The following is a 57,190-nucleotide window of genomic DNA, read 5'->3' as shown; positions in this document are numbered from 1 at the left end:
CCCATCGCCAGGCCACACAGCGGGCAGAAGCTGCGCGACTCGATGCCCAGCGCAAAGAGGCTGCCCGGCAAGACGGCGAACGCAAGGACGCTGCGCGCCAGGAAGCGGCGGCCACGGCTGCGGCATCGACTGCAGCGGCGGCATCCACAACGGTGACTGCGGCAGCACCTGCAACGCCGGTACCCTCCGCAGCAGCTACTACACCGGCTTCAGCCCCACCAGCCGCCCCGGCCCGCAGCGCCGCCGAAGAACAGCGCGAAGAACGCCTGCGGGCCATCGGACGGCAGTTGAACCTGGAGGCCGACCAGCGCGCCGCCGCCGCCAAAGCCGCAGAGGCCGCCGCTGCTGCGCGCCCGGCCTCCACGTTGCCATCCTCGTGGAGCACCGCCCGCCGGGGCCGCCTCTTTGGCCGCAGCGATGCCAACCAGGACCTGGTGCTGTACGCCGAAGCCTGGGCCCGCAAGATCGAGCTCAACATGACCTTTGCGGCCGTGCGCGATGCCGCCAAACAGGCGCACGTCGACCCCATCGTGTTGGTCGCCGTGCGCAGCGATGGCTCGGTGGAGTCGGTCAGCTTTGTGCGCACCAGCGGCGTGCCCGCCCTGGACGACGCCGTGCGCAGCATCGTCCAGTCCCAGGCGAATTACCCCGCCTTTCCCCCGGCCCTGGTCCGAGAATTCGACGTGGTCGAAATCCGCCGCACCTGGCACTTTGATATGGCGGTTCGGTTGTACTGAGGGGGTTCTCCAGGCCCAAAACTGCACTGCGGGCCGCAGCCAATGCCGTTGACGGACCATGTAGCGGCGCAGCGGGATCTGGTCGTGGAGAATCGGGGGCAAGCACCGGGCATTCAACCCGGCCCGCAATGCCCAGCACAAAAACATCCACCATGAGCGACGACCCTACCCGTCTGAGCCCTGCCCCCGCCGGTTATGCCGACTGGCTGGCCGACCTCAAAGGCCGCATCCACACCGCCCAGCAGCGCGCAACGCTGACCGTCAATCGCGAATTGGTGCTGCTGTACTGGCACATCGGACGCGACATACTTGCGCGGCAAGCCTCGCAAGGCTGGGGTGCCAAGGTGATCGAACGGCTGGCGCATGACTTGCGGGAGGCTTTTCCGGAGATGAAGGGGTTTTCACCCCGCAATCTCAAGTACATGCGCGCATTTGCCCAGGCCTGGCCAGATGCGGAATTTGTGCAAGAGGTGCTTGCACAATTGCCTTGGTACCACCAGCTGGCACTGCTGGACAAACTGGACAGCCCTGAAAGCCGCCGCTGGTACGCAGCCAAGTCCATCGAGCACAGTTGGTCGCGCAATGTTTTAGTGGTGCAGATTGAAAACCGCCTGCTGGAGCGCAGCGGCACGGCAGTCACCAACTTCGAGGCACATCTGCCCAAGCCCCAGTCTGATCTGGCCCGTGAATCGTTGAAAGACCCCTACCGATTTGATTTTCTGGGCCTGGGTAACGAAGCGCAAGAGCGTGACATCGAAAATGCCTTGGTGAAGCATGTCACCGAATTCCTGCTGGAACTGGGCGCTGGATTCGCATTTGTTGGACGGCAAGTATTGCTGGATGTGGGAGGCGACGAATTTTTCATCGACTTGCTGTTCTACCACCTCAAGCTACGCTGCTATGTGGTGATCGAGCTCAAAGGCGGCAAGTTCAAACCCGAGCACCTGGGCCAGCTAGGCTTTTACCTGACCGCCGTAGACCGCCAAGTGAAGCACGCCCAGGACAACCCCAGCATTGGCCTGTTGCTCTGCAAGAGCAAAAACAAGATCGTGGCCGAATATGCCCTGGGCGACAAGACCCAGCCCATGGGCATTGCCGAGTACAAGTTACTGGAATCCCTGCCCGCCGAACTGCAAACCAGCCTGCCCAGCATCGAACAGATCGAACGTGAGCTGGCGGGCGGCAGTACACCTATGGACGACTAACGCCAGCCAGTCCTCCTCTCACACCGGGCTGTCGATCCGGATCCAGGTAGTCTTGAGCTCGCTGTATTTGTCGAACGCGTGCAGCGACTTGTCGCGGCCTACGCCGCTTTGCTTTACGCCGCCGAAGGGCACGGTGATGTCGTCTTCGTCGTACGAGTTGACGTGCACGGTACCAGCCTTGAGGGCGCGGGCCACGCCGTGGGCCTTGTTGATGTCGCGGGTCCAGACGGCGGCCTGCAGGCCGTAGATGCTGTCGTTGGCAATGCGCACGGCCTCGGCGGCATCGGTAAAGGACAAGACCGACAGCACCGGGCCGAAGATTTCTTCCTGGGCGATGCGCATGCGGTTGGTCACACCATCGAAGATCGTTGGTTGTACATAAAAACCACCGCTATCGCCCATCACCTGGGCACCACCAGCTATCAATTTTGCACCGTCTTGCTGGCCTGCCTCGATAAAGCCCAGCACCGTGTCCATCTGGGTTTTGTCCACCAGCGCGCCCATGATGGTGTCGGGCAGCAGCGGGTTGGCGGGGGCGTAGCGTGGAACCAGGGCCAGGGCTTTTTCCAGGAAGGCATCTTTGATGGAGGCCTCGACCAGCAGGCGCGAGGGGGCGTTGCAGCTCTCGCCCTGGTTGAAGAACACGCTACCCACCGCCGCCTCCACTGCCCGGTCCAGGTCGGGGCAGTCGGCAAACACGATGTTGGGCGACTTGCCGCCGAGCTCGGTCCAGGCGCGCTTGAGGTTGCTCAGGCCCGCCATCACGTGGATGCGCTTGCCGACCTTGGTGGAGCCGGTAAAGGCAATGCAGTCCACGTCCATGTGCAGGGCCAGCGGCTCACCGGCTTCCAGGCCGAAGCCGGGCACCACGTTAAACACGCCTGGGGGAATGCCCGCCTCCAGCGCCAGTTCGGCCAGGCGCAGGGCGGTGAGCGGCGATTTTTCGCTGGGCTTCAAGACGATGGAGTTGCCTGCGGCCAGGGCCGGAGCGATCTTCCAGGCGGCCATGATCATGGGGTAATTCCAGGGCACGATGACCCCCACCACACCCACCGGTTCGCGGGTGATCAGCGCCAACGACTGGTTGCCGGTGGGCGCGATTTCGTCGTAGACCTTGTCCACAGCTTCGCCGTACCAGCGGATGCAGTTTGCGGCGCTGTTGACGTCCACCGCGCGGGCGTAACGCACGGGCTTGCCCATGTCCAGGGTTTCGGTCAGGGCCAGCTCGTCGGCGTGGGCCAGCAGTTGATCGGCAAATTTCACCATAATCCGCTTGCGCTGGGCCGGTGGCAGGCCGCGCCAGCGGGCATCGTCAAAGGCGGCGCGGGCGGCCTGCACGGCCAGGTCGATCTCGGCCTCGCCACCTCGGGTGACTTCGGCCAGTACGCGGCCATCGACCGGCGAGCTTTTGGTGAAGACGGCGCTGCCCTGCACCCGTTTGCCATTGATGAGGGCGCGGCCATCGAGTTGGAGGTCTGAAATATTGAACATGCAGGTATTTCCTTATGCAGCGATGGCTGCTTGCATCTCGCGCGCACGCCGGGTTTGCTGGCGGGCCATGGCGATGCTGTAGACGATGATGCCGATGCTGACCACGGTGATCAAAATCGCCGCTGCAGCATAAATGGAAGGGTTCACGCCGCGGCGGGCGTAGCCAAAAATCACCTGCGGCAGTGTGGTCACGCCAGGGCCGGACAAGAATTCCGAGATCACCACGTCGTCAAACGACAGGGTGAAGGTCAGCATCCAGGCCGCTACCAGCGAGGGTGCGATATTGGGCAGCGTGACCAGAAAAAACACCTGGAACGGGCGGCAGCCCAGGTCCATGGCGGCTTCTTCCAGGGAGCGGTCCATCTCGCGCAGGCGGCCCGAAATGACTACGGTGGCGTAGGCCATACCCAGCAGGGTGTGGCCCAGCACGATGGTGGTGACACCCCGGTCCGGCCAGCCGATGGCGCGCTGTACCGCCACCATCAGCAGCAGCAAAGACAAGCCAATGATCACCTCAGGCATCACCAGCGGTGCGCTGACCAGGCCGGCAAACAGGGTGCGGCCCTTGAAGCGCACATAGCGCACCAGCACAAAGGCCGCAAATGCGCCCAATATGACGGACAGGGTGCCAGTGATCACGGCCACCTTGAGCGACAAAAAGAAGCCTTCCACCAGCCGCGAATCGCCCATCAGCGCGGTGTACCAGCGCAGCGAAAAGCCGGTGAACACGCCATCTTGCCGTGTGCTGTTGAACGAAAAAACGATCAAGAAGAACAGCGGGATGTACAAGAACAAATACACCGCCGCCAGCCAGAAACGGCCAAAGTAGGTTTGGATGAAGCGGGTCATGTCAGGCCTCTTTCGGTGCGTTGCTGGCATCGCTGTAGCGGTTGTAGACGGCCATCGGAATCAGGATGAACAAGATCATCACAATCGCCAGTGCCGAGGCCCGTGGCCAGTTGTTGCTGCTGAACATTTCGTCCCACACCACGCGGCCAATCATCAGGTTCTCGGCCCCGCCCAGCAGCGACGGAATCACGAATTCGCCCACGCTGGGGATGAACACCAGCATAGACCCGGCGATGATGCCCGCCTTGCTCAGCGGTACGGTGATGAGCCAGAAGGCATGCCAGGGCGACGCGCCCAGGTCGTGTGCGGCTTCCAGCAGGCGAAAGTCCATCTTCACCAGGTTGGCGTACAGCGGCAGGATCATGAACGGGCAGTACACGTAGGTCATGCCGACCAGCATGGACACATCGGTGTAGAGCATCTGGATGGGCTCACTGGTGATGCCCGTCCACATCAGCAGGTTGTTCAGTACGCCCTGGTCGGCCAGGATGCCCTTCCAGGCGTAGACGCGCAGCAAAAACGATGTCCAGAACGGCAGCATCACCAGCATCAGCAACGCGGGCTGCAAGCTTTGTTTGGCGCGGGCGATGAAGTAGGCAAACGGGTAGCCGATGAACAGGCACAGCACGGTGGTCCAGAAGGCGTATTTCACCGAGGTGATGTAGGCCTCGATGTAGATGGTCTGGCCCCAGACCCGCACGCCGTCGTCCCCTACCTCGCTGACGATGGAGAGGTAGTTGTCGTACTTCAGCAGGATGTGCCACACACCGTCCAGGGCGCTGGCCAGCGGCGCAAACGGGTCTACGCCGTTGCCCATGTCGGTCACGCTGATGCGCACCAGAATCAAGAACGGCGCCACAAAGAACAGCACCAGCCACAGGTACGGTACGCCGATGACGAAGCGCGCGCCGGGAATCAGCCGCGCCCATTTCAGTAGTTGCATAGCAGCACCTCCTTATTGGGTGAGCGTGACAGGGGCTACATCGTCCCACCAGAAGAAGACTTTGTCGTCCCAGGTGATGTCGCTGTTGTCGTGGCGGCTCTGGTTGGCTTCGGTCACCTTGACGCGGCGGCCACCGGGCATTTCCACGATATAGCTGCTGTAGCTGCCGAAGTAGGCAATCTCGCGCACCGTGCCACTAAAGAGGTTGTAGCCCACGTCGGCAGGTCGGTCTTTGGAGATGGAGATTTTCTCGGGCCGCACCGCCACCGCCAACGGCATGCCCAGCGTGCCGCTGATGCCGTGGCCGATGCGCACCACGCCCTGCTCGGTGGTGACTTCGCAGCGGTCGGGCTCGTCCACGCTGAGGTGGCCGTCGAACAGGTTGATGTTGCCGATGAAATCGGCCACAAAGCGGTTGGTGGGGTGCTCGTAAATTTCTTTGGGTGTGCCGACCTGCAGCACCTTGCCCTTGCTCATCACCGCGATGCGCGAGGCCATGGTCATGGCTTCTTCCTGGTCGTGGGTCACCATCACCACGGTCACGCCCACCGATTCGATGATGTTGACCAGCTCAAACTGGGTGCGCTCGCGCAGCTTTTTGTCCAGCGCGCCCAGGGGTTCGTCCAGCAAGAGGAGCTGGGGTTTCTTGGCCAGGCTGCGGGCCAGGGCCACGCGCTGCTGCTGCCCGCCGGAGAGCTGGTGCGGCTTGCGCTTGGCGTAATCAGTGAGCTGCACCAGGGCCAGCATTTCTTCGACCCGGGTCTTGATCTGCGCGCTGGGCATGCCTTCGCGCTTGAGGCCAAAGGCGATGTTGTCCCAGATGTTGAGGTGCGGAAATAGCGCGTACGACTGGAACATCATGTTGATGGGCCGCTCGTAGGGCGGCATTTTGGCGATGTCCACGCCACCCAGCATCACCGCGCCGGTGGTGGGCGTTTCAAACCCGGCCAGCATGCGCAACAAGGTGGATTTGCCGCAGCCCGAACTGCCCAGCAGCGCAAAGATCTCGCCCTTCTGGATCGACAGCGTCACGTTATCCACCGCGGCCACGCCGTCAAAACGTTTGACCAGGTTCTCGGTGCGCAAAAAGCCTTCAGGGCGGGGTTTGGGCAGGTTCATACGGGGGCATCCCAGAAATCAAAACAATAAAAAAACCGTGCACCCCGGTAAAGACAGTGCACGGCCTATTCACACTAGCCAGCTAGCAACTCAACCCCAGTAATCGCCAGAACGCACGCAGTCCAGGAACACCGCAGAACTGGCTCCGCCAGGCTGCTGGTGTTGCCCCCTGCAAGGGGGTTGGCGAAAGATGCGTAGCACTGCAGCCTGGGGGTGAGTCATATCATTTGCTCTTCTTGAACAAGGTGTAGACGTTGCTCATGGACTCGCGGGTTTCGTTGCTCAGACTGGAAGGCGAAACCATCTTGGCCATGTTGTCGGCATCGACAAAAATGGTTTTGTCGGCGGCGATTTCGGGCGTGACCTTGTCCAGGCTGGCCTTGTTGGCCGTGGGGTAGGTCAGCTCATTGGTCAGCGAGGCCGAGACTTCGGGGCGCAGGAAGTAGTCCATGAACATCATGGCGTTGTTCGGGTGGGTGGCATCCTTGGGAATGGCCAGGTTGTCAAAGAAGATCAGGCCGCCGGTCTTGGGCACCAGCACTTCGATGTCGTTGCCGTTCTTGTTCTCGATGGCACGGGCCTTGGCCACATTCATATCACCCGCCCAACCCAGGCCCACGCAGGCCTTGCCGCCGGCCAGGTCGTCGATCATGGTGCTGGAGAACAAACGGATGTCCTTGCGCACCTTGGCCAGCATGGCACCGGCTTCCTTGTGCTCGGCGACATCAGCCGAGTAGGCGTTTTTGCCGATGTAGTGCAGCGCGGGCGGGATCACTTCAGTGGGCGAATCCAGGTAGGCAATGCCGCAGGACTTGAGCTTGGAGGTGTAGACCGGGTTGAACACCAGGTCCCAGGCGTTTTCAGGCATGGGGGTGGAGCCCAGCGCCTTGGCCACCTTGCCCTTGTTGATGGCAACCGTGGTGTAGCTCCAGGCCCAGGGCACCAGGTACTCGTTGCCCGCATCCACACCGGCCAGCTTGGCCATGATGGCGGGGTCGAGGTTGCTGGCGTTGGGGATCTTGCTCTTGTCCAGCTTCATCAGCAGGCCGCCGTCGATCTGCGACTTGGCAAACACCGCGCCGGGCACCACGATGTCAAAACCGCTGTTGCCCGCCACCAGCTTGGCCTGCAGGCCTTCGTTGTTCTCGAAGGTCTGGTAGTTGACCTTGATGCCGGTTTCTTTTTCGAAGTTGGCGATCATGTCGGCGGCGATGTAGTCGGGCCAGTTGTACACGTTCAGCACTTTTTCTTCGGTGTTGGCAGGGGGGGCGGCCGGGGCCGAAGCCACCGGCTCGGGTGCAGGGGCCGCCGCCACGGGGGCCTCTTCTTTTTTACCGCAAGCGCCCAGCATCAGGGCGGAGAGTGCAATAACCAGTGCGTGCTGTTTCATGTTGGCAATTTCCAAAAAAGAAGGGTTTAGAAAAAATTATAAGAAGCTTACTGTACGTGCCCGGCGGCCTTCAACTCTTGCCACGTCAGGTCCAGACATAGCAAGATCAGCGCCACCATCTCGTCGATCTGGGCGTGCGTCATCACCAGCGGCGGGGCGATGATCATGCGGTCGCCCACGGCGCGCATCACCAGGCCGTTGGCAAAACAGTGCTTGCGGCACAGCATGCCGACCGACAGGCTCTCGTCAAAGCGCTCGCCGGTCTGCTTGTTTTTCACCAGTACCAGCCCGGCCACAAAACCGCAGGTTTCGGCATGCGCCACCAGCGGGTGCTCATTCAGCGCGCCGTATTTTTGCGCCAGGTAGGGGCCGATATCGGTGCGCACCCGCTCCACCAGGTTTTCGCGCTCCATGATGGCGATGTTGGCCAGGGCCACCGCGCAGGCCACCGGGTGGCCGCTGTAGGTGTAGCCGTGGTTGAATTCACCGCCCTTTTCGATCAGCACTTTAGCCACACGGTCGCCCACCAGCACGCCGCCCAGCGGGATGTAGCCACTGGTTACGCCTTTTGCAAAAGTGACCAGATCCGGCTTGTAGCCAAACTTCTCGTAGGCAAACCAGTGGCCCAAGCGGCCAAAGGCGCAGATCACCTCGTCGCTGATCAGCAAGATGCCGTATTTGTCGACGATGCGCTGGATTTCCGGCCAGTAGGTGGCGGGCGGAATGATCACCCCGCCCGCGCCCTGCACCGGCTCGCCAATGAAGGCAGCCACCTTGTCGGGCCCGATCTCCAGAATCTTGGCCTCCAGCCAGCCCGCTGCGCGCAAGCCGAAGGCATCCGCGCTTTCGCCCGGCAGTGCGTTTTCTACCGCGTAGGGCTGTTCGATGTGGGTGATGTTGGGAATGGGGAGGTCGCCCTGGGCGTGCATACCCGACATGCCGCTGAGCGAGGCTGCCGCCATGGTGCTGCCGTGGTAGCCGTTGTGGCGGCTGATGATGACCTTGCGCTGCGGCTGGCCCAGCAGGTCCCAGTAGCGGCGCACCATGCGCACATTCGAGTCGTTGCTTTCGCTGCCGCTGCAGGAATAAAACACGTGCTCAAAGCCGGGGGCCAGGCTGGCCAGCTTGGCGGCCAGGGTGGCGGCGGGTACGTTGGTGGTCTGGAAGAAGCTGTTGTAGTAGGGCAGCGCCATCATTTGCTGGTAGGCGGCATCGGCCAGCTCTTTGCGGCCATAGCCCACGCTGACGCACCACAGGCCGCTCATCGCGTCCAGCAGCCGGTTGCCTTCGGAATCCCAGATGTAGATGCCGTCGGCGCGGGTGATGACCTTGGCACCGCGCGTGTTCAGGTCCTGGAAGTCGGTGAAGGGGTGGAGGAAGTGGGCGCTGTCGAGCGCCTGGATTTCTGCGGTATTGACGGTATTTGGCATAGGCATTTTCTGAAGTTGAAGATCAAACGTGCAGCAGACGGTTAAACGTGCAGCAGCAAATGCTCGCGCTCCCAAGGCGAAATCACCTTCATGAACTCTTCAAACTCCAGCTCCTTGATCTCGGTGTAAACGGTGATGAACTCCTTGCCCAGGATGTCGTGCAGGTCGGTTTCGCCGCGCAGCAGGTCCAGCGCCTCGCCCAGGCTGCGTGGCAGCGAGAACGGGGCCAGGTAGGCATCGCCCTTCATTTCGGCCTTGGGCTTGATCTTTTTTTGCATGCCCAGGTAACCACAGGCCAGCGTCATGGCCATGGCCACGTAGGGGTTGGCATCCACGCCGATGACGCGGTTTTCCACCCGGCGCGCCTGCGGGCTGGAAATGGGCGAGCGGATGCCGACGGTGCGGTTGTCGTAACCCCACTCGGTGTTGATGGGCGCGGCGGTGTTGCGCGACAGGCGGCGGTAGCTGTTGACGTACGGGGCCACCAGGGCCATAGCGGCGGGCTGGTAGCGCTGCAGGCCGCCGATGTAGTGGAAGAAGGCCTCCGACGGCGTGCCATCGTCGTTGCTGAAGATGTTCTTGCCCGTGGCCTTGCTAACCAGGCTTTGGTGCACATGCATGGCGCTGCCGGGCTCGCCCTCGATGGGCTTGGCCATGAAGGTGGCGTACATGTCGTGGCGCAGCGCCACCTCGCGCACGGTGCGCTTGAAGAAAAACACTTCATCGGCCAGGCCCAGCGGGTGGGCGTGGAAGAAGTTGATCTCCATCTGCCCCGCACCGGCTTCGTGGATCAGCGTGTCCACGTTGAGCTCCATCTTGTCGCAGTAGTCGTACAGCTCTTCAAACAGCGGATCGAATTCATTCACCGCGTCGATGCTGTACGACTGGCGCGAGGTCTCGGCCCGGCCGCTGCGGCCAATCGGCGGGCGCAGCACGGTGTTGGGGTCGGTGTTGCGGGCCACCAGGTAGAACTCCAGCTCGGGGGCCACCACCGGCTCCAGGCCTAGCTCGGCGTACAGGTCGCACACGCGGCGCAGCACGCTGCGCGGGGCAAACGGCACCAGCTTGCCCTCACGGTCGTAGCAGTCGTGGATCACCTGGGCCGTGGGGTCGCTGGCCCAGGGCACGATGCGCACGGTGGAGGCATCGGGGCGCAGCTGCATGTCGCGGTCGGTGGGGTTAACCACGTCGTAGTACGGGCCCTGCGACGGCAGCTCGCCGGTCACGCCCATGGCCACCACCGCCTCGGGAATGCGCATGCCGCGGTCTTCGGTGAACTTGGCGCGGGGCAGAATCTTGCCGCGCGCCACGCCGGTCAAGTCGGGCACCAGGCATTCCACCTCGGTCACGCGGCGCTCGTTGAGCCAGTTCTCCAGGTCGTTGAAGGTCATGTGTTCTTTTTTGACATCAGCCATAGGCAATTTCTCCGTTGAGGTTGGGTTAGGTTGCTATGACTTACGGAGCGCCCAAACTAGCTGCTGAGCGCTGCGTAAGCCGTTTTTTCACGTTGACGTGATCTGCACGCGGCCCCGAAGGCCGCGAATATCTGGGTATAAAAAGGGTTCTCCGACCAGCGCCACTCGGGGTGCCACTGCACCGCGTAGGCAAAGGCCGGGGCACCGGTGACCTCAAAGGCTTCAACCAGCCCATCGGGCGCATGGGCAATGGCGCGCAAGCCCGGTGCCAGCCGCCCAATGCCCTGGCCGTGCAGCGAATTCACCTGGGTGCGCACGCCGCCCGCCCACTGGGCCATGGCGGAATCAGGGGCTATCAGCAGGTCATGGCTCAGGCCGTATTGGGTGGCCAGGGGGGCGGTCTCGTCTTCGCGGTGGTCCTGCAGGCCGGGCACAGCATGCACGGTCTGGTGCAGGCTGCCGCCCAGGGCCACATTGATTTCCTGGAACCCCCGGCAAGCCCCCAGCAGCGGCACACCCATGGCAATGCAGTGGCGCACCAAGGCAAAGGTCAGCGTGTCGCGGGCTGGGTCCAGCGGCAGGCTGGGGTCGGCCACCGGCTCGTCGAAATGGGAGGGATGCACGTTGGACGGCGAGCCGGTCAGCATGACCCCGTCTACCAGGGCCAGCAACGCGGGGATGTCGGCCACGTCGGCCAGCGGAAAACTCACCGGCTGGGCCTGTGCCCCATCGCGCACGGCGCGGGCGTACTTGTCGCCCAGGTACAGGTAGGGCAGCGATGAATCATCCCCACCCCGCTGGCGGTGGTCCATCGGCAGCCACACCAGGGGGCGCTGCGCGGCAAGGGAAATTACGGTGATTGCGTCTGAGGTGCAGGTCATGCCAGCCAGGTTCCGGAAGAAGATATTACCAGTCCGTCATCTGCCCCACTGTAACCGACACGCCCGGCTTGCGCCGCCAAAAACACTATATTTTTTGTAGCTGCTTGTGCTTATTCAATCGGCACGGCATGCCATTTTGATGCCCAAAACCCAGGGTTTCACCGGGATGTCGCGTACAAGACGTTGACCAACTGCGCCAGCCGCGCCCCGGCCTTGGTGAGCTGCCGGGTCTGCACCTGCGCCAGCCGGGTGGCGTAGCCCTCGGGGTCGGCCATCGAAGCGGGCCACACCCGGCCCTTGTCCATGCGGGCCGGGCCGAGCGACAGGCCGGTAAAGGCCGCGCCCGACACGGCCACGGTGTCGCTGGCCCAGGTCTGCGCCAGGCGGCCCAGGCCTGCCCGACTCTTGGGCAGCGCCCGCGCGTCTTGCAGCATGCGGGCGGGCACGGCTTTGGCGCGCAGGCCGTCGGGCAGGTCGTCCCACAGCGCGTGCAGATTGCCCTCCGTGGTGGCGATGCTGTTGCCGCCCCGGGTTTCCAGCGCCTCGGCGTGGCCCGGCGCGTCGGGGTCTACCGGCTTACCTGCCGCGTCCAGGTACAGCGCGCCCACGTGCAGCGGCTGGTGCAGGTCACCGATGAAATGCGCCAGCAGCCGCAAGGCTTCGGCCCGGCTGGTGATACTGAAAGGCGGTGGCACCGGCTGGCCCTGTAGCTGGGCGATGGCGGCGTTGATGGCATGCACCAGGTCGTGGCGGTGGGTACCCACGGTGCCCACCTTGTAGCGGCCATGCTGGTAGGCCACATCGGTGTAGTGGTAGGTTTTGTGGCATTCGCGCGGCTGGCCGCAGGTGCTCCAGTTGCGCGCCACATAGCTTTGCATCGCCAGCTTGCCCTTGGCGGTCTCGAAACGGCTGCAGGCGGGCGAGGCCCAGCGTGCGTCCACCACGTACGCCAGGCCCTGCTCCCCCAGCACTACACCCTTGGCGCAATCGGCCCAGGGTGCCGCCTGCGCCAGGGTCAGCCCCAGGTCGCGCTGCAGCCCGGCCCGGGCCTGCGGGGTCAGCATCTGGTCGGCGATGGTGCCGATCAGCATATGCCCCTGGTGGCCCCAGGCGATGGCACGCAACGGCAGCAGGCAGGCCAGTGCCAGCAAGCAAACAGCCCAATATCCTCCAAACTTCATCGCCAGTCCCCGGCGGGTTTTTTGGCCAGCAGCATGTGGATCCAGTTGGCATGCCGGGGCGTACAGGCGGCCTGGGCTTTTTGCAGTTGCACCGCCAGCCGGGTACACACCTTTTGCGGCAGGCTGCGGGCCGGAGGCGGCTGCAGGGCCGCACCGCAGTGGATGCAGGGCTCGTCCTGGATATAGGTGCCAAACGGGTTACCCGCCAGGTCCATCAGCCAGGCCGAGAGCACGTTGGTACCCGGCTCGGCCGTGCCCACAAAGGTTTGCCGCTGCACCGTGTAGGCCGGAAACAGGGCCTGCAGCCGCGCTTCGTCGAACCGGTTCACATGGCCCCAGGGCGGGTTTTTGCCGCCGCAGCGCTGGCAGGTACTGCGGCCCTGGCGGATGTCTTGCCGGTAAGGCACGCCCACCACGATGTAGCGCGCGGCTACCCGCGCCAGCTCGGCGCACACCCGGGGCAGCAGCGCCGTGGGAATGTGCTCCAGCACCTCAGCGCACAGCAGCAGGTCGAACGCGCCATCACCAAATTGCAGCGCCGTCGCGTCGCCCTGCACGCACTGCACGCGGGGGTCAGCCACCTGCGGCGGCTCCAGGTCGAGCGCGGTCACCTGGGCGTAGCGGTCGGCCAGCTGGCGCGACAGGTAGCCGTCGCGGGCACCAATATCCAGCGCGGTCTGCACATCGGCAGGCAGCAAGGCCATCAGATCGGCCACCCGCTGGCGTTCGGTCTCGCTGTTGCGGTTCTCTTCCAAACTCAAAAACATCTTGTCAGTCCCTCACACCCACACCACCACCGCATGGATCGCCAGCCCGGCCAACCCGCCCACCAAGGTGCCGCTGATGCGAATGAACTGCAGGTCGCGCCCCACGCTCAGCTCCAGCTCTTGCACCAGCTGGCGATCATCCCAGCCCTTGATGGTTTGCGAAATATGGGAGGTCACCCCCGTACGCAAGCCCAGGGCCAACTGGCCCGCTGCGGCCATCACATGCTCGTTGATGGCTTCACGCAGGTGGGTGTCGCTGGCCAGGCGTTCGCCCACCGCGCCCAGCGCGGCCTGCAGATTGCGGGCGATGGCCGACTGCGGATCGGCCAGGTCGGCCTGCAGCAACTGCTTGATGTCGGTCCACAACGAGGCGACAAACTGGCGCACCGCCGGGTCGGTCAGCGCCCGCTCCTTCAAATCGTCGCAGGCCTGGCGCAGGGCCGGGTCGTCGCGCAGGCGGGTGATGTAGTCATTCAGCCAGGCCTGGTAACGCAGGCGCGCGGGGTGCGCGGGCTGGGCCAGCACCTCGCGCAGCTCGTCCAGGGCCGAAGCGCTGAGTTTTTCGGCCATGCTGTCGGCCATTTTGGAGGTGGATGCCACCGCGTCCACCAGGCCGACCACCTTGGGCCATTCCTTGCGCACGTGCTTGTGCAGCAACTCCGACACCGCCGCCTTCACCTCGTCCTGCGCCAGGTATTCGCCCAGCTTGACCAGCCCGGCATCCAGCAATTCGTTGTGCCGCCCGTCCTGCGTCAGCAGGCCCAGCACCTCGCCCGCGGTGGCGGCTGCGTCCCAGCGCCGCGCCTGGGCCACTACCAGTTCCAGGGTAGCACGCTGCATGCGCGCGTCGTCAAACACGTTCAACAGGCCGAGCGCCACGCCCTGGGCCTGTTGCGCCCACAAGGCCATGCGCGCCGGGTCGCGCAGCCACTCGCCCAGGCGCTGCGCCGGATCCAGCACCGCCAGCTTGGCCAGCAGCGTGGCCGGGTCCAGAAAATGGTTGCGCACAAAGTCGGCCAGGCTGTCGGCAATGCGCTCCTTGCTCTGCGGAATGATGGCGGTGTGCGGCAGCGGAATGCCCAGCGGATGCCGAAACAGCGCCACCACCGCAAACCAGTCGGCCAGCGCGCCCACGGCCGAGGCCTCGCAAAACGCCCGCAACCAGCCCCAACCGCCCTGCCCGCCCATGGCGTGGCCCAGCAGCAGGCCGCCCAGGGATGCCAGCAGCAGCGCGATGGCAAACCACTGCATGCGGCGCAAAGACTGGCGGCGGGGATCGGTAAGGGTTTGCATGGGGGGAGCATAGCCCGGATGGCCCACCCACCCCTTTTCATCAAATTTCATAGCTGGTTGCGCTTATGGAATAAGCGCTAGCAGCCTATTTTTACCCCAACCTCTTTTGGACCAAGCGCTAGCGTAAACTGCCGCGATTGCCGCCGCCGCACCTGTGCGCGCACTGCGGCCAGTGGCCACCATGGCCCCACCCCACTCCCGATAGCCCGACTGCATGCCCGCCGCAAAACTCACCCTCGCCCGACTTGAAAACCTGCTGCTCACCGCCTGCGACGACCTGCGCGGCAACATGGATGCCAGTGAATACAAGGAATACATCTTTGGCATGCTGTTCCTCAAGCGCGCCAGCGACTTATTCGACCAGCGCCGCCTGGAAATTGAAGCGCAAGGCAAGGCCCAGGGCCTGGGCCGCGTAGACATCGTCCTCAATATGGCCGACCGCGACCAGTACTCTGGCAAATACTTTTATGTGCCCGAACGCTCCCGCTGGAATACCGAGTGGACCGACGAACATGGCAAGCGCCAGCCCGCCCTCAAGCACACCAAGGAAAACGTGGGCTCCATGCTCAACAAAGCCCTGGAAGCACTGGAAGATGCCAACCCCGACGCACTGCAAGACGTGCTCAAAGGCACCATCAACTTCAACCGCAAAATCGGCCAAAACACGCTGGACGACGACACCCTGGTCAACTTCATCCAGAACTTCGACAAGATCCCACTGCATGACGATGACTTCGAATTCCCCGACCTGCTGGGCGCGGCCTACGAATGGCTGATCAAGCACTTCGCCGACTCGGCAGGTAAGAAAGCAGGCGAGTTCTACACCCCTGCCGAGGTCGTGCGCATTTGCGTAGAAATTTGCGACCCGCAAGAGGGCATGAGCGTGTACGACCCCACCGTAGGCTCGGGTGGCATGCTGATCCAGGCGCGCGACTACCTGCGCGAATGCGGGGCCGATGCCACCGAGCTGGCCCTGTTTGGCCAGGAAAAAATGGGCACCACCTGGTCCATCTGCAAGATGAACATGCTGTTGCACGGCATCTCCCACGCCGTCATCCGCCAGCAAGACACCCTGCGCGAACCCCAGCATCTGGCCGAAGACGGGCAGCTCAAGCGCTTTGACCGCGTGCTGGCCAACCCGCCCTTCAGCCAAAACTACATCAAAAAAGACATCCAGCACCCCGGCCGTTTCCCGGTGTGGATGCCCGAAAAAGGCAAAAAAGCCGACCTGATGTTTGTGCAGCACATGCTGGCTGTGCTCAAAGCCGACGGTCGCCTGGCCACCGTCATGCCGCACGGCGTGCTGTTCCGGGGCGGCGAGGAGCGCGCCGCACGCCAATACTTCGTTGACAAAGGCTACCTGGAGGCGGTGATCGGCCTGCCCAGCAACCTCTTCTACGGCACCGGCATCCCGGCCTGCATTCTGGTGCTGAACAAAGCCGGTAGCCAAGTGGGTGGGGCGACCCGCGACAGCGTGCTGTTTATCAACGCCGACCGTGAATACCGCGAAGGCAAGGCGCAAAACCACCTGCGTCCCGAAGACATTGACAAAATCGTCCACACCTACCGTGCTGGCGACACCGTGGCCCACTACGCCCGCCGGGTGCCCGTGGCCGAAATACGGGCCGAAGACTACAACTGCAACATCCGCCGCTATGTAGAAAACGCACCGCCGCCCGAACCCCACGACGTGCGCGCCCACCTGCACGGCGGCGTGCCGGTGGCCGAAATCGACACCCTGGCCCATTACTGGCACAACTACGTCGGGCTGCGAGAGAGCTGCTTTGTCAACCGTCCGGCACCCCCACGGCCCCCAGCAGGCACGCACAGCGCGGCTTACGCAGACTTCAGCCCAGACCTGCAAGACCTGCGCAGCATCGCCAACCACATCGCCCAGCACCCCGGCGTAACTGCCCGCCACGCCCAATTCATGGGCACGCTGCAAGCCTGGTGGCGGCAGCACCTGCCTGTCATCGAAGCCCTGGCACCCGACACGCAAAACCAGCAGACCACAGCCCACAACGTCTACGCCTTGCGCGCCACCTTGCTCGACAGCATAGAACGCACGTTTTCAAGATTGGAAACAGGCTCTAGCGCTGGTAGCGCCTTGCTCACCCGCTATCAAATCAGAGGTGCTTTCGCCAACTACTACCAGCAGCTTGCAGCCGACTTCAAATCCATCGCCGCCAGTGGCTGGGGCCCCGAGCTCATCCCGGACGGTGAAATTTTGCAAAGCCAGTTCCCCAAGGTATTGGCCGAGCTGGAAACCCAGCACAGCCGTCTGGCCGAGCTGCAAGCCCTGTTTGCCGCCGCCAGCGAGGAAGATTTTGAAGACAGCGAAGACACCGGTGCCCTGCCCGCCGACCAGGTCAAAGCCCTGAAAACCAGCCTCAAAGAAGCCAAAGGCCAGGCCAAACTCGCCAAGCGCGACCCCTCCCTGGGCGACTGGAAAGCGCTGGTGGCACAAGCAGAGCGGCTGGAAGCCCAACTCGCCCGCCACAAAGCCCTGGAAGACGAGGCCAAAGCCCTCAAAACCGCCATCAAATCCACCGAAGCGCACAAGCTGCAACTGGTGGAGCAAGCCCGCCTAAAAATCAGCAAAGACGAAGCCCGCACCGTCATCATCGAGCGCCTGGGCCAGACACTGTTTGCCAGCTACCGCGCCTACCTGCGCGCCGACCAGCGGGCCTGCGTGGCGGCGGTGGAAAGCCTGTGGCGCAAGTACGCGGTGACGGTAGAGCAGATTGAGGACGAGCGGGACCGGGCTGCAGGGGAATTGCAGGGGTACTTGCGGGAGTTGGGGTATGCGTGAAAACCCAATTGCAGCTATCGGCGAGGTGAATCCATTACTTAATAAGATTCCAAAAGATTTTGATCAAGTCAGCTTCGTTTCCATGAGGGACGTGAGCGAAAGTGGCGGCATAAAAATAAGTCAAACTAGACCCTTTGCCAAGGTAAAAAATGGATTCACTCGCTTTCAAAACGGTGATATTTTATTCGCAAAAATATCGCCATGTATGGAAAATGGCAAAGGTGCGTTGGCACTAGGACTGGAAAATGGAGTGGGTTGTGGCAGCACTGAATTTCATGTGCTACGAGCCAAGCTCAATAACTCTGCTGAATACCTTTACCAGTTACTGCAGTGGAATGCAGTTAGGCAAAAAGCAGAAGTCTTTATGACAGGTTCCGCTGGACAACAGCGTGTTCCCACAGATTTTTTTGTTCGTTGTAAGGTTTTTGCTCCCTCACTGCAAATTCAACGAAAAATCGCCGCCATCCTCACCAGCATCGACACCGCCATCGAGAAAACCGAAGCGCTGATCGCCAAATACCAGCAGATCAAAGCCGGGCTAATGCACGACCTGTTCACCCGTGGCGTGCTGCCTGATGGCACCCTGCGACCGTCCCGCGAACACGCTCCAGAGCTGTACCAGGAAACGGCGGTGGGGTGGATACCGAGGGAGTGGACCATAAGCCCCCTCGGTGAAATGGCAAACATTGTTTCAGGCATCACGCTTGGTGCAAAAGCGCAACCTTCAGACACTTTGGACACCCCCTACTTGCGTGTAGCCAACGTTCAAGACGGATACCTTGACCTCAACGAAGTAAAAACCGTTCGCATATCTCACAAAACGCTAACGCAATTACGACTGCAGACAGGCGACGTACTGATGAACGAAGGCGGTGACTTTGACAAACTTGGCCGTGGCGCAGTGTGGAATGGTGAGATTGAGGATTGCGTACATCAGAATCATGTTTTCCGTGTGCGGACCAATGCTGCAACGTTATCGCCTATGTATTTGGCGTTTTATTCGGAGTCAGCATTTGGCAAAAAATACTTTTTACTGAATTCAAAACAATCTACAAACCTCGCATCCATCAACTCTACCCAGCTAAAGGCGTATTCGATTGCGCTGCCTGGTAATTTTGAACAGCAGTCCATTGTCCAGCGGTTAAACGGCGTTAAAAATCGGATCAATACACTGAATACCGAGATGAAGAAACTCAAACTCCAAAAACTCGGCCTCATGCAAGACCTGCTCACCGGCAAAGTCCCGGTGAAACCCGCGCCCGAACCACTGAACGCCACAGATGCCTAACCACTACCCCAGCCTCAACCCCCAAAAGGCGTTGATCTGGCGCATCATCCACCGCGACAACCTGCCGTGGGTGCTAGACAACGGCTTGCACAGCGGCAATAGCCCGGTAAAGGCACCCCACTGGGTGAGCATTGGCAACCAGGAGCTGATCGACAAGCGTGCCCAGCACGTGGTGCCCGTGCCGCCAGGTGGGTATTTGAACGATTACGTGCCGTTTTATTTCACGCCGTTTTCGGTGATGATGAAAAACATCCACTCTGGCCGCAGCGCGCAGCAGCGGGGCAACGACGAAATAGTGATTTTGGTGTCCAGCCTGCACCATGTGGCGGCCCAAGGTTTGCGGTTTTTGTTCACCGACAGCCATGCCTTTTACCAATGGGCGCACTTTTACGACAGTCTGGATGACCTGGGCCAAATCGATTGGCAACTGCTGCAAAGCCGCGACTTCAAGCGCGACCCCGATGACCCGGCCAAGTTCGAACGCTACCAGGCAGAGGCACTGGTGCACCAGTTGTGCCCGGTGGCGGGTTTGTTGGGTATCGTTTGCTACACCGATGCGTTAAAAACCCAGGTGGCGCAGCAGCTTGCAGAGCGCGGGCTGAACCTGCCGGTACACACGCGTACGAACTGGTACTTTTGATGATCCACTTTACCCAAGGCAACCTGCTAGAAGCCCGTGCCGAGGCGCTGGTCAACACCGTCAACACCGTAGGGGTGATGGGCAAGGGCATTGCGCTGATGTTCAAAGAGCGCTTTGAGGACAACTTTCGCCTGTACGCAGCGGCCTGCAAGGCCCAGCAGGTGCGCACGGGCACGATGTTTATCACCGAGCCCCGTGAGCTGGACGGCCCGCGCTGGGTGGTCAACTTCCCCACCAAGCAACACTGGCGCTCACCCTCGCAAATGGTCTGGGTGGTGGAGGGCCTGCAAGACTTACGGCGGTTTTTGCTGGAGCACCATGTCAAGTCGATTGCCATTCCGCCGCTGGGCGCGGGCAACGGCGGGCTGGACTGGGCGGCTGTGCGGGAGCAAATTAACCTGGCGCTGGGCGACTTGCAAGAGGTAGACATCACGGTGTTTGAACCCACCCCGCAATACCTCAATGTGGCCAAACGGACCGGGGTGGAAAAGCTCACCCCCGCCCGCGCGTTGATTGCGGAGCTGGTGCGCCGCTATTGGGTGCTGGGCATGGAGTGCAGCCTGCTGGAGATTCAAAAACTGGCGTGGTTTCTGGAGCGATCGATAGAACGCTTTGGGCCAGACAACCCGCTGAATTTGCAGTTTGTGGCCCATAAATACGGCCCCTACGCCAACCGCCTGGCGCACTTGCTGAACAACCTGGACGGCAGCTATCTGCATTGCGACAAACGCATTAGCGATGCAGACCCTTTGGATGTGATCTGGTTTGACGATGACCGCAAGGCATTTTTGGACGCGTATCTGAAAACCGAGGCCAAACCGTACGCGCAGGCCTTGGAACACACAGCCGCCTTGATCGATGGCTTTGAGTCGCCGTTTGGCATGGAGCTGCTGGCCACGGTGGACTGGCTTTTGTCCCAAGAGGGCGTGCCGGCTACGGTCGAGGGCGTGCGCGCAGGTTTGCTACGTTGGCCCGCCGGGGCGGCAGAGCGCAAAAGCCGCTTGTTTGACGACCGTGCCATCGGCATCGCCTTGGACCGCCTGGAGCCACTGCATGCATAGCACGACGGCGACCGCGCGATGAGTGAGTACTCCGAAGTCGAACAACCGTTTTTGCAGCAACTGGCCGCGCAGGGCTGGACCGTGATCGACCAGGGCACAGGCGTGCCGCAGGATGCCCGCCTGAGCCTGCGTGACAACTTTCGCCAATGGCTGCTGCCGCAGGTCTTTGATGCAGCGGTGCGCGCCATCAACCCTGGCGATGACGGCCAGGCATGGCTGACACCTCGCCAGCTGGACGACTTGCGCAGCCAACTCCTACGCCAGCCCAACCGCACGCTGCTGGAAGCCAACGAGGCGGTGCAGGCTCTGCTGTTCAAGGCGCAGGTGGATGTGAACGAGCGCACCGGCGAGGCCGACCCGGTGGTGCGCCTGATCGACTTCCACACGCCAGAGAACAACCAGTTCCATGCCATCAACCAGTTTCGTGTGGACACGCCGGGCGGGGTGCGCGGCTTCATCATCCCGGACATCGTGCTGTGCGTGAACGGCATTCCGCTGTGCGTGGTGGAGTGCAAAAAGGGCTCGGAAACCTGTGCCAACCCGATGCAAGAGGCGTTTGTGCAACTGCAGCGCTACATGGGCCGCCGCGCCGACACGGCACTGGCGGGCCTGAAGGAAGGCGAGCCGCGCCTATTCCACAGCAATCTGTTGCTGGTGCGCAGCAGCGGATTACAGGCCGACTACGGCAGCATCACATCGGGCGAAGAGCACTTTTACGGCTGGAAGACGCTGCATCCGCAGGCTGACACAGCCATGGCAGGGCTGAATGCACAGCAAATACTGGTGGCGGGCTTGCTGGACAAGCGCAACCTGCTACAGATTTTGCGCACCAGCAGTGTGTATATGGATACCGACGGCGGCCCGCGCATCAAAGTGGTGTGCCGCTACCAGCAATTTCGCGCGGCCCACAAAATGCTAGAGCGGCTGCGCACCGGCACGTCGGCCCTGGAGCGCAGCGGCGTGGTGTGGCACACGCAGGGTTCAGGCAAGTCGCTGACGATGGTGTTTCTGGCCCGGATGCTGCGCGCCAGCCGCGACCTGAACGACTACAAGCTCATTCTGGTCAACGACCGCACCGACCTGGAAGAACAACTGGGTGCCACCGCCAAGCTGATAGGTGGGCGGGTCAATGTGGTGGAGAGCCGTTATGACCTACGCCACCATCTGGCCAGCGACAGCTCAGACATCAACATGGTGATGGTGCACAAGTTCCAGGAGCACAAGCAGGTGCTGACCAACGCAGTGTCGGAGGCGCTGGGCACGTTTTTGGCCATGCCTTCGGGCAAAACCTTTGGCGTGGTGAACACGTCGGAACGCATCGTACTGATGATCGACGAGGCACACCGTACCCAGAGCTCGGATCTGGGCGACAACCTGTTTGAGGCTTTCCCGAACGCCACCCGCTGGGCGTTTACGGGCACGCCGCTGCTGACCGAGCGGCATGGAGAGCACAAGACGATCAAACGCTTTGGCGAGTACATCGACACCTACCGCCTGCGCGACGCGGTAAACGACGGAGCCACGCTGCAAATTTTGTATGAGGGCAAAACGGCAGACAGCGCTTTGAACGAAAAACATGCGTTCGACACAGCATTCGAAGACCTGTTCAAAGACCGTAACGAAGACGAGTTGCTGGCGATTAAGAAGAAATACGGGGCCACCGGCGACATTCTGGAAGCCGAGAACCGCATCAACGCCATCGCCCGCGATCTGGTAGCCCACTATGTCACCAACATCTTGCCCAACGGCTTCAAGGCGCAGGTAGTGTGCCATTCAAAACTGGCCTGCATACGCTACCAAAACGGCATCAAAGCCGCATTGGCCGAGCAGATTGCCAAAGAGCAGACCCAAGCCATACCCGACGTGGATTTGTTGCGACGGCTGGCTTTCTTGAAAACGGCGGTGGTGATCTCCAGCGACGGCACCAACGAGGCTGCGTTCATCACCTTTGCCCGCAAAGAGGCGTCCCGGCTACAGGCGGTAGACAACTTCTGCAAAAGTTTTGACCTGGACGACACAGACAAATCGAACTCCGGCATTGCCTTTTTGATCGTCTGCGACATGTTGCTCACAGGCTTCGATGCGCCTGTAGAGCAAGTGATGTATATCGACAAGCGGCTGCGCGAACACACTTTGCTACAGGCCATCGCCCGCACCAACCGCGTCAAGAAAGGCAAAAAGCGCGGCTACATCGTGGACTACATCGGTCTGTCCAACCACTTGACCGATGCGTTGACCCTGTACGCCGCCGACGATGAACTGCAAGAACTCAGCGATGGGCTGAAAAACATCAGCTCTGAACTGCCCGTACTGGAAGAGCGTTACCAACGGCTGCTACAGCACTTCGCCGATCTGGGTGTACTGCATATCAAGGCCTTTACGAGCGGCACCCTGCCTAGCATCTCGGCAGATGCCTCCGTGGTACATGCGGCTGTGGCCGCGCTGAAGGATGAGCGGCGGCGGGCCGACTTTGAGGTGTACCTGAAGAGCTTTTTGACGAGTATGGACATTGTGTTGCCCCATGCCTCGGCCCAACCCTACCGTGTGCCTGCCAAACGCTTCGGGTACATCTTGCAGGTAGCCAAAGAGCGTTACAAAGACACCAGCCTGGACCTGGGCGATGCGGGGGCCAAGGTTAAAGCACTGATCAACGAACACTTGGTCAGCTTGGGCATCAATCCCAAGGTGCCACCTGTGGAGCTGCTGGCCGACGATTTCTTGGAAAAGCTGGCCGCGCATGCAGGCGGCAACACGGCGGCCAAGGCCAGCGAGATGGAGCACGCCATCCGCAAACATTGCACGGTACACCACGACGAAGACCCGGCCTTCTACAAGAGTTTGTCGCAAAAAGTGGATGCATTGATAGAACAGCACCATGACCAGTGGGAACTGCTGGCAGAAAAACTGGCGGAGCTGCGCAACACCGCGATTGCTGGCCGCAAGCAAGGAGAACATGGCTTGGGCACCGAGGCTAGCGCGTTTTACGCGCACGTTGCGCAGGTGGGTTTTGCCAGCGGCCTGGTGGAGGATGCCGCCAAGCCGCAATTCAAAGTGTTGATGGAAAGTGTGGTGGATATTCTGCAAGAAACCATCGGTAGCATCGATTTTTGGCACAACCCCGACAAGCAAAAACGGGTGCGTGGCCTGGTCAAGACCGAGATCAGCAAAACTGGCATTGATGAACTACGGCACAACCGCGAACGGGTAGCGATAGAAGTGATGAAACTGGCCAAACACCGCCACGATGCGCTGGTGCGCACCCTACGCCCTTCGCGCACCCCGGGTCTGTAAATGCAGTTACGCCAAGTACGCGACATTGCCTACCAGCTGCTGCCCGGTGCGCAGCGGCAAACCACCGACATCGTGATCGAACGCGACGGCATGGTGACCGTCCGCCCGCCCCTGCGGATGACACCCGAGCAGGTGGATGCCACTGTGCTGAGCAAGCGCATGTGGATTTACCGCAACTTGGCCGAATGGCGCAGCCTGAATGCCACCCGGGTGGTGCGTGAATGGGTCAACGGCGAATCATTTCCTTACCTGGGCAGTAACTACCGTTTGTTGCTTGTCCAAGAGCAAGACGCGCCACTGCAGTTGAAAGATGGCCGATTTCAATTGCGGCAGTCGGTGATTGCGGTGGGCGGCATGGAGGCTGGGCACAAGGCATTCGAGGACTTTTACCGCGAAAAAGGCCAGGCCCGCTTCAATGAACGGGTAGCCTTGCTTGCGCCCAAAGTGGGGGTAACCCCGGGGGCCGTTTGTATCAAAGACATGGGCTACCGCTGGGCCTCTTGTCTCAAAAACGCAGACCTGCACTTCCACTGGAAATGCTTGATGGCCCCGGCCACCGTCATCGACTACATCGTGGTGCACGAGCTCTGCCACATCCACCACCGCGACCATTCGGCAGCGTTCTGGAACGAAGTGGATAAGGTGTTGCCAGACTTCCGGGAGCGTAAAGAATGGCTGCGGGTGCGTGGAGCAGAGCTGGATTTGTAGATGTCTTTTTGACGCACCAAATTCATAGCTTACTGTACTTATGGAATAAGCGCTGCAAGCACTTTTTACCATTATTTACAAATACACTGCGGTTCGTTCTGCGGCCTGCCCTGGCCTTACGATAGGCATCTACCCACACCCACGCCACCGCCCCATGGAACTCCGCCAGCTCCGTTATTTCGTCAAGGTCTGCGAGCTGCGCAGCATGGGCCGTGCCGCCGTGGAGCTGGGCGTGGTGACCTCGGCGCTGAGCCAACAGATCAGCCGACTGGAGGGCGAACTCAGCACCCGGCTGCTGCAGCGCGCCAGCACCGGCGTCAGCCCCACCGACGCGGGCGTGGCCTTTTTGCAGCAGGCCCAGCTCACGCTGCGGCATGCGGACGAGGCGGTGCGCGCGGCACAGCAGGCGCGCCTGTCTGGCCACGTGAGCGTGGGCCTGGCACCCACCACCGCCTCGGTGCTCGGCCTGCCGCTGATGCTGGCGATGCGGGCGCGGTACCCGGACGTGCGGCTGCACCTGGTGGAGTCGCTGTCAGGCAACCTGGCCAGCATGCTGCAGGCGCGCCAGCTCGACCTGGCCGTGCTGTTCGAAACCACCACGCCGCGCCGCTGGAGCATCGAGCCCCTGCTGGACGAAAAGCTGTTTGTGCTGGCCGCCACCGATCTGGCCCAGCGGCCCACGGGTGCCAAGGTGCGGCTGGCCCAGCTCGCGGGTCTGCCGCTGATCATGCCCAGCGCCGACCACGGCCTGCGCGCCACGCTCACCACCGCCTTTGCCCGCGCACGCATCACGCCCCACGTGGTGGCCGAAATCGACGGCCTGGCGCTGCTGATGGACGCGGTGCGCGCTGGCATGGGGGCCACCATCCAGCCCGGTGCCGCCATCGCCCGGCAACCCGCCGAAGGGGTGCACAGCAGCCAGATCACCGATGCCCATGTGGGGCGGCGCAACCTGCTGGTCAGCCTGTCGGACGACGAACTGTCGCCTGCCGCCCTGGCCACCCGGGTGGTGATGGCCGACACCGCACGCACCCTGGTACGCGAAGGGCGCTGGCTCGGCGCAAGTCTTCTCGAACAAGACTGACGCAAGTTCCCCGTGTAAGCCCGAAGGGCGATACAGGGGCGCTGCGCAAGTCTTCTCGAAAACTGAACACCTGTTGCCTGATCCGGCCTTTCGCCGCAAGGGCCGTCTGCCTACAGTCTCCTGACCCCCAAGGAGATCCAAAGTGCGTAATGAACAGGTAGATGTATTGGTAGTAGGCGGCGGCAATGCCGCCCTCTGCGCCGCGCTGATGGCGCGCGAGGCCGGTGCCAGCGTGCTGCTGCTCGAAGCCGCCCCCAAGGCCTGGCGCGGCGGCAATTCGCAGCACACCCGCAACCTGCGCTGCATGCACGACGCGCCGCAGGACGTGCTGGTCGATGCCTACCCCGAAGAAGAATACTGGCAGGACCTGCTCAAGGTGACCGGCGGCCTGACCGACGAGCACCTGGCCCGGCTGGTGATACGCGCCTCGTCGAACTGCCGCGACTGGATGCGCCGCCACGGCGTGCACTTCCAACCGCCGCTCTCGGGCGCACTCCACGTGGCGCGCACCAATGCCTTTTTCATGGGTGGCGGCAAGGCGCTGGTCAACGCCTACTACCGCAGCGCCGAACGCCTGGGCGTGCAGATCCGTTACGACACGCCGGTGGCCTCGGTCGAGTGCATTGGTGAGCGCTTCACCGCCGTGCACACCGAAGCGGGCGAACGCATCACCGCACGCAGCTGCGTGCTGGCCGCCGGTGGCTTCGAGTCCAACCGCGCCTGGCTGCGCGAAGCCTGGGGCCAGAACGAACGCGGCGAATGGCCGGCCGACAACTTCCTGGTGCGCGGCACCCGCTTCAACCAGGGTGTGCTGCTCAAGCAGCTAATCGATGCCGGAGCCGACACCATTGGCGACCCGTCGCAGGGCCACATGGTGGCCATCGATGCCCGGGCCCCGCTGTTTGATGGTGGCATCTGCACCCGCATCGACTGTGTGTCGCTGGGCGTGGTGGTGAACCGCGAGGCCCGGCGCTTCTACGACGAGGGCGAGGATTTCTGGCCCAAGCGCTACGCCATCTGGGGGCGGCTGGTGGCGCAGCAGCCGGGCCAGGTGGCCTACTCCATCATCGACCAGAAGGCCGTGGGCCGCTTCATGCCGCCGGTGTTCCCCGGCACCACCGCCGACACCCTGCAAGGGCTGGCACAGCAGCTCGGGCTGGACGAAGCCACCTTTCTGCACACCATTGCCGACTACAACGCCGCCTGCCAGGTGGGCCAGTTCGACCACACCGCGCTGGACGACTGCCGCACCGAAGGCCTGGCACCCGCCAAGACCCACTGGGCTCGGCCCATCGACACCGCGCCCTTCTACGCCTACCCGCTGCGCCCCGGCATCACCTTCACCTACCTGGGCCTGAAGGTAGACGACACCACTGCCGTGCGCTTTGGCAACCGGCCCAGCCCCAACCTCTTCGTGGCCGGGGAAATGATGGCTGGCAACGTGCTCGGCAAGGGCTACACAGCCGGTGTGGGCATGAGCATCGGCACCGCCTTCGGCCGCATCGCAGGCACCCAAGCGGCTGCCGCCGCCTTACAACAGAAGGAGACCCCCCATGCAAACGCTTGAAGCCCTGGCACGCGAGGCCGTGTCGCTCGCACAAGGCCCGCAAGAAGGCCCGCGCCGTGTCATTCCCATCCTCTCCAGCGCAGAGGCCGAGGTCGGGCGGCAGATGCAGATCTGCAACGCCTGCCGCTACTGCGAGGGCTTTTGCGCCGTGTTCCCGGCCATGACCCGGCGGCTCGAATTTGGCAAGGCCGACATCCACTTTCTGGCCAACCTCTGCCACAACTGCGGTGCCTGCCTGCATGCCTGCCAGTACGCGCCGCCGCACGAATTTGCAGTAAACGTGCCGCAGGCCATGGCCGAAGTGCGTGGCCAGACATATGTGGACTACGCCTGGCCGCCCGCGCTCGGCGTGCTCTACCAGCGCAACGGCCTCACGCTGTCGCTGGCCCTGGCGGCAGCGCTGGCGCTGTTTTTGGCACTGGCTGTGGCCATGAAAGGCAGCCTGTGGGGCAGCGCGCCCGGCGACAACTTCTACAGCGTGTTTCCGCACAACCTGCTGGTGGGCCTGTTCGCCCCGGTGTTCGGGTTCGCCACGCTGGCACTGGCCATGGGCGTGCGGCGCTTCTGGCGCGACATCACCCCCGCCACCAGCGGCGCACCGCTGAATGCCCCGGCTGCCGCCGAAGCCACCGATGCGGTGATGCGCCTCAAGTACCTGGACGGCGGCCATGGCGACGGCTGCCACAACGCGGACGACGCGTACACACTGGCCCGTCGGCGCTTCCACCACCTCACCTTCTACGGTTTCCTGCTGTGCTTCGCCGCCACCAGCGTGGCCACGCTCTACCACTACGCCTTCGGCTGGGCCGCGCCCTACGCCCTGCCCAGCCTGCCCAAGCTGCTGGGTGTGGCCGGAGGCATCAGCCTGGTGCTGGGCACCGCCGGGCTGTGGCGGCTGAACCGCCAGCGCCATCCATTGCACGGCGATGCAAAACAAAAGCCGATGGACCTGGGCTTCATCGCCCTGCTGTTCCTCACCAGCGCCAGCGGCCTGGCCCTGTGGCTGGGCAGCGGCACCCCCGCCCTGGCCCTGCTGCTGTGCCTGCACCTGGGCGCGGTGATGGCCTTGTTTGCCACCCTGCCCTACGGGAAGTTCGGCCACGGCATCTTCCGCAGCGCCGCTCTGCTGCGCCATGCCGTGGAAAAGCGCCTGCCCAACCCCATCGGCCTGGGTGCCGAGTGAATCCCAACAACCCAACGGAGACCCCCAAAAATGAACCCACAACACTTTCTGCGCGCCACGGCCACATGTGCCGCCGCCCTGTGCCTGGCGACCCCAGCACCGGCCCAAGACTTCCCACCCAAGAAACCCGTCACCCTGGTGGTCGGCTTCGCCGCCGGGGGCGCGGCCGATGCGGCGGCGCGCCTGATCGCCCGCAAGCTCGGCGAGGACATCGGCCAGACCGTCATCATCGACAACAAGGCCGGTGCCGGGGGCAACATCGCGCACCAATTTGTGGCCAACGGGACGGCAGACGGCTCAATGCTGCTGTTTGGCTCCATCGGCCCGCTGACCATCGCACCGCACGTGATGAAGGTCAGCTACGACCCCTTCAAGGACCTGGCTGCCATCTCGGGCGGGGTGAACTTTCCGAATGTGCTGGTGGTGCACAAGGGCCTGGGTGTGAAGACCCTGGCCGAGTTTGTGGCCCTGGCCAAGAAAAAGCCCGGCAGCATCGACTTCGCCTCGACCGGGGCTGGATCGGCCTCGCACCTGGCCGGGGAGCTGTTCAGCCAGCGCGCGGGCATTGACATGGTGCACGTGCCCTACAAAGGCGGCGCACCGGCCCTGCAGGATCTGCTGGGCGAACGCATCGCCTCGTATTTTTCGGCACCGCCCACCGCGCTGCCCCACGTCGAAGCGGGCAAGCTCATCCCCCTGGCCACCACCGGCCTGGCCCGCCCGGCCTACATGCCCACCATTCCTACGGTGGCCGAGTCGGGCTACCCCGGCTTCGAGGCCCTGAACTGGTACGCCTTCGTGGCACCTGGCAAAACGCCGGTGGCCATTCTGGAGCGCTGGAACCAGGCCATCGTCAAGGTGCTGGCCGACCCCGGCGTGAAGCAGGCCCTGGACAAGCACGGCCTGACCCCGCAGCCCACCACCCGCGCCGAACTCACCGACTTCATGCGGAAAGAAGATGCCAAGTGGAGCGCCATCGTGCGTGACCGCAAGATCACGGCTAACTGAGGGTGGCCGCTTTGTACGCCCGCCAGCCGCCACACGCCGTGATGTCCTGCGCGCCTTCCAATCCTGAAGGCTCGCAGATGAAGCCCGCCACCGTGCTGCCATCGGCCAGCAGCGTGCGGCCAATGCCCAAGGGCGCGGGAATGCCGTCCACAAAGCTGCCGAACTGCGCGCCGGGCAGCTCCCACACCTCCACCTCGATCGCGACACCGTCCTCCGCCACACGGACCAGGCCGGGGCGTTTGCCGTCGGGCAAGGCGTAGAGGCGGTAGACGGGCGCGGTGGTGGTGCACTGCACCCGGCGGGCACCGCGGCTGGTGAGCTGGTGGTTCAGCGGCTGGCCTTGCAGGTGGGCACCGCAGACGGCTACGCGGATCTGGCCGGAGGGGATGGCGGGCGCAGTGTCAAACGGCACCGCCGTGTGGCCCGTGGCCCCCAGCATGGCCGCCTTGCCCTGCAGGCGGTGCTGCCAGCGCTGGGCCAGGTGCAGCAGCGGCTGGTCCTGGTGGGCCGGGGCAACCAAGGTGATGCCGAACGGCAGGCCGTCGGCCCGAAAGCCTGCGGGCACGGCGATGGCGGCGTAGTCCAGCAGGTTCACGAAGTTGGTGTACAGGCCGAAGTCGCTGTTGCGGGCAATCGGCTCGGCCAGCATCGTGGCGATGCGGTGGATAGTGGGTGATGTGGGCAGCAGCATGCAGTCGATACCGGCCCACACAGCGGCGCAGCGCAGGGCCAGGGCGCGCAGGCGGTACTGCGCGGCAAAGGCATCGGCGGCCAACGGCTGCGCACCGCCCAGGGTGATCTCACGGGTCACCGGAAACAGGGCCTCGGGCTGCGCATCGATGAAGGCGCGGATGGCCTGGTAGCGTTCTGCGACCCAGGGGCCTTCGTAGAGCAGGCGGGCGGTCTCGAAGAAGGGGGCAAAGTCGATCTCCACCAGCTCCGCGCCCAGGGCCAGCGCGTGGGCGCGGGCGGCCTCGAAGCACTGGGCGTAGCCGCTGTCGCCCAGAAACTGCAACTGGTCGGCGCGTGGCACGCCCAGGCGCGGATGTTCGGCCCGGCCAAAGTCGAAGCCGTGCGGCTGCGCCGGGCGGGCATAGGCATCCTGCGCGTCATAGCCCTGGGCCACGGCGAACACCTGCTGCGCGTCATCTGCCGTCAACGCAAAGATGGACACCGCGTCCAGCGAGCGGCAGGCGGGCACCACGCCGCTGGTGGACAGCAGGCCCAGGCTGGGTTTGAGGCCCACCAGGTGGTTGAAACCCGCTGGCACGCGGCCCGAACCGGCGGTGTCGGTGCCCAGCGAGAAGCCCACATGCCCCAAAGCGACCGACACGGCCGAACCCGCGCTGGAGCCGCCCGACACGTAGTCCGCATCAAACGCGTTGTGGCAGGCCCCGTACGGCGAGCGCGTGCCATTCAGGCCGGTGGCGAACTGGTCCAGGTTGGTCTTGCCGATGGCAATGGCCCCCGCGTCCAGCAAGCGCTGCACCACGAAGGCGCTGGTGGCGGGCGTGTAGGCGTAGGCCGGGCAACCGGCGGTGGTGGGCACCCCGGCCAGGTCGATGTTGTCCTTGATGGCAAAGGGCACGCCCCACAGGGGCAGGCCCTCGGGGCCGCGGTCCATCAAAGCCTGCGCCTGGGCACGCAAGGTGGCTGCGTCGATGCGGTGGATCCAGGCGGTATGCGGGTCGTCGCCAATCGCCTGGACCACGTGGTCGATCACCTGCAGCGGGGTCAGGCTGCCGTCGCGGTACGCCTGTTGCAACGCGCCTAGGCTGAGGGAAATAGTTGTCTTGTTCATGCTTGCGCTTCCTGGATCACCACCACGTTTTGCCCCGCCGCCACGGCTCCACCTTCGCGGCAGGCCATGCGCCACACCGTGCCGGCACAGGGCGCGGCCACGGTGAACTCCATCTTCATTGACTCGATGACCAGCAGGGCATCGCCTTCGGCCACGGTGTCGCCCTCGGCCACCAGCAGTTTCCACACGCTGCCGGGCACGGCGCTGGCCACGCTGCGCGCGCCGGGGGGTAGGTCGTCTGGCGACGTGGCGGCCTCCAGCACCTCGACCTCGCCCACGTACTCGGCCTGGCCTGCCACGCGCCAGCGCTCGCGCTCTGCCTCGAAGGCCTGGCCTTGCAGGGCGCGGAAGGCGGCGATGTCGTTGGCGTTGTCGGCCAGAAAGCTTCTGTAGTCGTGCAGACTGAACGTGCCCTCCTCCACCCGCAGCGGGTAACGCCCGGCGGGGAAGTCGCGGCGGATTTGCAGCAGCTCGGCCTCGCCCACCGGGTAGAAGCGGATCTGGTCAAAGAAGCGCAGCAGCCAGGGCTTGCCGGACTCGAACGCCGGGGCTCCGCTGCTCGCATCGCGCCAGCGGTTCCACATCTGCAGCGTGCGGCCCACGAATTGGTAGCCGCCCGGGCCTTCCATGCCGTAGACGCACATGTAGGCGCCGCCGATGCCCACCGCGTTCTCGGGGGTCCAGGTGCGGGCCGGGTTGTACTTGGTGGTGACTAGGCGGTGCCGTGGGTCCAGCGGCGTGGCCACGGGTGCGCCCAGGTACACGTCGCCCAGGCCCAGCACCAGGTAGCGCGCCTCGAACACGGTGCTCTGCACCTCGGCGATGCTCTCCAGCCCGTTGATGCGGCGGATGAACTCGATGTTGCTGGGGCACCAGGGCGCGTCGGGGCGCACGGACTGCATGTATTTTTCGATGGCCAGCCGGGTGGCGCTGTCGTCCCAGCTCAGCGGCAGGTAGACGGTGCGGGATGGCACGACCAGATCATCGGTATCACCCAAAGCATCATCTGCTACAAAAATCGCAGCTATCAGCGCCGATGCGGTAATCGCTAGAGGCTCAAAATGTATCTGAAGAGAGCGGATGCCGGGGGTCAAATCCACGATACCCGGCAGCATTTGCGCCTGCAGGGATTGCATCAGGCCGTGCACCCGCAGGCGCAGCGCAATGTCCAGCACCGCGTCGCCCAGCTCCACCAGCACATAACGGTCCCCCGCCTGGCGCAGCACCAGGGCCGGGCGTTCGCCCTGCGCGTCGCGCCGGGCCAGGATGGGCGAACCGACCGCATCGCTGCGCTGCGGGATGGCGGGCGGATTCCAGGCCAGGTCGGCAATGCGGCGCTCTTGCGCGGCGTGCAGGGCCAGGGCTTCTTGGGCGGTGACGCAGCGGAAACGCACCGTATCGCCGGGGCGCAGTTGGCCCATCTTCCAGCGCTCGCTGGCCAGCACCACGGCCGGGCAGACAAAGCCGCCCAGGCTGGGGCCGTCGGGGCCCAGGATGACGGGCATGTCGCCGGTGAAGTCGATGGCACCGATGGCGTAGGCGTTGTCGTGGATGTTGGACGGGTGCAGCCCCGCCTCGCCGCCGTCGCGCCGCGCCCATTGGGGCTTGGGACCGATGAGGCGCACGCCGGTACGGCTGGAGTTGTAGTGCACCTGCCAGTCGGTGCCGAAGAACATCTGGACATCGCCATCGGTGAAGAAATCGGGCGCGCCGTGCGGGCCGTAGAGTACGGCGATGTCCCAGTGGCTTTGGTACTCGGGCACCACCTCGGCGGGCAAGGCGGCCAGCGGTGCATCGACTGCATCCGAGCCGATATGCAGCATGTCGCCCACCCGCAGTGTGCGGCCTGCGTGGCCGCCGAACTGGCCCAGGGTGAAGGTGGCGCGGCTGCCCAGGTACAGCGGCACGTCCAGCCCGCCGCGCAGCGCCAGGTAGCTGCGTGCGCCTGCGCCCTGCACCGCGCCGAGCTTGAGCACGCTGCCCGCCTTGACCGTGTGCGACTGCCACAGCGCCAGCGGCACGCCGTCCACGCTGACGGCCATGGCCGCGCCACAGACCGCTATCACCGTATCGGCATGGAAACGCAGGCTGGGGCCGCTGAGCGTGCATTCGAGTGCCGCCGCATCCGGGGCGTTGCCGACCAGGCGGTTCGCCAGGCGCATGGCCAGGTCGTCCATCGGGCCGCTGGGTGGCACGCCCACCGCCCAGTAACCCACGCGGCCCGGGTGGTCTTGCACGGTGGTCTGCACACCGGCATCCAGCACCTCCAGCGCCTGCGGCTGGTAGTGCAGATCGGCCAGGCTGCGGGTGACCATCAAGCCATCCACAAACACCGGGTCGGCCACGACAGTGCGCAGGTAACGCAGATTGGTTTCTATGCCCGCCAGCCGGGTGGCGGCCAGGGCGGCCTGCAGCTTGGCGACGGCATCGGCGCGGTCGCTGCCGGTCACGATGAGCTTGGCGATCATCGGGTCGTAATTCGGCGGCACTTCACTGCCGGTGGCGACCCAGGTTTCAATGCGTGCGTCGGATGGAAACACCACCTCGATCAAGCCGCCCGCGCAGGGCTGGAAGTTGCGTGCCGGGTCTTCGGCGTAGAGGCGCACCTGGATGGACGCGCCGTGTGGCGCGGGCACCTCTAGCGCGAAGTCGTCGCCGCGCGCCAAGCGCAGCATCCAGGCCACCAGGTCCACGCCCGTCACCTGCTCGGTCACGCCGTGCTCTACCTGCAGGCGGGTGTTGACCTCCAGGAAATAGAAAGCCCCGGTGTCGGCATCCAGCACGTATTCCACGGTACCGGCGCTGCGGTAGTTGACCGCTTCGGCCAGGCGCACGGCAGTCTGCTGCAGGGCGGTGCGGGTGGCTTCGGACAGGCCGGGCGCAGGGGTCTCTTCGATCACCTTCTGGTTGCGGCGCTGGGCCGAGCAGTCGCGCTCGCCCAGAGAAACCACCCGGCCCTGGCCGTCGCCGAAGAGCTGCACTTCGATGTGGCGGGCACGCTCGACAAACTTCTCCAGGAACAGGCCCGCGTCCTTGAAGTTGGCCTGGGCCAAGCGCTGCACGGCCTCGAAGGCCGGGGCCATCTCAGCATCGCTGCGGATCAGCCGCATGCCAATGCCGCCGCCGCCCGCCGTGCTTTTGAGCATCACCGGGTAGCCGATGCGCGCCGCCTCGCTCTGCGCCTGGGCCAGGTCGGCCAGCAGGCCGCTGCCGGGCAGCAGGGGCACGCCCTGGGCCTCGGCCAGCGCGCGGGCGGTGTGCTTCAGGCCAAAGGCCCGCATCTGCGTCGGTGTGGGGCCGACGAAGGCGATGCCTGCGTCTTCACAGGCCTGGGCGAAGTCGGGGTTTTCCGACAAAAAGCCGTAGCCGGGGTGGATGGCCCCCGCGCCCGTGGCCCGGGCCGCGTCCAGGATGCGCTGCGGGTCCAGGTAGCTTTGGGCAGCCGGTGCCGGGCCGATGCAGACGCTGGCATCGGCCAGGGCCACATGCAGCGAATCGGCATCGGCCTCGGAGTGCACGGCCACCGAGCGCAGGCCCAGGGCCTTGAGGCTGCGGATCACGCGGCAGGCGATGGCGCCGCGGTTGGCGATCAAAACGGTATCGAACATGGTGTCCTTTGGCTCACCCCCAGGCTCCAGTGCTGCGCACTTTCCGCCACCCCCCTTGCAGGGGGCGATACCAGTGGCCCGGCAAAGCCGGTTCCACGGTATCCCTGGCGGAATGTGTCTCGCCCTCAACCAGAGTGAGTCGTTGAAAATTTAAGAAAAATCGGCATCCCGTACTGATGGAACCAGCACGAGCAGCTACGAATTCAATAGCACATCAGTTCCACACCAGCAGCCGTATCGGCGTAGGGTTGTACCCATTGCAGGGGTTGTTCAGCTGCGGGCAGTTGGATATCAGCACCACCACGTCCATCTCGGCCCGCAACTCCACGTACTTGCCTGCGCCCGAGATGCCGTCCTCGAAGCTGAGGCGGCCTTCGGGCGTGACGGGCACGTTCATGAAGAAGTTGATGTTGGGCGCAATGTCGCGCTTGCCCAAACCCAGCGCCCCGGCCTCGTGGCAATGGCACAGGGCGTGCATGAAGCTGTCGCGGCAACTGTGCATGGGGCGTTTGTCGAGCGCGTAGCGCACGGTGTTGCTCTCGCTGGAGCAGGCACCACCCAGGGTGTCGTGGCGGCCACAGGTGTCTGCGGTGATGGTGAGCATGACCCGGCCTACGCTGGAGTACAGCTTGGAGCCCAGGCCCAGGTAGAGCTGGCCGTTGCGGGCGATGGTGTCGGCGGCGCTGTAGCGCTCTTCTGCGTTGGCCGCGCTGTAGAACAGGGTGTCTACCGCCTGGTTGCCTTCCAGGTCGAGGATGCGCAGAGTCTGCCCGGCGTAGACGGTGGCCATCCACGGATCGCCTGCCAGGCAGGTCTGGTCGAGCACGGCGTGGGCGGGGTTGAGTGGGCTTTCCAGTAATTTGCTCACAGTGTGACCCCGCAATAGCGTTCGGTGTTGGTAAAGGCGCGGCCGTTTTGCGCGCACTGGGTGCGGCAGGCATCGTCGGCGGCGACGGGGTCGGCGCGGTAGGCGCTGAGTTGCACGTCGGCGGGGGCGTAGACCGGATTCGCGTCCAGCGGGTGCGGCGCGCTGCTGAGCACCACCAGGGTGTCCATTTCAAAACGCAGGTCCACGTGGCTGCCCGCCAGGCTGTGGCCGGGCACGTGGCTGAGGGCACCGTCGGCATCGGGCACCACCTTGCTGAAGAAGTTAACGCAGGGCACCAGGTCGCGTGCGCCCAGGCCCCACTTGGCCAGCTCGATGAGCAGGTTGTCGCGGCCATTGCGGTGCATGGCGTTGCGGTGCTGCTGGTAGCGCTTGTCGCCGAACTTGGCACGCACCATGGCCGCGTCGCTCACGCCGCACCAGGTGTCGTGCCAGCCCAGGCTGTCGGTGGTGATGGAGCAGAGCACGCGGCCCATGTCCGACTGGCAGACAAGGCCTGCGGTCAAGAAGGCGGTGTGTTGAGATTTGAGGGTGTCGGGCATGTTGTAACGCTCCAGCGACTGCTCGGCGTTGAAGAACAGCGCGGATACGTTCGCGCCGCCTGTTAAGTCGGTGAGGCGCAGGGCCGTGCCACGGCGCAAGCGGCCAGACCAGTGGTTGCCGCCGGGGAGGTCTTCCTCCCACTGCAGTTTGTTGGCAGGAATGGGGGTCATACAGGGGTCCTTTCTTCGGCCATTTGCGTGAGTTTTTGCAGTTGGTCCAGGTCGGTTTTCATGCCGGAGGTTTCGCGGATGCGGTCCAGCAACTGGCGTTTGAGGCGTACAAACTCGGGGGCGAGCTTCATGTCCTGTTCGCGCTTGGGCGGCAGCGGCACTTCGTAGACCGAGTCGATGCGGCCCGGGCGCGGGGCCATCAGCACCACGCGGTGGCCGAGGTAGATAGCCTCTTCCACGTCGTGGGTCACGAAGACGATGGTGGTGCGCTCCAGGCGGTGCACGTGCAGGATCAGGTCGTGCATCACCTCGCGAGTTTGCGCGTCCAGCGCGCCAAAGGGTTCGTCCATCAGCAGGATCTGCGGCTTACCCATGAGGGCACGGGCAATTGCCACCCGCTGCTGCATGCCGCCCGAGAGCTGGTTCGGGTAGGCGCTGGCCGAGGCCGTCAGCCCCATGAGCTGCAACAGTGCGTCGGCCCGGCCCGAGGCGGCCTCCACGTCGGCGCTGCTGCGGTTCTGGGTATGGGCGCTGAGCTGGCGGCAGAAGCGGATGTTTTCCGACACCCGCAGCCAGGGGTAGAGGCTGTAGTGCTGGAACACCATGGCCCGGTCTTGCCCCGGCCCGGTGATCGCGGCACCGTTGACCAGCACGTCGCCCTTGCTGTGCGTTTCCAGCCCCGCCAGGGTGCGCAGCAGCGTGGACTTGCCGCAGCCGGACGCGCCCACCAGGGTGACAAACTCGTTGTCGGCAATGCCCAGGTTCACGTCGTTTAAAGCCGTGGTCTGGCCAAAATACTTCCAGACGTTTTTGCATTCGATTTTGTTCATGGCATTCCCTTGTTAGCGTCCGTGCATCCAGGGGAAAGCCTTGCGGTGCAGCAGGCGAAACAGCTGGTCGATGGCCAGGCCAATGCAGCCGATCAGCAAAATCCCGGCAAAGATCTTGTCGGTTTGCAAAAAGCGCTGGGCCTTCAAAATGGCAAAGCCCAGGCCCGAGTTGGCCGCCACCAGCTCGGCGACGACCAGGTAGGTCCAGGCCCAGCCCATGGTGATGCGCAAGGTGTCCAGCAGCGCCGGTTTGGCCGACGGCAAGATCACCTTCTCCAGCACCTCGCGCCGGGTCGCACCCATGGTTTGCGCGGCCTCGATCTGTGCCATGGGCACGCGGCGCACGTCCTCGGCAACCATCAACACCATCTGGAAAAACGTGCCGATAAAGATGATGGCCACCTTGGCCCCCTCGTCGATGCCCACCCACAGCATTACCAGCGGGATAAAGGCCACCGCAGGCATGTAGCGGATGAAGTCGGTCAGCGGCTCCAGCAGCGCCTGCACCGCGCGCCAGCTGCCAATGAACAGGCCCAGCGGCAGCGCCAGCAGAGCCGACAGCGCCCAGCCGGTAACCACCCGCAAGGTGCTGATGGCGGCGTCTCCCAGCAGGTCGTCTTCCACCGCCCAGGTAAACACCCGCTCCACCACCTTTTGCGGGCCGGGCAGAAACACCGGGTTCACCCCGGCAAACGCACTCAGCAGCGCCCAGCCCAGCAGCGGAACCACCAGGCCGATGAGCGCCAGTGCCCCGTAGCTGCGACGCGGGATCGCCAGCCGTATAAACCACAGCTTGGTCCACATGGCCGCGCCTTACTTCAGCGCATCCTGCACCAGCGTGCCATCCAGGCCCTTGGCGGCATCGGGCTTGCCTTCGATCAGCTTGTACTTTGTCAAAAAGGCCGTAATGGTGGGTGCGGTGCTGGCCAGCGACAGGGCACTTTTGGCATCAAACGCCTGGGTGTTGGCGGCTGCGTCAAAGAACTTGGTGCCGGGCAGGAACACCGCGTATTCCTCGGGCGACATGCTCACCACCTTGGACATGATCTTGGCCGCCTCGGCGGGCTGCTCGCGGATGAACTTCTCGGTCTCGAACCAGGCCTTGATCATGCCCACCAGTTCTTTGCGCTTGGTCTGGATGGCCTTGTCTTGCGCCACCAGCAGGTCGGGCACCAGGCCGGGCATGTCCTTGGAGGTGAACAAGGCCTTGCCCTTGCCGCTCTTTTCGATCTGGTTCACCCAGGGGTTCCACAGCACGGCGGCATCCACTTTGCCGCTGATGAAGGCGGCCGCGGCATCGCCTGCGGACAGGTTGACGATTTTCACGTCGCCCAATTGCATGCCGTTCTTGGCCAGCGCCGTGGCCAGCACAAAGTGCGAAATGCTGAACTGCTCCAGCGCCACTTTCTTGCCCTTGAGCTGGGCGAACGAGGTGATCTTGGGGCCGACCATCAGCGCGTCGTTGCCCGCAGAGTTGTCGTTGACCAGAATGGCCTTCAGCGGCAGGCCCTTGGCCAGCGGGCCCAGGGTGTCGGACCAGGTTTGCGAGTTGGCATCCAGCTGGCCCGACGACAGCGCGCCGATGGAGTCGGTGTAGTTGGCAAACCAGACCAGCTTCACATCGGCCCCGTTCTTCTTGAAGAAGCCCTTTTGCTCGGCCACATACCAGGCCACCCAGCCCGGCCAGTCGGACACGCCCACCTTGATTTCGGCGGCAGCGGGCGTGGTGATGCCAGCCGCAGCCACACCCACCAGCAAAGCGCCGACGACATTGCGTTTAAAAGCACGGGAAATCGAAAAGAAAGAAGAAGACATGGCAAGACTCCAGGTTGAAGGACGAATGCGGGAGACCACCTCGATTACGAAGTGAACCTCCCGGGCTTTTGTCCCGCCGTGGAGCCTGCAGTGGTATGGGCCGCTGCTGGCCGACTGCTCTCGGACCAGACACCGCCTGAAGATCAGACGGCCGGAACCCTAGCGGTCATTTGTAGAAGCAATCCAGTGTGGCTGCCCCCGCGCTGGGGGTGCATGCAAATTCGATGCCAGGGCTTGGAAGATGGGTTTTCAGAGGGAAAGGCGCTGTAGCAGTGTGGGCGGTGGGCTTGCCCGTGCACCGAACCTGCGCGGCAGCGGGCACGCCCGTGGTGCCTGGGTGCCATTGCGGTGCGGATTGGCAAGATTTGCTATGGTTTAGGGAGCTGCTTGCGCTGGTGTGATAAGCACATAGGGCTATTTTTATGCTGGGAAATTTTGGGCATTTTGATAGCAGATACAAGCAGGCGCTGGCGGAAGACAATCGCCACCTGCCGCTTGCGCGATGGCGACTACCCTAGCCTTTTGTTGAATCCACGCTTGACCAGTTCGGTGTAAGCTGCCCACACATTTTCAGGAATATCCTGGTGGATTTGAAAACCCCTTTCGGGGTATATTTTTATTCTCTGGATATCGCCTACCATGGAATTGATGAAAACATCCTTTGCAACGCACCCATCCAGATATTCATGGTATGTCGTGCTGGGCGATGACAGCATGAGTTTTTTGTGGCCCCAATGGACCATTCCCGCTGCATACGCCCTTCTTTCTGCGTAGGGTTTTTGAACAATTATGATTTTCTCAAAATCTAAACCCAACTGTTTAAACAGCTTGTCCGTCAGCAAAAAATTATCACCGGTATTTTTTGCCTCATTTTCAATAATGATCCTGGCCGCGGGAACCCCCTTTTCTTTGGCTATTTGAAGGAAAATTTCGGCTTCGGTTTTTCCAGCGGAATTCGGCCATATAGATTCTGGATGAACCACTCCGCCCGAAAACACCAAAAAATCGGCCCATCCGGCTAAAAAAAGATCGGCGGCGTAACTTGCCACAATGGGGTTGTAACTGCCTAAAGCAAATATGCAGTCGGCCTTTTCCAGCGGGTGGTGCATCACACCGTAGTCCCACAGTGTTTTTGCATATTTATGGGTTGCTTCATCCATTTTCAGTTTCCGCCATACAGGGCCTGAAATCATAGAACCGAATCTTGGTGCACAGCAGTTGCTACAGTTTAAGGAGCTGCCTGTGCCCATCTCATCGGCACAAAGAACTATTTTTAATCCGAATCCATCAACAACCCCGCCAGCGCCGCCGCAATCGGCAGCCCACTCTCCACCTCAAAGTAACTAAACGCCGGCATGGGGTTCACCTCGAAGCACACGTACTCGCCGTCGGGCCGCAGGCGCAGGTCGATGCCGCTCAGGGGCAGGCCCATGGCATGCGACATGGCGATGCAGCGGGCGGCTACGGCGGGGGGGAGCGTGGTGGCGACGACCTGGGCGGTGGTGCCGCTGCGCTGGGCGTAACGGTAGTCGGTGGCGGTGCTGGTGATCTCTGCGGCCAGGGCCTGCTGGCCGACCACGTGCACGCGCACGTCCACACCGGGCACGTACGCCTGGAACTGGGTGGGCAGCTGGGCCAGGCGGTGCATGCGCGAGAGCCAGGTGTCGTCCAGCTCGGTGACGATGGAGCGGATGCCGCTGATCGACTTGAACACCACCCGGCCGTGGGTCTTTTGGAACGCGCGAACCTCGGCCTCGTCGGACGTGACCAGGGTGGGCGGCACCAGGAAACCGGCTTCGCCGATCCACTGGGCCTGCAGCGGCTTGGAGGCGTTGGCCTGCATGGCCAGTGGGCGACTCACCACCCGGGCCGGGGCGACATCCAGCCATTCCACCAGTTGCCGGTGCAGGGCCAGGGCGTGCTTTTGCGCGGGCTCTGGCTGGTCGGCCACGCGGGGCTCCAGCGGGCGGGCGTAGACGGCGCGGATGTCGGCCAGCGCGGTACACGCCCCATCCACCACCAGCTCGCCCGCCATGCCCTGCGGCCCGACCTGGATGTCCAGCCGGGCCTGGTCCAGCCGGGCGATGTCGAGCAGTTGGTAGCGCGCGCCCGCACTGTGCAGCGCGGCCACCAGGTGCTCGATGGGAGGATCGTCGCCCTGGCCGTACACGAGGATCATGCGGGCTCTTCTACCAAGGTGCGTTCGGCCAGGTCAACCAGGCAACGGGCCACGGTGTCGATGTCTTCCAGGTCGCTGAGCTCGGGGTGCGGGCTGACATCCACCAGCACGGCCCCCGCCACACCGCGCTGGAAGCGGAACTCCAGCAGCGTAAAGCCCAGGTTTTGCGCGGTAGCCACACAGGCCACGCCCAGCCGCCCGGCCAGGATGCCGGTGGTCAGCGTGCCGGCCACCAGCACGGTGGCATCCCAGGGGCCGGGGGCACCGGCACCTTGGTCGGCCACCGGCAGGCCGCAGCGGGCGGCGGCGCTGGCCCAGTGCAGCAGCGGCAACTGCGGCACCAGCCAGGGCTGGCCGCGCAGCGGTTGCACCACGCAGCCACCACAGGCGGCCAGCCAGCTCAGCACCAGGGCCTGCAGCTCCATGGCGGCGTAGTCGCGGTCTTTGGGGTGGGCCTGGCTGAACTGCGGCAGGGGCAGGTGCTGGATGCGGTTGAACACTGCGCGGATCTGCGTGCTGTGCAGCGCCGGGCGGCCCGGCAACACCAGGCGGGTGTGGGCGCAGCCGTGGGCATCCACAGCGTGCGACCAGGCGGCCAGGCCCAGGCTCTCGGGGCGCACGGTCCAGACCTCCACCGTGGCACCGGCCAGCAGGTTGCGCAGCGAGGCCGCCACGGACGCGGCACCGGCATCGCTGGCGTGGGCCAGCACCAGGACGATGCCGGGTGCCGCACCCGCACCAAGATGGTCAAGCTGTACCTTCATCGGGGTGGGGGCGCGTCAAACGCCCGCTTCGCATCACGGTCACCGGCGGCCATGCGCTCTTGCAGCGCGGTGTTGTCGTCGTACACCGGGCCGCCTTCCAGATCGGGGCGCAGGCTGGCATCGATGAAGGGCTGGGCCGTGGCGCGGCCTCCATCCACCGCGCTGCCCGCATACGCCCGCGCGCCCACCATGGCCTCCAGCATCTGCAGCCGGGCTTCCAGGTCGGACAGCACCACGTCCAGGTGGCCCGGGTCGGCCACCGGGGCGGCGCGCACGATGCGGTGCTCCAGCATGTCCTTGCGGTCCTTGACGATTTCCTTGGCGACCTCTTTCGTGGTTTCCTTGCGGATTTCTTTGGTGATCTCCTTGCCTTCCTTGGCGGCTTCCTTGGTGAGCTCCTTGCCTTCCTTGCGCACGTCCTTGCGGTCTTTGACCAGCGACTTGACACTGCAGCGCACGCCCAGCGTGGCCGCCATGGTGGGGCCGGAGGCGGAAATGGCGGTGACCGACACGCAGGTGTTCACCCCCGCGTACGACCTGGAATTGGGCGTGGTGGTGGGGCCAAAGGCCGTCTTGGCCGCAGCACCGGGGAACGGGTCGCCGCTGTCGCCCTGGTCGCCAAACGTGCCTGCGGGGTGGGTTGCATCGATCTCGCGCAGGCCGTCGGCCTGGACCAGGGCCACCTTGTAGTGGCTCTCGTTGCTGTTGCCGGGCTGGGCCTCATCAATGTGCCAGACCAGCAGGCCTGCGCCGGGCAGTTGCGCGTCAAAGCCGCTGCGCTGGCGGTTTTCCAGCAGGAAATACTCGCTGCTGCCCGCACCGTTTTTCCACAGGCGGTGCACGGTGTGGCTGGTTTTGACATCGGGCAGCGACACCGTGCCGCTGGTGGTGACATTGGTGGTGCCCACCCAGCCCTGGTTGACCTTGCACCAGGCGGAGGGATGGGCCGGAATGTCGCCGCCGCCGTTCCACGAGCCGCCCGACATCAGGCACCAGTCGCCAATGCCTTCCGAGGTGCCGTCGGTGTCGTACAGGTCGGGAAAGCCAAACAGCAAATGCCCCAGCTCGTGCGCGCACACGCCCAGTTTGGCATCTTCGGGCACGGTGAGGTAGGCGTAGATTTGCTTGCCGTCGGCGGGCATGGCTGCGGGCAGCACGTGCTTGTGCGACCAGATGTCGCCCGCATGGCCGGTCTGCTCGCCGCCGCGCCCGGCGTGTACCACGATGAAGGCATCCACAAAGCCGTTGCCGTCGTTGTCGTACAGGCCAAAATTGACCGCCGGGTTGGCCGCCACCGCCGCATCCTTGGCCAGGATGTTGGCCCGGAATGCGCCGCCGCCGCGCGCGATGCCGAAGTTGTTGTTGGCGTACCAGGCCAGGGTTTGCGGCAGGGTGTAGGGGCCGACCACCTCGCCCACGATGTCCACCAGGCCGCCGGTGACCTCCTGGTAATACTCTTTCACGCTGCCGTGGGGCAGCACGCCGCTGGAGAAAAACAGGTCACGGAAATGTTGCGCGGTTTGCACCATCGCCTTGTCGCTGAACTGGGCCAGCACCACGATGACCCGCAGAGGGCCGCGCAGGGGGGCCCGGTCGGCGGCGGCGTTGCGGATGGCCGATTTGGGCGTGCCCTCGGGGAACTGGTCGGGCGGGAAGATCACGCCGTCGTTGAAGCCTAGCCGCGTGGGGCTGCGCGCCAGCGTCAGGGCGCTGGCCAGCTCGGAGCTGACGCTGCCGCGCGCTTTTTCCAGCTCGGCCTTGAGCCGGGCCTTCAGCTCGGGGCTGGGGGCGACGGCGCAAAAGTCGGACCACCGTGCCTGCACGCTGCCCACTGCGGGGGCTGCGCAGGCGCAGGTGTTGCGGAATCTCGGCATACATCTCCTTGCGTTGCTGTGAAATCAGTATCAACGCACGTTAGACGCTGCCCAGGGCATCGTCACCTTGGTCATCCCCCATTTTGGGGACAAACCCTTAGTGCATCCACCACAACTTGACGCTGCAACAATAAGCCCCATGACGACCCACCCCGCCCTGACCTCTTCTGCACTGGCCCAGCGCTTTGCCACCGAAACCCAGCGCTTCACCGCCACCCACCCGCGCTCCATCGCCCTGGCCGCCCAGGCCGCCCAGCACTTCCTGTTTGGCGTGCCGCTGCACTGGATGCGCGACTGGCCTAGCCCCACCAGCCTGTGCGTGCAACAGGCCCAGGGCGCGCAGCTCACCTGCGCCGACGGCCATGTCTACGCCGACTTCTGCCTGGGCGACACCGGGGCCATGTTCGGCCACAGCCCGGAGCCGGTGGCCCAGGCCATCGCCCGGCAGGCGGCGCGCGGGCTGACCAGCATGCTGCCCTCGGTGCAGACGGCAGAGGTCGGCGCGCTGCTGGCCGCCACCTTTGGCCTGCCGCAGTGGCAAATGGCCTTGACTGCCAGCGATGCGAATCGCTTTGTGCTGCGCTGGGCGCGGGCCGTCACACAACGGCCCCAGTTGCTGGTGTTTGAAGGCTGCTACCACGGCGCGGTGGACGACACCCTGGTCGATCTGGAAGATGGCCGCACCCTGCCCCGCCCCTCGGTGCTGGGTAACGTACACAACCACGCCGCCTTCACCCGCATCGTGCCCTTCAACGACCTGGCCGCGCTGGAAGCCGCCCTGGCCGACCGCCAGGTGGCCTGCCTGCTGGCCGAGCCCGCGCTGACCAACTGCGGCCTGGTGCTGCCAGACCCCGGTTTCTGGCAAGCCGCCCAGGCCCTGTGCCAGCGCTACGGCACCCTGCTGGCGCTGGACGAAACCCACACCTTGTCTACCGGCTGCGGCGGTTACACCCAAGTGCACAGACTCAAACCTGACCTGCTGGTCATCGGCAAGGCCGTGGCGGGCGGCCTACCCTGTGCCGTGTACGGCTTTACCGACGCACTGGCCCAGCGCATGCGGGACGCGAAACAGGCCGCGCCCGAAGGCCACAGCGGCATAGGCACCACGCTGGCGGGCAATGCGCTCACACTGGCCGCCCTGCACGCCGCCTTGACGCACCTGCACACCCCCGCCACCTACGCCCCTATGCTGGCGCTGGCCGACACGCTGGCGGCGGGCTTGCGTGAGCGCATTGGCGCTGAGGGTTTGGGCTGGACCGTCACCCAGCTCGGTGCCCGCATGGAACTGCAGTACACCGCCCAGCCGCCGCGCAACGCCGCCGAAGTGCACGCCACCAGCCAGCCCGCGCTGGATGCCCTGCTGCACCTGTTTCTGCTGAACCGCGGCGTGCTGCTCACGCCTTTCCACACCATGCTGCTGGTATCGCCTGCCACTCGCGTCAAGGACGTGCAGCAGATGCTGGACGGGTTTGAGGCGTTTCTGAGCGCCTGATTTTTCAAGCCTTTCAGCCTACTAGCGCTTATGAATAAAGCGTGAGAAGCTATTAAAAATATAGTTCATGTACCACCCCTCCCCCCTGACCGCCCGCCTCTGCCTGGCCGCTGGCATGGCCCTGGTGGGCGTGTACGTGGGCTTAAGCAAGCCGCTGGTGGCGGCCTTGCCGGTGTTCCTGCTGGCCTGGCTGCGCTTCGGCATTGCGGCCATCGCCATGCTGCCCTGGCTGAAAAAGCCCGCATCCGAAGGCCCCCTGTCGGCCCACACCCGCTGGCTGGTGTTTCTGGAATCGTTTCTGGGCAACTTCCTGTTTTCGATCTGCATGCTGTACGGCATGGGCCTGACTAGCGCGGTGTCGGCGGGGGTGATTCTGGCGGCCATTCCAGCCTCGGTGGCGCTGCTGAGTTGGCTGCTGCTGCGCGAACGCATAGGGCTAAGGGTGTGGGCGGCCATCGCCTGCGGGGTGCTAGGCATCGCCTTGCTGGCGCTCACAAAATCAGAGCAGCTCACGCCTATGCTATCTGCGCAAGAGGCCGATTTGGCATCTAAAAACCACTTCTTGGGCAATTTGCTGATGGTGGGCGCAGTGTTATGCGAAGCGGCCTACGCGGTGATCGGCAAAAAGCTCACCGGCAGCCTGGGGCCCAAACGCATCAGCGCCCTCATCAACCTGTGGGGCCTGGTGCTGATGACGCCCATGGGCATGTACCTGGCGCTGTCGTTTCCGTTTGCCAGCGTGCACCCCGGCACCTGGCTGCTGCTGGTGTTCTACGCCATGGCCGCCAGCATCGGCACGGTATGGCTGTGGATGACCGGCCTGCGCGTGGTGCCTGCGGCCCAGGCGGGGGTGTACAGCGTGCTGCTGCCGATATTTACCGCGCTTACCGGCGTGCTGGTGCTGGGCGAAACCCTGGGACCGGTGCAACTGCTGGCCTTTGGTATCGCCCTGCTGGGCGTGGTGCTGGCCACCTTGCCTGAGCGCTAGGCGCCTGGGTGGGTGTCAGCGCTTGGGCAACGGCATGCGCCAGAGCTGGTAGCGTTCTTGCCCGGGCTGCACGGCACCGGCAAAGTGGTCGTTCAAGGCGCTGGCGGTGAACATCAGTGCGCCGTCTGCAGCGATGGCGGGGGTGTCGGGCCAGTGCACGCCGTCGTGGGCGGCCAGCAGGCGCATGCGGCGGGTGGCGGGATCAAACCGCACGATGCCGTTGCGGGTCACGTCAGTGATGTACACGCGGCCTTGTGCATCGGTGGTGATGCCGTCGGTGTTGCCGCCGACGGAGCCCAGGTTGCGGATACTCGCGGCCAGTTGGGTGTCACCGGTTTGGGGCTTGCGCAGCAAGGCGGTGGGCATGGCCCACAGGCGGGTGCCGGTGGTGACAGTCCAGTACAAGGTAGCACCGTCGGGCGACAGTGTGATGCCGTTGATGCCCAGCACCAGCGGGTTGCCCGGCCACACCTCTTGCCCGTGCGACACCACGGTCACGCCCGCCTCGGGCATCAGGCTGGGGTGCTGGTGCAGCACACGGCGCACCTGGCCAGTAGCAAAGTCCACCACCACCAGGCCCGCCAGGTTGTGCGGGGCGCTGCGCAGCCCGCTGTCCGAGATATAGGCCACGCGCCGCCGGGTATCCACCACCACGTCGTTCAAAAAGCTGCCCTTGCGGTCGGCCACGCCGTCCAGGGGAATGCTCTTGACCACGCGGCCCGTGTCCAGCGCCAACACCAGCAGTTTTTGGGCACCGGCAGGAGCCTCTGCCTCGCCCGCCACAAAGCCCATGTCCAGCGCCCACAGCCAGCCGTTGTGCCGGTCGACGTAAAAGCCCAGCACGTTGCGCAGATGCTCGCCGGGCTGGGTGCTGGCATCGTTGCCTTGCACGGAGGGAAATGCCGTCAGCCGCGCGGGGCCGCTGGTGGCCTGGGTGTCCAGGCGGCTGAGCGTGGCGGGCGCGTCGGCCGAGATCAGCCGTGGGATGCTCACATAGGCCGTGCCGTCGGCGGCGAAATGGATGCCCGAGATGGGTGCGCCGGGCGCTTTGGCCGAGCCCGCATACGGCGTGGGATCCGCCGAGGTGTCCCAGGTCACGCCGGTATAGCTGCGCCATAAGGACACGGCGGCATCGGGCGGGGCGGCTTGGGCCACCGGGGGCACCAGGCCCAGGCTGGCGGCTAGTGACAGGGGTGCGATCAGGCGTTGCAGGGATACAGAAAACATCGACATCTTTCTCCATAGGGTTGTTGTGGATGCACCGAAGATAAGCTTGCACGCCCAATGCATAAAGAGCCAAAACCTGCACACATAATGCATCCCAAGGAAACAATAACCCCATGGACCGCCTCAGCACCCTGCGCCTGTATGTACGCCTGGCCGAGCTGCAAAGCTTCTCGGCCACTGCCGTCGAGCTGGACATTTCGGCATCGGCTGTCAGCAAGGCGATTGCCGATCTGGAAAAAAGCCTGGGCGCGCGGCTGGTGCAACGCACCACGCGGCGCGTCTCGCTGACCGAAGCCGGGCGGCGGTACGCCGAGCGCGCCCACGGCTTGCTGCAAGCCCTGGAAGAAGCCGATGCCGAGGCGGCGGGTACGGCCTCGGCGGCCTCCGGGCGCTTGCGCTTGAATATCCCGATGGCGCTGGGCCTGACCGATGTGGGCGAGGCGCTCACCGCCTTCGCCGCCGCCTACCCGCGCATCGAGCTGGATGTGGAGCTGGGCGACCGCCATGTGGACTTGCTGGCCGAAGGCTTTGACCTGGGTCTGCGCGCCACCACCGACCCCAAGGACTCCAGCTACACCGCCCAGCGCATCACCAGCTTTGCACTCCATGTATGTGCCTCGCCGGGCTATGTGCAGCTGTACGGCCAGCCCCAGACACCCGCCGACCTGGCCGCGCACCGCTGTTTTGCCTACGCCTATGCCACGGCGGGTGCGCGCTGGCCCCTGCATTGGGACGGCGCCACCCATGTCAGCGTGCAGCCGCGCGCCCGGGCCAACAACACCATGTTCTTGAAGCGCCTGGTGCTGGCCGACCAAGGCATTGCGGTTCTGCCCGACTTTGTGGCGCGGCCCGAGATCGACACCGGCGCGCTGGTTGCGCTGTTTCCCCGGGTGGAGCGCCCACCGCTGGTGCTGTTTGCGGTGTACCCCGAGCGCAGGTTGATGCCCGGCAAGGTCTCAGCTTGCGTGGCATTCTTGAAAACATGGTTCGCCGACCGGCAGAAAAACCAGGCCCCGACAGGGCCCTAGCGCCGATAGAACCTGCACGAACAGCTATCAAAATGGTAGTTTTCAGACAGGGGGCAGCCATTGCCCGGTTCCCTCCAGTGCAGGCGAGAGCTGTGCCGCACCCCAACGCAGCGCCAAAGCCGCCGGTCGGCGCAGCACTTGTTGCACCTGCAGGCGCAGCAGCCGCTGGGCACCGGGGTAGCGGGCCAGCTCCGGGCCGTCCCAGACGATCTGGGCGCGCACGGCCAGGTGCAGCAGGTCGCCAGTCTCAAAGTCGATGAACAGCAGGCCCGCCTGCGGCTGCAGCAGCAGATTGCCCAGGGTGTTGAAAAAGTAGTTGCCCACCAGGTCGGGCACGGTCAGCCACTGCGTGCCTGCGGCATCCCCGTCCACCCGCACAAAGCCGGGTTTGCCGCCGCGGTGGGATACATCGACACCGTGCTCTCCATCGCGCTCTGCGCCGGGATGGGCGCTGGCAATGAAGAAGGTGTCGGCCCCCTGCACCAGGCGCAGGGCGGCGGCATCGAGCTGCTTGCCAACGGTGGTGGCGGCCTCCACGCGCTCAGCAAGCACCGGTTCGCGGGCCTGGATGTACTTGGGGCAGTTGCCAAAGCTCTGTTCCACCGCCACACCAAAGCCGCTACCGTCCAGCGCCGTGACCCTGCCATTCACGCGGTTGCGCCGCCGTGTGTGGGGCTCGATGCCCAGCATGCCGATGGACGCGCCCTCGGCCAGGTGGCGCGCCAGCGGGTCGGACACGGCAGGCAGAGCCTGCACCCGCAGCCGGGCGGCATCGGGCGAGCGAATGAAGCCGGGCGGCCCCGCCAGCACCGAGGCCCAGGGCTGGCCCTGCGCGTCCACGCTGCCCAGCACCACAAAGGGTAGCTGGGCGAAGAAGTCGCGGTGCTGCTCGGGCATGTAGCTGCGGATCACGCGTGGCCCCACATCGGCCATGCGCTGGGCCACGCCTGCGCGCTGCTGCAGGGCGACTTCTCCCGCGTGGAAGGCGGCGGTCATGCCAGCAAGCCAATGCGGCTGCGCACCATGGGCACAAAGCCCGGCAAGGCCTCGATGCGGGCCAGCCAGGCGCGTATCTGCGGGTACGGCTCCAGCGAGACATTGCCCTCGGGCGCATGGGCGGTGTAGCTGTAGAGGGCGATGTCGGCAATGGTGGGCGCATGGCCCACCAGGTAGCCAGACTGCTGCAGATGCGCCTCCACCACGGCCAGCAACTGGGTGGAGCGCTGGATGGCCTCCGACGGGTCGGTGGGCCGGGCAAACAGCTGGATCACCCGCGCCAGGGCCGGGCCAAAGGCCAGCGGCCCGGCCGCTACCGACAGCCAGCGCTGCACCTGCGCGGCGGCCACCGGCTCGGTGGGCAGCCAGGTGCCGGGCGCGGCGTAGCGGCTGGCCAGGTAGACCAGGATGGCGTTGGAATCGGCCAGTGTGACATCGCCGTCTTGCAGCACCGGCACCTGGCCAAAGGCGTTCAGGGCCAGAAACGCCGGGGCTTTGTGGGCCCCGGCCAGCAGGTCGATGTTGACCAGTTCGCAGGGCAGGCCCAGCAGCGACAGCATGAGTTCCACGCGGTGGGAGTGGCCCGAGACGGGGTGGCGGTAGAGCGTGATGGGCATGGTGTTCTTTCCAAAAGCGCCATTGTGTTTAATCCGCCCATGAAGATAAATGGCTTGCAACGCATTTGACTACTCCACAATCCGAACTAGTATGGTCTGTATGGACAAACTCAAAGCCATGCAGACCTTTGTGCAGATTGCCGACCAGGGCAGCCTGACCGCCGCCGCGCTGGCGCTGGATGCGTCCCTGCCCGCCGTGGTGCGATCGCTGGCGGCGCTGGAGGCGGATCTGGGCGTGCGCCTGTTCCAGCGCACCACCCGGCGCATCGCGCTCACCGAGGAGGGCCGCCGCCACCTGGACAGTTGCCGCCAGGTGCTGGCCAGCTTGCAGGAGGCCGAGGCCGCTTTGAGGGCCGATGCCCGCGAACCCGCAGGCCAGCTCACCATCACCGCGCCGGTGCAGTTCGGCCAGATGCACGTGGCCCCCGCCGTGACGCGCTTTGTGCAGCGCTACCCGCAGATGCGCTGCAGCGTGCTGCTGTACGACCGGGTGGTGAACCTGCTGGAAGAAGGCATTGACGTGGGCATCCGCATCGGGCCGCTGGAAGATTCATCGCTGGTGGCGCACACCCTGGGCCACATCCGCCGCGTGGTGGTGGCCAGCCCCGACTACCTGGCGCGCGCCGGGCTGCCGCTACACCCCAAAGACCTGCTGCGGGCCAACTGCGTGCGCCGCACCGGCAACAACCCCAGCTGGGGGCCGTTCATTGATAAAAAGAACAAAGGCCGCCCGTTCAGCATCAACGTCAGCGGCAACCTGGACTTCAACCAGATCGCGCCCGCGGTAGAGGCCTGCGTGGCCGGCATGGGCGTGGGCATGTTTTTGTCGTACCAGGTGGCACCGTACCTGGCCGACCAGCGGCTGCAGATTTTGCTGGAAGCCTATGAGTCGCCGCCCCGTCCCTTGAGCCTGGTGTTGCCCCACGCCCGGCTGCTGCCCACCCGCACGCGGGTGTTCATCGACTGGATGCGCGAGGCGCTGCAGGGCCTCAAGACCTCCTGAAATAATTTATAGGAAATATGCCTCCAGCGCTTATTCCATCAGCGCGAGAAGCTACTTTTTATATAGCAATCATCTACACCAGCGCGTGGGCACCCACCACCATGCCGTCTTCGTCGGCATACAGCCATTCGCCTGGCATGACCCAGGTGCCCTGGATGTGCACCGCCACATTGCTCTGGCCCTGGTTGCGCTTTTCGGTGGGCATGGGCATGGCGGCCAGGGCGCGGATGCCGACCTGCAGCGCAGCCAGCTCGGCCACGTCGCGCACGCAGCCGTCCACCACCACCCCGGCCCAGCCATTGGCCACCGCCGCCGCGCCCAGGTTGCCGCCCAGCAAGGCCCGGCGCAGCGAGCCGCCGCCGCCGACCACCAGCACCCGGCCCTTGCCGGGCGTGTCCAGCGCGGCTTTGACCAGGGAGTTGTCTTCAAAGCACTGCACGTTGAACACCGGACCGCTGAATTTCTGGATGCCGCCAAAGTCGCGGAACGACGGGGCCAGCACGCGAAAGGCGCCGGTGAGGTCGTTCTTATGCGCATCGCACAGGTCGCAGGTGGAGAAATTAGCGGTCATGGGGGTTTCGCCTTGGTAGTAGAGGAAATGGGTTCCCGCCGGGCTGGCAGCACCAGCGCGTTTTCACGCGGGGCGTTCAGCACGATGGAAGTCGAGGTAGGGCTGAGGATACAAAATTTGCTGACCACCACGTCCAGGTGGCGCACGTCGATCACGGCGATTTCCAGCACCCAGCTGTCTTCGCCGGTGACGTTGTAGGCATTGAGCACCTCGGGGGTTTGCTCGATCAGCTTGACCACCCGGGCATAGTCGGCCCGCGCCACGCGGATCAGGGCGCGGATGCCGTAGCCCAGGCGGGTCAGGTCCACCTCGGCGCGGTAGCCCTTGATGACACCGCTGGTCTCCAGCTTGCGCACCCGCTCGGTCACCGCCGGTTGGCTCAGGTGCACCCGCCGCCCCAGCTCGGCCATGGTGATGCGCGCATCGCGCTGCAGCTCGCCCAGGATGCGGTCGTCGCAGGCATCAAATTCGGTAACTTCGGTCAACATGCTGAATCGATTTAAAAGTAAAGGCCAAGCAGATATTTTTACAGCAATCTTGCATGGTGGGAACGCGAATGTCTACCTAAGATCATGGCCATGTCTAGCGCCACATCCCTCCCCGTCCGCCCCAACGCCCTGCTGCTGCCCGCCCTGCTGGCTTGCTACCTGGTGTGGGGCTCCACCTACCTGGCCATCCACCTGGCGCTGCCCAGCTTTCCGCCGTTTTTCCAGATGGGCACGCGCTTTCTGGCCGCGGGCGGGCTGCTGATGGCCTGGCTGCTGGCGCGCGGCCAGGCCCTGCCCAGCGGGGTGGAATGGCGCAACGCGCTGGTGATCGGCGTGCTGATGCTGGGCGGCGGCATGGGGCTGACGGCGCAGGCCTCGGTGCACATCGGCTCGGGGCTGATCGCCACCTTCATCGCCGTGGTGCCCATGCTGACCTGCGGCTGGGGCCTGCTGTTTGGCAAGCGCCCCACCAAGCTGGAGCTGCTGGGCATGGCCCTGGGGCTGGTGGGCGTGGGCCTGTTGGTGCAAGGGGCCAGCTTTGCCGCCGCGCCGGTGGGCCTGCTGTGCATCACCGGGGCCACCCTGGCCTGGTCGCTGGGCTCGGTGCTGTCCACCACCCGGCTGCCGCTGGCCAAGGGGCCGGTGGGCTATGCCAGCGAGATGCTGTGCGGTGGCGCGGCGCTGCTGCTGGTATCGCTGGCTTTGGGCGAGCAGCCCCACTGGCCGCCCACGGCAGCGGCCACGGCGGCCTGGGTGTACCTGGTGGTGGCGGGGTCGCTGGTGGCCTTCAGCGCCTACCTGTATCTGCTGGCCCACGCCACGCCCGCGCTGGCCACCAGCTACGCGTTTGTGAACCCGCTGATTGCGCTGTTTCTGGGCGTGGTGCTGGCCGGGGAAGTGGTGACGGCGCGCGAATGGCGGGCCTGCGCGGTGATCCTGCTGGGGGTGGTTTGCATCCTGGTGGCGGGGCAAAAATCGCGCAAGGCCTGAAAACACGCGTTCCCAGGGCGCTTTACCAATGAAAAGACGGCCCCCAGATGCGAAAAAGTTGCATTGCCTATGGGAATCCGGTTTTTTCTCCATTAGCATCGTGGTCTGCCGGTGGAGACGATGTTTTTCGCTGGTGTGAACCTAACTCCAACAAGGACTGACCATCATGGCAACTGCAAAAAAAGCCCCAGCAAAATCTGCTGCTCCTGCGAAGAAAGCTGCTCCTGCAGCCAAAGCGGCCCCAGCCGCCAAACCCGCTGCTAAAGCGGCTCCCGCCAAGAAGGTTGCTGCCGCTCCCGCGCGCGCCGTCAATGCCGCTTTCATGAAGGCACTGACCCCCAGCAAGGAACTGGCTGCCGTGGTCGGCGCTGCCGCCCTGCCCCGTACCGAAGTGGTCAAGCAGCTGTGGGTCTACATCAAGAAGAACAACCTGCAAAACCCCGCCAACAAGCGCAACATCAAGTCCGATGCCAAGCTCAAGGCTGTGTTCGGCAAAGACGAAGTCACCATGTTCGAAATGGCTGGCCTGATCGGCAAGCACCTGAAGTAATCGGCATTCTTGCCCCATAAAAAAAGCCGCTTTACGCGGCTTTTTTTATGGGCTTTTTATGCTTCCAGCGCTTATTGCATAAGCGCTGGAAGCTACTATTTTTATAGCAATCAGTTTACAACGATCGCCTTCTTGGCCGCCATCACCTTCAGTACCCGGGGCAGCACCAGCACCGACAGCACCACGATCAGCAGGGTCAGCGACATGGGGCGCTCCAGGAAGATGGTCCACTTGCCCTCGCCGATGGACAGCGCGTTGCGCATCTGCGCCTCGGCCAGCGGGCCCAGGATCATGCCAACCACCACCGGGGCGGTGGGGAAGTCGTAGCGGCGCATCACCACACCCAGCAGGCCAATGCCGTACAGCAGCACCAGGTCGAACGCGCTTTGGCGCATGCCGTACACACCCACCGTGGCGAAGATCAGGATACCGGCGTACAGGTGCGGCTTGGGGATCTTCAGCAGCTTGACCCACAGGCCTACCAGCGGCAGGTTCAGCACCAACAGCATCACGTTGCCAATGTAGAGCGAAGCAATCAGCGCCCAGACCAGGTTGGCGTTGGTGTCAAACAGCTGCGGGCCGGGTTGGATGCCGTAGTTCTGGAACGCGCCGAGCAAAATGGCCGCCGTGTTGGAGGTGGGGATGCCCAGCGTCAGCAACGGGATCAGCGTGGCAGTGATGGCCGCGTTGTTGGCCGCCTCGGGGCCGGCCACACCTTCGATGGCGCCGGTGGTGCCGAACTCTTCCTTGTGCTTGGAGAGCTTTTTCTCGGTGGCGTAGCTCAGAAACGTCGGAATCTCGCTACCGCCTGCGGGGATGGTGCCAAACGGAAAGCCGATGAAGGTGGCGCGCAGCCAGGCGGGCCAGGAGCGCCGCCACTCGCTCTTCGTCATGTGCACCTTGCTCATGCGGTTTTGCGTCTCGACCGTTCGGCCCTCGTACATCACGTTGTACAGGGCTTCGCTCACCGCAAACAGGCCCACGGCGATCAGCACCACTTCCAGGCCGTCCAGCAGCTCGGTGACACCGCCGGTGTAGCGGGCCGCGCCGGTGAGCTGGTCCAGCCCCACCAGGCCCATGGCCAGGCCGATGAACAGCGAGGTCAAACCGCGCACCGTGCTCTTGCCCAGCACCGCGCTCACGGTGGTAAAGGCCAGCAGCATCAGCATGAAGTATTCCGGCGGGCCCAGGCGCACCGCGTAATTGGCCACCAGGGGCGCAAACAGCGTGACCAGCACGGTGGCAATGGTGCCCGCCACGAACGAGCCGATGGCGGCCGTGGCCAGCGCGGCACCGGCACGGCCATTCTTGGCCATCTTGTTGCCTTCCATGGCGGTGACCATGGAGCCGGATTCCCCCGGCGTGTTGAGCAGTATGGAGGTGGTCGAGCCACCGTACATGGCACCGTAGTAGATGCCCGCAAAGAAGATCATCGAGGCCGTGGCCTCGACCTTCACGGTGATCGGCAGCAGCATGGCCACCGCGGTAGCCGGGCCAATGCCGGGCAGCACGCCGATGGCCGTGCCCAGGGTACAGCCCACCAGGGCCCACAGCAGGTTCACCGGCGTACCCGCCGTGATGAAGCCCTGCATTAAATTGTTCCAAAGATCCATTACAACCATCCCGTCGTGGTGAGGCCGGGCAAATTGATGGCCAGCAGCTTGGTAAACATCCAGTACACCGGGGCCGAGATGGCGAAGCCGATGGCGGCATCCTTGGCCCAGACACCGAGCGACTTGTCCGTGCGGCCCTCAGCCGACTTGAAGCCGCGCACCGCCAGCATGAACAGCAGGGTGCAGCTCAAGATGAACCCGATGGTGGTGATGAGCGCGGCATTGGCCAAAATGGCCACCGACACCCAGACGAAGGCGCCCCAGTCGGCCCGCTCCGCGCCCGAGGCCTCGTCCATGAACCGGAAGCCGCCGCTGCGCGACTCCCATGCCAACCATGCGCCAAAGACCATCAGCGCAATCGACACCACCCAGGGCAAAAAGTTGGGGCCCACGCCCGCGTAACCGGCATCGGACTTGATGTCCCACGCCCCGAAGGCCATGACGGCCCCCAGCGCCAGCGTGCCCAGCCCGATCAGGGTCTGGGAGGTTTGCATCGTTAACTTCATGGACGAAAACCCTCTTAAACCATGCCCGACTTGACCATGGTGGCGCGCAGGCTGGCGAAGTCGTCATCGACAAACTTCTCGAACTCGGCACCGGTGATCACGGCGGGGGTCCAGTTGTTCTTTTCGATGGCTTCTGCCCAGGCCTTGGACTTGGTGGCCTTGACGATCATGTCGATCAGCACCTTGCGTTGCTCGGGGGTGATGCCGCCCGCGCCGTACACGCCGCGCCAGTTGCCGATCTCGACATTGATACCCTGCTCTTTCAGCGTGGGGATGTCCACGCCCTTCAAGCGGGCAGCCGAGGTCATGGCCAACGCGCGCATCTTGCCGGTCTTGATGTACTCGGCAAACTCGCTCAGGCCGCTGCCGCCCACCGTGACGTTGCCGCCCAGGATGGCCGCCGTGGCTTCACCGCCGCCCCGGAAGGCCACGTAGTTGATCTTGGACGGGTCCACGCCGACATCGCGGGCAATCATGGCGGCGGCAATGTGCTCGGTGGAGCCGCGCGAACCGCCGCCCCACTTGATGCTGCCGGGGTCTTTCTTGAGCTGCTCGACCACTTCCTTCATGCTCTTGTAGGGCGAGCTGGCGGGCAGCACGAACACGTTGTACTCGGTGGTCAAACGGGCCAACGGGGTGGCCTGGTTCAGGCCCACCGGTGGCTTGCCGGTGATGATGCCGCCCAGCATGACCGCACCCATCACCATCATGGCGTTCGGGTCGCCCTTGCTGCCGTTGACAAACTGGGCCAGGCCCAGCGCACCAGCGGCACCGCCCTTGTTGTCAAAGCTCACCGAGTCGGCCGCCTGTGCGTCCGTCAGGGCCTTGCCAAGGGCACGGCCCGTGGTGTCCCAGCCGCCGCCGGGGTTGGCCGGAATCATCATCTTGACATTGGCCGCAGCGCGGGCCGCGAAAGGCAGGGTACCGGCAGCAGCCAGCACCGCCAAGGACTTCAAAAAAGCATCACGACGCATCGTAGTCTCCTCAGTAAATGGACGAACCTGTGGATCATGCATCCCTTACCTGTCAGTTTGCCGTCGGAACTTACTAGGGGAAATGCTAATGTCGGGGGCATGAAGCTGCTCCTTGTTGAAGACGATACCGCCATGCAAACCACGCTGGTCCGGGCCCTGGTCCGGCGCAATATGCGCATCCAGGCCTGTGGCGATGGCCGTGAAGCCCTGGCCCTGTGGCTGGAGTCGCCACCCGACGTGGTGCTGCTGGACCTGAGCCTGCCCGGCATGGACGGCCTGCAGGTGCTGGCCGCCGCCCGCAAGGCGGGCATGCGCACCCCCGTGCTGATCCTCA

At 64.2% G+C, this 57,190-nt stretch carries 49 protein-coding genes and 1 riboswitch (2 of these 50 cut by a window edge); of the genes, 19 read left to right on the top strand and 30 right to left on the bottom strand.

What is annotated here, in order from left to right:
* Positions 1-737, top strand: partial view of a TonB C-terminal domain-containing protein gene (locus AC097O_RS09430; protein ID WP_479592544.1) — the 3' end only. It extends 1,204 nt beyond the left edge of the window; the window shows 737 of its 1,941 coding nt (coding positions 1,205-1,941); the start codon falls outside the window, past its left edge; it ends in the stop codon at positions 735-737.
* 152 nt (positions 738-889) lie between these two features.
* A complete protein-coding gene (locus AC097O_RS09425; RefSeq protein ID WP_479592543.1) occupies positions 890-1,942 on the top strand; it encodes a PDDEXK nuclease domain-containing protein in 1,053 nt (350 codons plus the stop codon).
* Positions 1,943-1,960: 18 nt separating this feature from the next.
* Here the strand turns inward: AC097O_RS09425 and AC097O_RS09420 are convergent, their stop codons facing one another.
* From AC097O_RS09420 to AC097O_RS09370, 11 genes are all read right to left on the bottom strand, one after another.
* Positions 1,961-3,433: an aldehyde dehydrogenase gene (locus tag AC097O_RS09420; RefSeq protein ID WP_479592542.1), complete on the bottom strand. Its 1,473-nt coding sequence runs from the start codon at positions 3,431-3,433 to the stop codon at positions 1,961-1,963.
* Positions 3,434-3,445: 12 nt separating this feature from the next.
* Positions 3,446-4,282: an ABC transporter permease subunit gene (locus AC097O_RS09415; protein ID WP_315183546.1), complete on the bottom strand. Its 837-nt coding sequence runs from the start codon at positions 4,280-4,282 to the stop codon at positions 3,446-3,448.
* A gap of 1 nt (position 4,283) precedes the next feature.
* A complete protein-coding gene (locus AC097O_RS09410; protein WP_479592541.1) occupies positions 4,284-5,225 on the bottom strand; it encodes an ABC transporter permease in 942 nt (313 codons plus the stop codon).
* A gap of 12 nt (positions 5,226-5,237) precedes the next feature.
* Entirely contained in the window at positions 5,238-6,344 is a 1,107-nt protein-coding gene (locus AC097O_RS09405) for an ABC transporter ATP-binding protein (RefSeq protein ID WP_479592540.1), read from the bottom strand.
* Between the two features lie 223 nt (positions 6,345-6,567).
* Positions 6,568-7,734 (bottom strand): extracellular solute-binding protein, encoded by a 1,167-nt coding sequence (locus tag AC097O_RS09400; RefSeq protein WP_479592539.1) that lies wholly within the window; start codon positions 7,732-7,734, stop codon positions 6,568-6,570.
* Positions 7,735-7,781: 47 nt separating this feature from the next.
* On the bottom strand, positions 7,782-9,164 hold the full coding sequence (locus tag AC097O_RS09395; RefSeq protein WP_479592538.1) for an aspartate aminotransferase family protein: 1,383 nt from the start codon (positions 9,162-9,164) through the stop codon (positions 7,782-7,784).
* A 41-nt stretch (positions 9,165-9,205) separates the two neighbouring features.
* A complete protein-coding gene (locus AC097O_RS09390; RefSeq protein ID WP_315183553.1) occupies positions 9,206-10,579 on the bottom strand; it encodes a glutamine synthetase family protein in 1,374 nt (457 codons plus the stop codon).
* 56 nt (positions 10,580-10,635) lie between these two features.
* Positions 10,636-11,460 (bottom strand): gamma-glutamyl-gamma-aminobutyrate hydrolase family protein, encoded by an 825-nt coding sequence (locus tag AC097O_RS09385; RefSeq protein ID WP_479592537.1) that lies wholly within the window; start codon positions 11,458-11,460, stop codon positions 10,636-10,638.
* A gap of 158 nt (positions 11,461-11,618) precedes the next feature.
* Complete coding sequence (locus tag AC097O_RS09380) at positions 11,619-12,611, bottom strand: S1/P1 nuclease (protein WP_479592536.1); 993 nt, start codon at positions 12,609-12,611, stop codon at positions 11,619-11,621.
* 26 nt (positions 12,612-12,637) lie between these two features.
* Entirely contained in the window at positions 12,638-13,408 is a 771-nt protein-coding gene (locus tag AC097O_RS09375; RefSeq protein ID WP_479592535.1) for a class I SAM-dependent methyltransferase, read from the bottom strand.
* 12 nt (positions 13,409-13,420) lie between these two features.
* Complete coding sequence (locus AC097O_RS09370; protein WP_479592534.1) at positions 13,421-14,701, bottom strand: DUF445 domain-containing protein; 1,281 nt, start codon at positions 14,699-14,701, stop codon at positions 13,421-13,423.
* A 214-nt stretch (positions 14,702-14,915) separates the two neighbouring features.
* On the opposite strand from AC097O_RS09370, the gene AC097O_RS09365 reads away from it, so the two are divergent.
* From AC097O_RS09365 to AC097O_RS09320, 10 genes are all read left to right on the top strand, one after another.
* Positions 14,916-17,513: a type I restriction-modification system subunit M gene (locus tag AC097O_RS09365; protein WP_479592533.1), complete on the top strand. Its 2,598-nt coding sequence runs from the start codon at positions 14,916-14,918 to the stop codon at positions 17,511-17,513.
* Positions 17,506-18,801, top strand: coding sequence for a restriction endonuclease subunit S (locus tag AC097O_RS09360; RefSeq protein WP_479592532.1), 1,296 nt, complete (start codon positions 17,506-17,508; stop codon positions 18,799-18,801). The genes AC097O_RS09365 and AC097O_RS09360 overlap by 8 nt, the downstream gene beginning before the upstream one ends.
* Positions 18,794-19,441: a type II toxin-antitoxin system toxin DNA ADP-ribosyl transferase DarT gene (gene darT, locus AC097O_RS09355; protein WP_479592531.1), complete on the top strand. Its 648-nt coding sequence runs from the start codon at positions 18,794-18,796 to the stop codon at positions 19,439-19,441. Before AC097O_RS09360 ends, darT begins: the two co-directional genes overlap by 8 nt.
* On the top strand, positions 19,441-20,502 hold the full coding sequence (gene darG / locus AC097O_RS09350; RefSeq protein ID WP_479592530.1) for a type II toxin-antitoxin system antitoxin DNA ADP-ribosyl glycohydrolase DarG: 1,062 nt from the start codon (positions 19,441-19,443) through the stop codon (positions 20,500-20,502). The genes darT and darG overlap by 1 nt, the downstream gene beginning before the upstream one ends.
* An 18-nt stretch (positions 20,503-20,520) precedes the next feature.
* Positions 20,521-23,793, top strand: coding sequence for a type I restriction endonuclease subunit R (locus tag AC097O_RS09345; protein ID WP_479592529.1), 3,273 nt, complete (start codon positions 20,521-20,523; stop codon positions 23,791-23,793).
* A complete protein-coding gene (locus tag AC097O_RS09340) occupies positions 23,794-24,501 on the top strand; it encodes a M48 family metallopeptidase (protein WP_479592528.1) in 708 nt (235 codons plus the stop codon). It begins immediately after the preceding gene.
* Positions 24,502-24,655: 154 nt separating this feature from the next.
* A complete protein-coding gene (locus AC097O_RS09335; RefSeq protein ID WP_479592527.1) occupies positions 24,656-25,585 on the top strand; it encodes a LysR family transcriptional regulator in 930 nt (309 codons plus the stop codon).
* Positions 25,586-25,727: 142 nt separating this feature from the next.
* Positions 25,728-27,152: an FAD-dependent tricarballylate dehydrogenase TcuA gene (gene tcuA, locus AC097O_RS09330; RefSeq protein ID WP_479592526.1), complete on the top strand. Its 1,425-nt coding sequence runs from the start codon at positions 25,728-25,730 to the stop codon at positions 27,150-27,152.
* On the top strand, positions 27,139-28,335 hold the full coding sequence (gene tcuB / locus AC097O_RS09325) for a tricarballylate utilization 4Fe-4S protein TcuB (protein WP_479592525.1): 1,197 nt from the start codon (positions 27,139-27,141) through the stop codon (positions 28,333-28,335). Before tcuA ends, tcuB begins: the two co-directional genes overlap by 14 nt.
* A 30-nt stretch (positions 28,336-28,365) precedes the next feature.
* Positions 28,366-29,343 (top strand): Bug family tripartite tricarboxylate transporter substrate binding protein, encoded by a 978-nt coding sequence (locus AC097O_RS09320; protein ID WP_479592524.1) that lies wholly within the window; start codon positions 28,366-28,368, stop codon positions 29,341-29,343.
* Here the strand turns inward: AC097O_RS09320 and atzF are convergent.
* The 11 genes from atzF to AC097O_RS09265 form a co-directional block, all read right to left on the bottom strand.
* Positions 29,336-31,144, bottom strand: coding sequence for an allophanate hydrolase (gene atzF, locus AC097O_RS09315; protein WP_479592523.1), 1,809 nt, complete (start codon positions 31,142-31,144; stop codon positions 29,336-29,338). The two genes, AC097O_RS09320 and atzF, sit on opposite strands and share 8 nt — an antisense overlap.
* Complete coding sequence (gene uca / locus AC097O_RS09310) at positions 31,141-34,752, bottom strand: urea carboxylase (protein WP_479592522.1); 3,612 nt, start codon at positions 34,750-34,752, stop codon at positions 31,141-31,143. The genes atzF and uca overlap by 4 nt, the downstream gene beginning before the upstream one ends.
* Positions 34,753-34,966: 214 nt before the next feature.
* Positions 34,967-35,620 carry an urea amidolyase associated protein UAAP2 gene (locus tag AC097O_RS09305; RefSeq protein ID WP_479592521.1) on the bottom strand — a complete coding sequence of 218 codons (654 nt, stop codon included), beginning with the start codon at positions 35,618-35,620 and terminating at the stop codon, positions 34,967-34,969.
* A complete protein-coding gene (locus AC097O_RS09300) occupies positions 35,617-36,351 on the bottom strand; it encodes an urea amidolyase associated protein UAAP1 (RefSeq protein WP_479592520.1) in 735 nt (244 codons plus the stop codon). The genes AC097O_RS09305 and AC097O_RS09300 overlap by 4 nt, the downstream gene beginning before the upstream one ends.
* Positions 36,348-37,181: an ABC transporter ATP-binding protein gene (locus AC097O_RS09295; protein ID WP_479592519.1), complete on the bottom strand. Its 834-nt coding sequence runs from the start codon at positions 37,179-37,181 to the stop codon at positions 36,348-36,350. The genes AC097O_RS09300 and AC097O_RS09295 overlap by 4 nt, the downstream gene beginning before the upstream one ends.
* Positions 37,182-37,193: 12 nt before the next feature.
* On the bottom strand, positions 37,194-37,985 hold the full coding sequence (locus AC097O_RS09290) for an ABC transporter permease (protein ID WP_479592518.1): 792 nt from the start codon (positions 37,983-37,985) through the stop codon (positions 37,194-37,196).
* Positions 37,986-37,994: 9 nt separating this feature from the next.
* Positions 37,995-38,996 (bottom strand): ABC transporter substrate-binding protein, encoded by a 1,002-nt coding sequence (locus AC097O_RS09285; RefSeq protein ID WP_479592517.1) that lies wholly within the window; start codon positions 38,994-38,996, stop codon positions 37,995-37,997.
* A 55-nt stretch (positions 38,997-39,051) separates the two neighbouring features.
* Positions 39,052-39,170, bottom strand: a riboswitch (guanidine-I (ykkC/yxkD leader).
* 335 nt (positions 39,171-39,505) lie between these two features.
* The gene (locus tag AC097O_RS09280) at positions 39,506-40,156 is read right to left on the bottom strand and encodes a YdcF family protein (protein ID WP_479592516.1); all 651 of its coding nucleotides are present in this window, start codon (positions 40,154-40,156) and stop codon (positions 39,506-39,508) included.
* Between the two features lie 113 nt (positions 40,157-40,269).
* A complete protein-coding gene (locus AC097O_RS09275) occupies positions 40,270-41,175 on the bottom strand; it encodes an ATP-grasp domain-containing protein (RefSeq protein ID WP_479592515.1) in 906 nt (301 codons plus the stop codon).
* Entirely contained in the window at positions 41,172-41,939 is a 768-nt protein-coding gene (locus AC097O_RS09270) for a hypothetical protein (RefSeq protein WP_479592514.1), read from the bottom strand. The genes AC097O_RS09275 and AC097O_RS09270 overlap by 4 nt, the downstream gene beginning before the upstream one ends.
* Entirely contained in the window at positions 41,936-43,813 is a 1,878-nt protein-coding gene (locus AC097O_RS09265; RefSeq protein WP_479592513.1) for a M6 family metalloprotease domain-containing protein, read from the bottom strand. The genes AC097O_RS09270 and AC097O_RS09265 overlap by 4 nt, the downstream gene beginning before the upstream one ends.
* Positions 43,814-43,952: 139 nt before the next feature.
* Between AC097O_RS09265 and AC097O_RS09260 the strand changes: the two genes are divergently transcribed.
* Positions 43,953-45,305: a transaminase gene (locus AC097O_RS09260; protein WP_479592512.1), complete on the top strand. Its 1,353-nt coding sequence runs from the start codon at positions 43,953-43,955 to the stop codon at positions 45,303-45,305.
* Between the two features lie 67 nt (positions 45,306-45,372).
* Positions 45,373-46,293 (top strand): DMT family transporter, encoded by a 921-nt coding sequence (locus AC097O_RS09255; RefSeq protein ID WP_479592511.1) that lies wholly within the window; start codon positions 45,373-45,375, stop codon positions 46,291-46,293.
* A 15-nt stretch (positions 46,294-46,308) separates the two neighbouring features.
* Here the strand turns inward: AC097O_RS09255 and AC097O_RS09250 are convergent, their stop codons facing one another.
* Positions 46,309-47,520 carry an SMP-30/gluconolactonase/LRE family protein gene (locus AC097O_RS09250; RefSeq protein WP_479592510.1) on the bottom strand — a complete coding sequence of 404 codons (1,212 nt, stop codon included), beginning with the start codon at positions 47,518-47,520 and terminating at the stop codon, positions 46,309-46,311.
* Between the two features lie 113 nt (positions 47,521-47,633).
* Between AC097O_RS09250 and AC097O_RS09245 the strand changes: the two genes are divergently transcribed.
* A complete protein-coding gene (locus AC097O_RS09245; RefSeq protein WP_479592509.1) occupies positions 47,634-48,548 on the top strand; it encodes a LysR family transcriptional regulator in 915 nt (304 codons plus the stop codon).
* A 42-nt stretch (positions 48,549-48,590) separates the two neighbouring features.
* Here the strand turns inward: AC097O_RS09245 and AC097O_RS09240 are convergent, their stop codons facing one another.
* Positions 48,591-49,544 (bottom strand): pyridoxamine 5'-phosphate oxidase family protein, encoded by a 954-nt coding sequence (locus tag AC097O_RS09240; protein ID WP_479592508.1) that lies wholly within the window; start codon positions 49,542-49,544, stop codon positions 48,591-48,593.
* Entirely contained in the window at positions 49,541-50,161 is a 621-nt protein-coding gene (locus AC097O_RS09235; protein WP_479592507.1) for a glutathione S-transferase family protein, read from the bottom strand. Before AC097O_RS09235 ends, AC097O_RS09240 begins: the two co-directional genes overlap by 4 nt.
* A gap of 100 nt (positions 50,162-50,261) precedes the next feature.
* Between AC097O_RS09235 and AC097O_RS09230 the strand changes: the two genes are divergently transcribed.
* Positions 50,262-51,164: a LysR family transcriptional regulator gene (locus tag AC097O_RS09230; RefSeq protein ID WP_479592506.1), complete on the top strand. Its 903-nt coding sequence runs from the start codon at positions 50,262-50,264 to the stop codon at positions 51,162-51,164.
* Positions 51,165-51,237: 73 nt separating this feature from the next.
* Here AC097O_RS09230 and rraA read toward each other — a convergent pair whose 3' ends face one another.
* Positions 51,238-51,735: a ribonuclease E activity regulator RraA gene (gene rraA, locus AC097O_RS09225; RefSeq protein WP_479592505.1), complete on the bottom strand. Its 498-nt coding sequence runs from the start codon at positions 51,733-51,735 to the stop codon at positions 51,238-51,240.
* Positions 51,732-52,223 (bottom strand): Lrp/AsnC family transcriptional regulator, encoded by a 492-nt coding sequence (locus tag AC097O_RS09220; protein WP_479592504.1) that lies wholly within the window; start codon positions 52,221-52,223, stop codon positions 51,732-51,734. The genes rraA and AC097O_RS09220 overlap by 4 nt, the downstream gene beginning before the upstream one ends.
* A gap of 90 nt (positions 52,224-52,313) precedes the next feature.
* Here AC097O_RS09220 and yedA point away from each other — a divergent pair, with 90 nt between their 5' ends.
* Positions 52,314-53,213, top strand: coding sequence for a drug/metabolite exporter YedA (yedA, locus tag AC097O_RS09215; RefSeq protein WP_479592503.1), 900 nt, complete (start codon positions 52,314-52,316; stop codon positions 53,211-53,213).
* 166 nt (positions 53,214-53,379) lie between these two features.
* On the top strand, positions 53,380-53,763 hold the full coding sequence (locus AC097O_RS09210; RefSeq protein WP_479592502.1) for an SWIB/MDM2 domain-containing protein: 384 nt from the start codon (positions 53,380-53,382) through the stop codon (positions 53,761-53,763).
* A 110-nt stretch (positions 53,764-53,873) separates the two neighbouring features.
* On the opposite strand, the gene AC097O_RS09205 is transcribed toward AC097O_RS09210, so the two are convergent.
* Genes AC097O_RS09205 through AC097O_RS09195 form a run of 3 tightly spaced genes read right to left on the bottom strand, consistent with a single transcriptional unit; the run spans position 53,874 to position 56,856 of the window.
* Positions 53,874-55,376 (bottom strand): tripartite tricarboxylate transporter permease, encoded by a 1,503-nt coding sequence (locus tag AC097O_RS09205; RefSeq protein WP_479592501.1) that lies wholly within the window; start codon positions 55,374-55,376, stop codon positions 53,874-53,876.
* Entirely contained in the window at positions 55,376-55,870 is a 495-nt protein-coding gene (locus AC097O_RS09200; RefSeq protein WP_479592500.1) for a tripartite tricarboxylate transporter TctB family protein, read from the bottom strand. Before AC097O_RS09200 ends, AC097O_RS09205 begins: the two co-directional genes overlap by 1 nt.
* 26 nt (positions 55,871-55,896) lie before the next feature.
* A complete protein-coding gene (locus AC097O_RS09195) occupies positions 55,897-56,856 on the bottom strand; it encodes a Bug family tripartite tricarboxylate transporter substrate binding protein (RefSeq protein WP_479592499.1) in 960 nt (319 codons plus the stop codon).
* Between the two features lie 99 nt (positions 56,857-56,955).
* Here AC097O_RS09195 and AC097O_RS09190 point away from each other — a divergent pair, with 99 nt between their 5' ends.
* Positions 56,956-57,190, top strand: the 5' portion of a protein-coding gene (locus AC097O_RS09190; RefSeq protein ID WP_479592498.1) for a response regulator. It continues 458 nt past the right edge of the window; only the first 235 of its 693 coding nucleotides appear in the window; it begins with the start codon at positions 56,956-56,958; the stop codon falls past the right edge of the window.

This window comes from Rhodoferax sp. LS1P39, assembly GCF_056521425.1.
This window is presented reverse-complemented; position numbering and strand designations above follow the sequence as displayed.

What these genes read in the sequence shown, in the direction of transcription:
- AC097O_RS09425 (WP_479592543.1), top strand. Translation starts at nt 890, where the DNA reads ATGAGCGACGACCCTACCCGTCTGAGCCCTGCCCCCGCCGGTTATGCC.
- AC097O_RS09420 (WP_479592542.1), bottom strand. Translation starts at nt 3,433, where the DNA reads ATGTTCAATATTTCAGACCTCCAACTCGATGGCCGCGCCCTCATCAAT.
- AC097O_RS09415 (WP_315183546.1), bottom strand. Translation starts at nt 4,282, where the DNA reads ATGACCCGCTTCATCCAAACCTACTTTGGCCGTTTCTGGCTGGCGGCG.
- AC097O_RS09410 (WP_479592541.1), bottom strand. Translation starts at nt 5,225, where the DNA reads ATGCAACTACTGAAATGGGCGCGGCTGATTCCCGGCGCGCGCTTCGTC.
- AC097O_RS09405 (WP_479592540.1), bottom strand. Translation starts at nt 6,344, where the DNA reads ATGAACCTGCCCAAACCCCGCCCTGAAGGCTTTTTGCGCACCGAGAAC.
- AC097O_RS09400 (WP_479592539.1), bottom strand. Translation starts at nt 7,734, where the DNA reads ATGAAACAGCACGCACTGGTTATTGCACTCTCCGCCCTGATGCTGGGC.
- AC097O_RS09395 (WP_479592538.1), bottom strand. Translation starts at nt 9,164, where the DNA reads ATGCCAAATACCGTCAATACCGCAGAAATCCAGGCGCTCGACAGCGCC.
- AC097O_RS09390 (WP_315183553.1), bottom strand. Translation starts at nt 10,579, where the DNA reads ATGGCTGATGTCAAAAAAGAACACATGACCTTCAACGACCTGGAGAAC.
- AC097O_RS09385 (WP_479592537.1), bottom strand. Translation starts at nt 11,460, where the DNA reads ATGACCTGCACCTCAGACGCAATCACCGTAATTTCCCTTGCCGCGCAG.
- AC097O_RS09375 (WP_479592535.1), bottom strand. Translation starts at nt 13,408, where the DNA reads ATGTTTTTGAGTTTGGAAGAGAACCGCAACAGCGAGACCGAACGCCAG.
- AC097O_RS09370 (WP_479592534.1), bottom strand. Translation starts at nt 14,701, where the DNA reads ATGCAAACCCTTACCGATCCCCGCCGCCAGTCTTTGCGCCGCATGCAG.
- AC097O_RS09365 (WP_479592533.1), top strand. Translation starts at nt 14,916, where the DNA reads ATGCCCGCCGCAAAACTCACCCTCGCCCGACTTGAAAACCTGCTGCTC.
- AC097O_RS09360 (WP_479592532.1), top strand. Translation starts at nt 17,506, where the DNA reads ATGCGTGAAAACCCAATTGCAGCTATCGGCGAGGTGAATCCATTACTT.
- darT (WP_479592531.1), top strand. Translation starts at nt 18,794, where the DNA reads ATGCCTAACCACTACCCCAGCCTCAACCCCCAAAAGGCGTTGATCTGG.
- darG (WP_479592530.1), top strand. Translation starts at nt 19,441, where the DNA reads ATGATCCACTTTACCCAAGGCAACCTGCTAGAAGCCCGTGCCGAGGCG.
- AC097O_RS09345 (WP_479592529.1), top strand. Translation starts at nt 20,521, where the DNA reads ATGAGTGAGTACTCCGAAGTCGAACAACCGTTTTTGCAGCAACTGGCC.
- AC097O_RS09340 (WP_479592528.1), top strand. Translation starts at nt 23,794, where the DNA reads ATGCAGTTACGCCAAGTACGCGACATTGCCTACCAGCTGCTGCCCGGT.
- AC097O_RS09335 (WP_479592527.1), top strand. Translation starts at nt 24,656, where the DNA reads ATGGAACTCCGCCAGCTCCGTTATTTCGTCAAGGTCTGCGAGCTGCGC.
- tcuB (WP_479592525.1), top strand. Translation starts at nt 27,139, where the DNA reads ATGCAAACGCTTGAAGCCCTGGCACGCGAGGCCGTGTCGCTCGCACAA.
- AC097O_RS09320 (WP_479592524.1), top strand. Translation starts at nt 28,366, where the DNA reads ATGAACCCACAACACTTTCTGCGCGCCACGGCCACATGTGCCGCCGCC.
- atzF (WP_479592523.1), bottom strand. Translation starts at nt 31,144, where the DNA reads ATGAACAAGACAACTATTTCCCTCAGCCTAGGCGCGTTGCAACAGGCG.
- uca (WP_479592522.1), bottom strand. Translation starts at nt 34,752, where the DNA reads ATGTTCGATACCGTTTTGATCGCCAACCGCGGCGCCATCGCCTGCCGC.
- AC097O_RS09300 (WP_479592520.1), bottom strand. Translation starts at nt 36,351, where the DNA reads ATGACCCCCATTCCTGCCAACAAACTGCAGTGGGAGGAAGACCTCCCC.
- AC097O_RS09295 (WP_479592519.1), bottom strand. Translation starts at nt 37,181, where the DNA reads ATGAACAAAATCGAATGCAAAAACGTCTGGAAGTATTTTGGCCAGACC.
- AC097O_RS09290 (WP_479592518.1), bottom strand. Translation starts at nt 37,985, where the DNA reads ATGTGGACCAAGCTGTGGTTTATACGGCTGGCGATCCCGCGTCGCAGC.
- AC097O_RS09285 (WP_479592517.1), bottom strand. Translation starts at nt 38,996, where the DNA reads ATGTCTTCTTCTTTCTTTTCGATTTCCCGTGCTTTTAAACGCAATGTC.
- AC097O_RS09280 (WP_479592516.1), bottom strand. Translation starts at nt 40,156, where the DNA reads ATGGATGAAGCAACCCATAAATATGCAAAAACACTGTGGGACTACGGT.
- AC097O_RS09275 (WP_479592515.1), bottom strand. Translation starts at nt 41,175, where the DNA reads ATGATCCTCGTGTACGGCCAGGGCGACGATCCTCCCATCGAGCACCTG.
- AC097O_RS09270 (WP_479592514.1), bottom strand. Translation starts at nt 41,939, where the DNA reads ATGAAGGTACAGCTTGACCATCTTGGTGCGGGTGCGGCACCCGGCATC.
- AC097O_RS09265 (WP_479592513.1), bottom strand. Translation starts at nt 43,813, where the DNA reads ATGCCGAGATTCCGCAACACCTGCGCCTGCGCAGCCCCCGCAGTGGGC.
- AC097O_RS09260 (WP_479592512.1), top strand. Translation starts at nt 43,953, where the DNA reads ATGACGACCCACCCCGCCCTGACCTCTTCTGCACTGGCCCAGCGCTTT.
- AC097O_RS09255 (WP_479592511.1), top strand. Translation starts at nt 45,373, where the DNA reads ATGTACCACCCCTCCCCCCTGACCGCCCGCCTCTGCCTGGCCGCTGGC.
- AC097O_RS09250 (WP_479592510.1), bottom strand. Translation starts at nt 47,520, where the DNA reads ATGTTTTCTGTATCCCTGCAACGCCTGATCGCACCCCTGTCACTAGCC.
- AC097O_RS09245 (WP_479592509.1), top strand. Translation starts at nt 47,634, where the DNA reads ATGGACCGCCTCAGCACCCTGCGCCTGTATGTACGCCTGGCCGAGCTG.
- AC097O_RS09240 (WP_479592508.1), bottom strand. Translation starts at nt 49,544, where the DNA reads ATGACCGCCGCCTTCCACGCGGGAGAAGTCGCCCTGCAGCAGCGCGCA.
- AC097O_RS09235 (WP_479592507.1), bottom strand. Translation starts at nt 50,161, where the DNA reads ATGCCCATCACGCTCTACCGCCACCCCGTCTCGGGCCACTCCCACCGC.
- AC097O_RS09230 (WP_479592506.1), top strand. Translation starts at nt 50,262, where the DNA reads ATGGACAAACTCAAAGCCATGCAGACCTTTGTGCAGATTGCCGACCAG.
- rraA (WP_479592505.1), bottom strand. Translation starts at nt 51,735, where the DNA reads ATGACCGCTAATTTCTCCACCTGCGACCTGTGCGATGCGCATAAGAAC.
- AC097O_RS09220 (WP_479592504.1), bottom strand. Translation starts at nt 52,223, where the DNA reads ATGTTGACCGAAGTTACCGAATTTGATGCCTGCGACGACCGCATCCTG.
- yedA (WP_479592503.1), top strand. Translation starts at nt 52,314, where the DNA reads ATGTCTAGCGCCACATCCCTCCCCGTCCGCCCCAACGCCCTGCTGCTG.
- AC097O_RS09210 (WP_479592502.1), top strand. Translation starts at nt 53,380, where the DNA reads ATGGCAACTGCAAAAAAAGCCCCAGCAAAATCTGCTGCTCCTGCGAAG.
- AC097O_RS09205 (WP_479592501.1), bottom strand. Translation starts at nt 55,376, where the DNA reads ATGGATCTTTGGAACAATTTAATGCAGGGCTTCATCACGGCGGGTACG.
- AC097O_RS09200 (WP_479592500.1), bottom strand. Translation starts at nt 55,870, where the DNA reads ATGCAAACCTCCCAGACCCTGATCGGGCTGGGCACGCTGGCGCTGGGG.
- AC097O_RS09195 (WP_479592499.1), bottom strand. Translation starts at nt 56,856, where the DNA reads ATGCGTCGTGATGCTTTTTTGAAGTCCTTGGCGGTGCTGGCTGCTGCC.